Raw genomic sequence first — 55,175 nt, 5'->3', positions numbered from 1 at the left:
GTCGACGTTGTATTCCTTCACGCCCGTCGACGTGTTGACGAGGTTGTTCAGCGCAACCGTGATCGGCATCGAGTCGACGCCGGAGAACACGATCCCGAACAGGAAGTCGTTCCAGATCTGCGTGAACTGCCAGATCAGGCAGACCATGAAGATCGGCAGCGACACGGGCATCAGGATCTTCGTGAAGATCGTGAAGAAGCCCGCGCCGTCGATGCGCGCGGCCTTCACGAGCTCGGCCGGCACGCTCACGTAGAAGTTGCGGAAGAACATCGTGGTGAATGCGATCCCGTACACGACGTGCACGAACACCAGGCCCGGAATCGTGTTCGCGAGGCCGAGCATCCCCTGCAGGCGCGCCATCGGCAGCAGGATCACCTGGAACGGAATGAAGCAGCCGACCAGCATCATCGTGAACAGCGCGTCGGCGCCGCGAAAGCGCCAGTGCGTGAGCACGTAGCCGTTGAACGCGCCGATCAGCGACGAGATCAGCACGGCCGGGATCACCATCTGCAGCGAGTTCAGGAAGAACGGCTTCATGCCGTCGCAGCGCACGCCGGTGCACGCGCCGCTCCACGCCTTCACCCACGGATCGAAGGTCCAGTGCGACGGCGGCGTCAGCAGGTTGCCGGTGCGCAGCTGGTCGAGATCCTTGAACGAGGTCGACAGCATCACGTAGATCGGGAACAGGAAATACAGCGCGAACAGGATCAGCGCCGCATAGATCACTGCCCGGCTGATCGTCATCTTAGGCTGCATTGCGGGTGCTCCTCGATTCCATATACATCAGCGGCACCAGCACCGCGACCACGGTCGCGAGCATCATCACCGACGACGCCGCGCCGAGCCCGAGCTGGCCGCGGTTGAACGAAAACGTGTACATGAACATGGCCGGCAGCGACGACGACGTGCCGGGGCCGCCCGCCGTCAGTGCGACGACCAGGTCGAAGGTCTTGATCGTGATGTGGCAGAGGATCAGCAGCACCGAGAAGAACACCGGGCGCATGCTCGGGATCACGATCTTGCGGTAGATGGTCGGCAGCGTGGCGCCGTCGACCTGCGCGGCCTTGAAGATCTCCGCGTCGACGCCGCGCAGCCCCGCGAGGAACAGCGCCATCACGAAGCCGGTCGACTGCCAGACGGCCGCGATCACGATACAGAAGATGGCCTTGTCCGGATCGTCGAGCCAGCCGAACGAGAAGCTCGTCCAGCCCCAGTCGTGCATCACCTTCTCGAGGCCGAGGCCGGGGTTCAGGATCCACTGCCATGCGGTGCCGGTGACGATGAACGACAGCGCCATCGGATACAGGAAGATCGCGCGCAGCGCGCCTTCGTTGCGGATCCGCTGGTCGAGCAGGATCGCGAGGAACAGCCCGAGCCCGACGCAGATCGCGATGAACGGAATCCCGAACCAGCCGAGGTTGGCGGCGGAGGTCCACCACACGTCGTTCTGGAACAGGTCCGTATAGCGGCCGAAGCCGTCGAATTCGTAGTTCGGCAACAGCCGCGAGTTGGTCAGCGACAGATAGCCGGTAATCAGAATGAAGCCGTAGATGAACACCACGGCGATCGCGAGGCTCGGCGCGAGCACGAGCTTCGGGATCCAGCGATCGGCGAAGGCCGACATCGGCGACGTGCGCCGTGCGACGGCAGCGCCGGATCCGTTTCCGCTAAGAGGGGCAGCCACTTGATTCGACTCCTGGAACGAGGGCGGCGCAGGCCGGGCCGGCGCCGGGTACGGCACGGGCTCGCGGGCGAGCCCGTTTGCTGCACATGCAAAAACGCCCGGCCGACGATGCGCGCGCGGCCGGGCGCCCGTCGCGCGTTACTTGACCTTCGCGGCCTTCGCGAGCGCGGCGACCGCGCTCTTCGAATCCTGCTGCGAGTTCATGAACTTCGTCACGACGTCGGTGATCGCGCCGGCGGTCGCGTCGCCCTGGGCCATCCCGTGCGCGAGCGACGGCACGAACCCGCCCGACTTGATCGCGGTCTGCTCGTCGGCATACGACTTCTTCGCGCAGTCGTCGAACTTGTCCATCTTCACGCCGAGACGCACCGGCACCGAACCCTTCAGCAGGCTGAACTGCTCCTGGAACGCCGGCGTCATGATCGTCTTCGCGAGCGCGAGCTGGCCCGGCGTCGCGTTCTTCTCGCCCTTCTGCTGGAAGAACACGAACGAGTCGACGTTGAACGTGTAAGCGTTCGCGGTGCCCGGCACCGGCGCGCAGATGTAGTCCTTGCCCGCCTTCTTGCCGGCGTTCTCGAACTCGCCCTTCGCCCAGTCGCCCATGAACTGCATGCCGGCCTTGCCGTTGATCACCATCGCGGTCGCGAGGTTCCAGTCGCGGCCGTTGCGGCCGGTGTCGAAGTAGCCCTGGATCTTGCGCACCGTGTCGAACACCGACAGCATCTGCGGCGACGTCAGCGTGGCCTGGTCGAGATCGACCAGCGCCTTCTTGTAGAACGCCGGGCCCTGCGACAGCACGACGTCTTCCCACAGCGTCAGGTCCTGCCACGGCTGGCCGCCCATCGCGACCGGCTGGATGCCCGCGGCCTTCAGCTTGTCGGCGACCGCGAAGAATTCAGGCCAGGTGGTCGGGACTTTCGCGCCGATCTTGTCGAGCGCGGCCTTGTTCACGTAGAGCCAGTTGACGCGGTGCACCGAGAACGGCGCGGCGACCGTGTGGCCCTTGTACTTGATGATCTTGTCGATTTCCGGCGGCAGGTTCTGCTTCCAGTCGGTGGCGGCGGAATCGATGTTGACGAGCACGCCCTGGTCGGCCCAGTCCTGGATCAGCGGGCCCTTGATCTGCGCGGCCGACGGTGCGTCGCCGCTGATCACCTTGGTCTTCAGCGCCGTCATGGCCGCCGCCCCCGCGCCGCCTGCAACCGCGAAGTCCTTCCACACGTAGCCCTGCTTCTGCAGGTCGTCCTTCAGCACGCCGACGGCCTTCGACTCGCCGCCCGAAGTCCACCAGTGCAGCACCGTAACGTTCTCGGCCGCCTGCGCCGCCACGGCGCCAGCCATCAGACCCGCGGCGCAGAGCGCGCCCATGATCGAGCGAACTTTCATTACTTATCTCCTCCAGACTGAATCAACTCTTGAAGTTCCCCGCGGGGAACCGGCTTCTTGATAAACGACGGGGAAATCGAGCCGCGGGACGCATGCAGCGTACGGGGCCGATGACCGGCCGGGCTCTTACAGAAAGCGTGAATCGAGATTCAACGGCGTGTCTCCTCTTTGTGTTTCTGGCCCGCCGCAATGCCGCGACGCGAGCCCGGGGCGACGGCGCGCGAACCATGCGCACCGCCAATGTCCGATAACATTCGGCACAAGGCGCTCCACCGGCGAAGCTCGTGCAGTTCGTCGACCGCACATGTTTTTTTCTTCACCCAGGTGCTACCCCTTGCGGCGGATTGTAGTTAAACTACAATTCAGTGTCAAAAATATTTTTATCGCACTACGGATCGCTTCCCAGCACCCCAACCGGCGGAGACACATGCATACCGATTCCAGCTTTACTTTCGTCCTTTTCGGCGGCACCGGCGACCTGTCGATGCGCAAGATCCTGCCCGCGCTGTTCGAAGCGCACCGCGGCAACATGCTCGCGGAAGGCGGCCGGATCGTCGCCGTCGCGCGACACGAATCGGATCAGGCCGGCTATCTCGAATGGGTCGACACGCACGTGAAACCGCACGCGGTGAAGGCGGCCGGCAAGGCGTTCGACGAAAGCGCGTGGAAATCCTTCCTCGCGCGCATCGAATACGTGAAGCTCGATCTCGGCCGCGCGGAAGACTACGTCGTGCTGCGCGACGCGGTGGCGCCGCACGCGGGCATCCGCGTGTTCTATCTGGCGACCGGCCCGTCGCTGTTCGTGCCGATCTGCAACGCGCTCGCGTCGGTCGGCCTGAACGAAGGCGCGCGCATCGTGCTGGAGAAGCCGCTCGGCTACGACCTGCGCTCGTCGAACGCGATCAACGACGCGGTCGGCGAGATCTTCGCGGAAGACCAGATCTACCGGATCGACCACTACCTCGGCAAGGAGCCGGTGCAGAACCTGCTCGCGCTGCGCTTCGGCAACGCGCTGTTCGAGCCGCTGTGGCGCCGCGAATGGGTCGAGAGCATCCAGATCACGATCGCCGAGGAGCTCGGCGTCGAGGCGCGCGGCGATTTCTACGACAATACGGGCGCGCTGCGCGACATGGTGCAGAACCACCTGCTGCAGCTGCTGTCGATCGTCGCGATGGAGCCGCCGCATTCGATGGATTCCGACTCGGTGCGCGACGAGAAGCTGCGCGTGCTGCGCGCGCTGAAGCCCATCGATCCGCGCGACATCGGCAAGGTCGCGGTGCGCGGCCAGTACCATGCGGGCGTGATCAAGGGCGCGCAGGTGCCGGCCTATGCGACCGAGCCAGGCGTGAAGCCCGACAGCCCGACCGAAACCTTCGTCGCGCTGAAGGTCGAGATCGAGAACTGGCGCTGGGCCGGCGTGCCGTTCTTCCTGCGCACGGGCAAGCGTCTGGCCGATCGCGTCGCCGAGATCGTCGTCAACTTCCGGCCGGTGCCGCACTCGGCGCTCGGCGCGCCCGCGCTGCGCCCCGGCTCGAACCGCCTGGTGATCCGGCTGCAGCCGAACGAGACGATTCGCCTGTATTGCCTCGCGAAGCAGCCGGGCGAAGGCATGAACCTCGCGAGCGTGCACCTCGATCTGGCGTTCGACCGGTTCTTCAAGGAAGGGCAGATGGAGGCGTATCAGCGCCTGCTGCTCGACGTGATCAACGGCCGCCTCGCGTTGTTCGTGCGCCGCGACGAGCAGGAAGCCGCATGGCGCTGGGTCGAGCCGATCCTGAATGAATGGGCACGCACGCTGAAGCCGCCGAAGCCGTACGCGGCGGGCACGTGGGGGCCGGCCGCGTCGAGCGCGATGCTCGCGCAGCACGGCACCTGCTGGCTCGAAGAGGAAAACTGATGCAGACCGGTGGCGCGCACACAGGCGCGCGCCACCGTGTCAGATGGTTCACATGAATTGAACAGACAAAGCAGTCCGGAGGAGATGTGATCGAGATCCACGCTTTCGACACCCAGGAAGCGCAAAGTGAAGCGCTCGCACGCGCCGTCGGCGACGCGCTGCGCGCGGCCCTCGCCGGCCCCGCGCGCCCGACGCTCGCGGTGTCGGGCGGCACCAGCCCGCGCCCGTTTCTGCACACGCTGTCGCACACGGCCCTCGACTGGGCCAGTGTCGACGTGACGCTGGTCGACGACCGCTGGGTACCCGAGGACGACCCGGCCAGCAACGCGCAACTCGTGCGCGACACGCTGCTGCAGGACGCGGCGCGCGCCGCGCGCTTCCTGCCGCTCGTCGACACGCGCGTGCCGCTCGACGCGCACGTCGCCGCGCTCAATGCGAACGCCGACCATCGCGTGCCGAACGTCGCGGTGCTGGGCATGGGCGAGGACGGCCACACCGCGTCGATCTTCGCCGACGCGCCCGAATGGCAGCACGCGATCACGACCCGCGAGCGTTTCGTCGCGGTTCATCCCGGCGCCGCGCCGCATGCACGCGTGAGCTTGTCGCTCGATGCGCTCAAGCGCGTCGAGCGACTGTTCCTGCTGATCGCAGGCGCCCGCAAACGCGACGTGCTCGAAGCCGCGGCCGCAACGCTGCAGCACAACGCGATTTCCCAACTGGCCAACGACAAGGGGACCCAGCTCGATGTCTACTGGTGCGCAAAGTAAGGCCGTCGTCGTGGGTCAGCATGCCGACGGCCCGCGCCTGCTCGCGGATGTCGGCGGCACCAACGCGCGTTTCGCGCTGGAAACCGGCCCGGGTGAGATCACGCAGATCCGCGTCTATCCGGGCGCCGATTATCCGACGCTCACCGACGCGATCCGCAAGTATCTGAAGGACGTGAAGATCGCCCGCGTGAACCACGCGGCGATCGCGATCGCGAACCCGGTCGACGGCGACCAGGTCACGATGACCAACCACGACTGGAGCTTCTCGATCGAGGCGACGCGCCGCGCGCTCGGCTTCGACACGCTGCTCGTCGTCAACGACTTCACCGCGCTCGCGATGGCGCTGCCCGGCCTCACCGATGCGCAGCGCGTGCAGATCGGCGGCGGCACGCGGCGCCAGAACAGCGTGATCGGGCTGCTCGGCCCGGGCACCGGGCTCGGCGTGTCGGGCCTGATCCCGGCGGACGACCGCTGGATCGCGCTCGGCAGCGAAGGCGGCCACGCTTCGTTCGCGCCGCAGGACGAGCGCGAGGATCTCGTGCTGCAGTACGCGCGCAAGAAGTTTCCGCACGTGTCGTTCGAGCGGGTGTGCGCGGGCCCCGGCATCGAGATCATCTATCGCGCGCTCGCCGCGCGCGACAAGAAGCGCGTCGCCGCGAGCGTCGACACGGCCGACATCGTCGAGCGCGCGCACGCGGGCGAAGCACTCGCGCTCGAGACGGTCGAATGCTTCTGCGGCATTCTCGGCTCGTTCGCGGGCAGCGTCGCGCTCACGCTCGGCGCGCTCGGCGGCGTCTACATCGGCGGCGGCGTCGCGCTCAAGCTCGGCGAGCTGTTCACGCGCTCGTCGTTCCGCGCGCGCTTCGAGGCGAAGGGCCGCTTCGCGCACTATCTGCAGAACATCCCGACCTACCTGATCACCGCCGAATATCCGGCGTTCCTCGGCGTGTCGGCGATCCTCGCGGAGCAGTTGTCGAACCGCTCGGGCGGTGCGTCGTCGGCGGTGTTCGAGCGGATTCGCCAGATGCGCGACGCGCTGACGCCGGCCGAGCGCCGCGTCGCCGATCTCGCGCTGAACCATCCGCGCTCGATCATCAACGACCCGATCGTCGATATCGCGCGCAAGGCCGACGTGAGCCAGCCGACGGTGATCCGCTTCTGCCGCTCGCTCGGCTGCCAGGGGTTGTCGGACTTCAAGCTGAAGCTCGCGACCGGCCTCACCGGCACGATTCCGATGAGCCACAGCCAGGTGCATCTCGGCGACACGGCCACCGACTTCGGCGCGAAGGTGCTCGACAACACGGTGTCGGCGATCCTGCAGCTGCGCGAACACCTGAACTTCGAGCACGTCGAGAACGCGATCGAGATCCTGAACGGCGCGCGCCGCATCGAGTTCTACGGGCTCGGCAACTCGAACATCGTCGCGCAGGACGCGCACTACAAGTTCTTCCGCTTCGGGATTCCGACGATCGCCTACGGCGACCTGTACATGCAGGCCGCGTCGGCGGCGCTGCTCGGCAAGGGGGACGTGATCGTCGCGGTGTCGAAATCGGGGCGCGCGCCCGAGCTGCTGCGCGTGCTCGACGTCGCGATGCAGGCGGGCGCGAAGGTGATCGCGATCACATCGAGCAACACGCCGCTCGCGAAGCGCGCAACCGTGGCGCTCGAAACCGACCACATCGAGATGCGCGAGTCGCAGTTGTCGATGATCTCGCGGATCCTGCATCTGGTGATGATCGACATCCTCGCGGTCGGCGTCGCGATCCGCCGCGCATCGACCGCCGGCGAACTGCCGGAAGCTGTCGCGCAGGCGCGTGCGCGCGCGAGCGACGACGAAACGGCCGACGTGCTCGACTGGCTGAGCCACGGCGCGTCGCCGGCGGCGAAGGACGTCGCGCGCGACTGAGGTGCTCGGCAGCGGTCGGCGGCGCTCGCCGCCGTGCGCGCGCCGCAAAACGAAACGCCACCGCGCGCGCTGCGCCGGTGGCGTTTTTCATGGCGGGCCGCAGCCGCGGCGCGTCGGGCGTCAGGCGTCGGCCTTCACCGGCCGGCCATGCCAGCGCAGCACGAACCAGCGGCCGACGAAACACAGCACGCCGCACACGCCGATCGTCACGCCCATCGCGAACGGCGTGCCGTCCGCAAGCGCGCCGATCGCGACGCTCGCGAGCGCGCCGAGCGCGAGCTGCATCGCGCCGAACACGGCCGCCGATGCGCCCGCGTTGTGCGGATAGCGATGCATCAGGTCGGTCGTGCAGTTGGCGGACAGGATGCCGACCACGCCGACCACGAAGAACAGGCACACGACGATCGACCACAGCCCGCCCCACCCCGTCAGCGCGACGAGCGCGACCGCAAGCGACGCGATGCAGCTCACGAGCGACGCGGCTGCGATGATGCGCAGCGAGCCGACGCTGCCCACCAGCCGCGTGTTCGCGAAGTTGCCGATCATGATGCCGACGACGTTCAGCCCGAACAGCAGCCCGTAGTGCTGCGGCGAGACGTGGAAGTACTCGATGTAGACGAACGGCGTCGCGGTGATGTACGAGAACATCGACGCGAACGCCATCCCGCCGCACAGCATGTGCCCCCACGCGACCGGGTCGGACAGGATGCGCCCGTACGACGCGAACGATGCGAGCACGGCCGCGCTCTTGCGCCGTTCCTTCGGCCAGGTTTCGGGCACGCGCAGGTAGGCGGTCGCCGCGCACAGCGCGCCGAATGACGCCAGCACGACGAACACGCCGCGCCAGCCGGCGAAACGCAGGATCTGGCCGCCGATCAGCGGCGCGAGCAGCGGCCCGACCGCGGTGACGATCGCGACCATCGACAGCACCTTCGCCGCATCGGTCGGCTCGTGCGCGTCGCGCGCGATCGCGCGGGCCAGCACGGACGCAGCGCCCGCGCCGAGCGCCTGCAGGAAGCGCACGAAGATCAGCATGTCGATGGAGCCCGCGACGAAGCAGCCGATGCTCGCGAGCGTGAATAGCGCGATGCCGCCGAGCAGCACGGGCCGGCGGCCCCAGGTGTCGGACAGCGGGCCGTACAGCAGCATGCCGATCGAGAAGCCGGCCATGAAGCTCGTGAGCGTGCGCTGGGCGGCGCCGGCGCTCACGGAGAAGCCGTCGGCGATCGACGGCAGGCTCGGCAGGTACATGTCGGTGGCAATCGGCCCGCAGGCGGCGAGCGCACCGAGCAACAGGATCAGCCGGGCATCGGGCCGGCGCCGGACGACGTGGGACATGGGTATCCGCAATGGGAGCCCGCGCGCAGCGGCGCGCGTGGCGGTGAAGACGACGGAGCGCGCCGCGGGCGGCGCATCGGCCCTTGATTGTACGCGCAACTTTTCGCGCCGCCGGCCGTCGGCCGGTGTCGGCGTAGGGCCGCGAACGCACGCGCTGTGGCTTCGCGCGCGTACGGGCGGGTGTGTGCTTCGCCCGCGCGCCCGCGCCGAGTCGTCTCAATCGTATTAAGCTTGCCGCTCGCCGCTGCCCCCATCCGACCCAATCGACGCACGACCGAACCGATGACCGCCTTCCTGCTGATCTGGAGCCCCAAGAAATGGCCGTGGCCCGAACTGCCCGACGTCGCCGCGCGCGTGAAGGCCGGCGACGCCGTGCACGACGTATGGGGCTGCGGCTTCGCACGCGGCATCGTGCCGGGCGACCGCGTGTTCCTGCACCGCGTCGCGCAGGCGCCGAAAGGCGTGTTCGGCTCCGGCTACGTGACGCGCGCGCCGTACGAGGTGCCCGACGCGACGACCAAGCGCGGCTACCGGCTGTGCATCGACTTCGTCTACGACTGGCTCGTCGACGCGCATCAGGACGTCATGATCCCGCGCGACGCGCTGCGCGTGCATCCGTACTCGGTGCAGACCTGGGATGCACAGAGCTCCGGCACGTCGATCAAGCCGATGGTCGAAGGTCCGCTGGAAAAGCGCTGGGCGGAGCTGACCGGCAAGCGCAAGCCGCGCCGGTAAACGGGTCCATAAGCTGGCCGAGATTCGAGCCGAGAAGCTGGCCGAAAAGCGTGCCGCATCGCCCCGGCCGGCCCTGTGCGCGCCGGCCCGCGTCGCGCGCGCAAAGGCCGCAGCGCGCGCGCCGGGCCCGCCGCGTGCGTCTCCGGTACAATCAGACGATCGTTCCGCCCAGGCGCCGCGGCCCGTGCACGAGGCCCCCGCGCCCTTCTCTCAGGTTTCGCTCATGTCCAACAACCAGATCCTCTTCGAACGCGCCCAGAAGACCATCCCGGGCGGCGTCAACTCGCCCGTCCGCGCGTTCCGTTCCGTCGGCGGCACGCCGCGCTTCGTGGCGCGCGCGCAGGGCCCGTACTTCTGGGACGCCGACGGCAAGCAGTACATCGACTACATCGGCTCGTGGGGCCCGATGATCGTCGGTCACGTCCATCCGGAAGTGCTGGCGGCCGTGCAGCGCGTGCTCGCCGACGGTTTCTCGTTCGGCGCGCCGACCGAGGCCGAGATCGAGATCGCCGAAGAAATCTGCAAGCTGGTGCCGTCGATCGAGCAGGTGCGGATGGTGTCGAGCGGCACCGAGGCCACGATGAGCGCGCTGCGTCTCGCGCGCGGCTTCACGGGCCGCAGCCGCATCGTCAAGTTCGAGGGCTGCTACCACGGCCACGCGGACAGCCTCTTGGTCAAGGCCGGCTCGGGCCTGCTGACGTTCGGCAATCCGACCTCGGCCGGCGTGCCCGCCGACATCGCGAAGCACACGACCGTCCTCGAATACAACAACGTCGCCGAGCTGGAAGAAGCGTTCGGCGCGTTCGGCGACGAAATCGCCGCGGTGATCGTCGAGCCCGTCGCGGGCAACATGAACCTCGTGCGCGGCACGCCGGAATTCCTGAACGCGCTGCGCGCGCTGTGCACGAAGCACGGCGCGGTGCTGATCTTCGACGAGGTGATGTGCGGCTTCCGCGTCGCGCTCGGCGGCGCCCAGCAGCACTACGGCATCGCGGCCGACCTCACCTGCCTCGGCAAGGTGATCGGCGGCGGGATGCCGGCCGCCGCGTTCGGCGGCCGCCGCGACATCATGGCCCATCTCGCGCCGCTCGGCGGCGTGTACCAGGCCGGCACGCTGTCGGGCAATCCGATCGCGGTCGCCGCGGGCCTGAAGACGCTGCAGCTGATCCAGGCGCCCGGCTTCTACGACGCGCTCACCGCGCAGACGAAGCGCCTCGCCGACGGCCTCGCGGCGGAAGCGCGCGCGGCCGGCGTGCCGTTCGCGGCCGACTCGATCGGCGCGATGTTCGGCCTGTACTTCGCCGAGCGCGTGCCGGCGAGCTTCGCGGAAGTCACGAAGAGCGACGTCGAACGCTTCAATCGCTTCTTCCATCTGATGCTCGACGAAGGCGTGTACTTCGCGCCGTCCGCGTACGAGGCCGGCTTCGTGTCGAGCACGCACGACGACGCGGTGATCGACGCGACGCTCGCCGCCGCGCGCCGCGCGTTCGCGGCGCTCGCCGCCTGACCGGGCCCGCGCGCATGTTCTCCGATACCGACTTCGCGCACATGCAACGCGCGCTCGCGCTCGCGGCGCGCGGCATGTATACGACGGCGCCGAATCCGCGCGTCGGCTGCGTGATCGTCAAGGACGGCGACGTGATCGGCGAAGGGTTCACGCAGCCGGCCGGCCAGGATCACGCGGAAGTGCAAGCGCTGAAGGACGCGCGCGCGCGCGGCTGCGACGTGGCCGGCGCGACCGTCTACGTGACGCTCGAGCCGTGCAGCCACTTCGGCCGCACGCCGCCGTGCGCGAACGCGCTGATCGACGCGCGCGTCGCGAAGGTCGTGGCGGCGATGGAAGACCCGAACCCGCAGGTGTCCGGGCGCGGCCTCGGGATGCTGCGCGACGCGGGCATCGACGTACGCTGCGGGCTGCTCGCGTACGAAGCCGGCGAACTGAACATCGGCTTCGTGTCGCGGATGACGCGCGGACGTCCGTGGGTGCGGATGAAGACCGCCGCCTCGCTCGATGCGCGCACCGCGCTGCCGTCCGGCGAAAGCCAATGGATCACCGGCGAGGCCGCGCGTCTCGACGGCCATGCGTGGCGTGCGCGCGCGTGCGCGATCCTCACCGGCATCGGCACCGTGCGCGAGGACAATCCGCTCCTGACCGTGCGCGGCATCGACACGCCGCGTCAGCCGCAGCGCGTGCTGGTGGACAGCCGGCTCGACCTGCCGCTCGACGCCCGGCTGCTCGAAGGCGCGCCGCTGCTGATCTTCTGCGGCCGGCTCGACGCCGCCGGCGAGATCCGCGCGAACGTGCTGCAGTCGCGCGGCGCCGAAGTCGTGTCGCTGGCGAATATGCAAGGCAAGGTCGATCTGCCCGGAATGCTCGCGGCGCTCGGCGCGCGCGGCGTCAACGAGCTGCACGTGGAGGCCGGCCACAAGCTGAACGGTTCGCTGCTGCGCGAGCAGTGCGTCGACGAGCTGCTCGTCTATCTGGCGCCGAGCCTGCTCGGCAGCGACGCGGCCGCGATGTTCGATCTCGCCGCGCCGACGAGCCTCGACGGCCGCACGCGGCTGGCGTTCCACAGCGTCGAGCGGGTCGGCGACGATCTGCGGATCGTCGCGCGCGTCGCGCCGCCCGCGGGCGCCCACTGAACGGCGCCGTCGCCGTCGCGATGCTCACCGGCATCGTCGCGGCCGTCGGCCGCATCGAATCGCTCCGCCCGCTCGGCGCGCCGGCCGACGCCGACGCCTGCGTGCGGCTGACCGTGCACGCAGGCGGCCTCCACCTCCCCGATGGCGCACTCGGCCACAGCATCGCGATCGAGCGGATGATCTGCGCGTCGCAGAGCCTGCACCGGGACTGATGCGACGGGCGCGGGCCCGCGGTCGTCCGATGGCCGTCGGCGGCGCGTGCCGACACCTGGCCAGACGGCCAACGGCGCGCACGCGCCGGCGCGTCGCGCTAAGATGCAACGGCAGCGGATTCGGCGCCACGCCGCGTACCGGCTGCTCCCTTTTCCACCAGGAGTCGTTTCCATGTCCATCTCGATGTATCAGGCTTCGCTGCCCGTCCTGATCCGCGGCCTCACCAACCTGCAGCACATCCTCGGCAAGGCGCAGGCGCATGCGGCCGAGAAGCAGATCGATCCGTCGGTGTTCATCGGCGCACGCCTCTATCCGGACATGCTGCCGCTCGTGCGCCAGGTATACATCGCGACCGACACGGCCAAGGGCTGCGCCGCGCGGCTTGCCGGCGTCGATATCCCGAGCTATCCGGATGTCGAACAGTCGTTCGACGAGTTGCATGCGCGCGTCCAGAAGACGATCGACTATCTGAAGAGCTTCGACGCAGCCCAGATCGACGGCAGCGAAGCGCGCCAGATCGTGCTGAAGATGCGCGTCGGCCCGATCGAGTACACCGGCCAGTCTTACCTGCTGGACTTCGTGCTGCCCAATTTCTTCTTCCACGTGACGACCGCGTACGGCATCCTGCGCCACAACGGCGTCGAACTCGGCAAGCTCGATTACCTCGGCGGCCGCAACGACCACGCTTGATGCCCTGCGTGACGAACACGTGACACCGGGCGCGACGGCCGGCGCAACACCCGGCGCGGCGGCCCGGCCGGCCGTCCTGCCGTCGCGCATTGCAGGTTCGCCTCACGGCCCGGTCGCGCGGCTTTTCGGCGCGCTTGCCGGGCGCGCGGCCCGTGCCAGCCGAAACGCGGTCCGGCTGGCGTAAAATACGCACTTTCCTTTTTCTCGCCCCTTTATGACGCTCGCCTCCACGCTCGACATCATCGCGGAGTTGAAAGCCGGCCGGATGGTGATCCTGGTCGACGAAGAAGACCGCGAAAACGAAGGCGATCTCGTGATCGCCGCCGAGTTCGTCACGCCGGAAGCGATCAACTTCATGGCCCGGTACGGCCGCGGGCTGATTTGTCTGACGTTGACGCAGGAACGCTGCAAGCAGCTGCACCTGCCGCTGATGACCTACCGCAACGGCACCCAGTACGGCACCGCATTCACGGTCAGCATCGAAGCGGCCGAAGGCGTGACGACCGGCATCTCGGCCGCCGACCGCGCACATACGATCGCCACGGCGGTCGCGCACGACGTGCGCCCCGAGCACATCGTGCAGCCGGGCCACGTGTTCCCGATCATGGCGCAGCCGGGCGGCGTGCTGGTGCGCGCCGGCCATACCGAGGCCGGCTGCGACTTCACCGCGCTCGCGGGGCTCACGCCGGCCGCGGTGATCTGCGAGATCATCAAGGACGACGGCACGATGGCGCGCCTGCCCGATCTGCTCGAGTTCGCGAAGGAACACGATCTGAAGATCGGCACGATCGCCGACCTGATCCAGTACCGCAGCCGCACCGAGTCGATCATCGAGCGGATCGCCGAGCGCACGATGCAGACCGCGCACGGCACGTTCCGCGCGGTGCTGTACCGCGACCAGCCGAGCGGCTCGCCGCACATCGCGCTGGTGCGCGGCGCGCCGGCGCCCGACGTCGATACGCCGGTGCGCGTGCACGAGCCGCTGTCGGTGCTCGACCTGCTCGAGACGGGCATCTCGACGCACTCGTGGACGCTCGACGCAGCGATGCGCGAGATTGCGGAGCGCGACCTCGGCGTGATCGTGCTGCTCAACTGCGGCGACACGAAAGAACATCTGATCGACGTCTTCAAGGCGTTCGACGAGGAACAGAAGGCCGCTGCGCTGAAGCGCCGGCCGGTCGATTTCAAGACGTTCGGCATCGGCGCGCAGATCCTGCGTGATGTCGGCGTCGGCAAGATGCAGGTGCTGTCGAATCCGCGCAAGCTGGGCAGCATGTCCGGCTACGGCCTCGAAGTCACGGGCTTCATTCCGATGCCCGGCGACGAAGCCAAGTCCTGCCCGGCGTCCAACGCGTAACCCGCCGCGGCGCTTTCGCCCTATAACCGTTCATCCACACCACGGACCAGATCATGGAAATCGGACAATACCAACCGAATCTCGAAGGCGACGGCCTGCGTATCGGCATCGTGCAATCCCGCTTCAACGAACCCGTCTGCAACGGCCTCGCCGATGCATGCGTCGAAGAACTCGAGCGCCTCGGCGTGTCGGGTGAAGACGTGCTGCTCGTATCGGTGCCGGGCGCGCTGGAAATCCCGCTCGCGCTTCAAAAGCTCGCGGAAAGCGGCCAGTTCGACGCGCTGATCGCGCTCGGCGCGGTGATCCGCGGCGAGACGTACCACTTCGAACTCGTGTCGAACGAAAGCGGTGCGGGCATCACGCGCATCGGCCTCGACTTCAACCTGCCGATCGCGAACGCGGTGCTGACGACCGAAAACGACGAGCAAGCCGTCGCGCGCATGACCGAAAAGGGTCGTGACGCCGCTCGCGTCGCGGTCGAGATGGCGAACCTGACGATGGCGCTCGACCAGCTCGGCGACGACGAAGAAGAAGACGAAGACGACGAAGAGGAGCGCGCATGAAAAAGAGCGCCCGCCGACAATCGCGCGAGCTGGCGACGCAGGGCTTGTATCAGTGGCTGCTGTCGAACGCGTCCTCCGGCGAGATCGACGCGCAACTGCGCGGCGCGCTCGGTTACGACAAGGCCGACAAGGAACTGCTCGAGGCCATCCTGCACGGTGTGATTCGCGAGCACGCGACGCTGGTCGAAGCGATCACGCCGTCGCTGGATCGTCCGATCGACCAGTTGTCGCCGGTTGAACGCGCCGTGCTGCTGATCGCGACGTTCGAGCTCACGCACCATGTCGAAACGCCGTACCGCGTCATCATCAACGAAGCGGTCGAACTCACGAAGACGTTCGGCGGCTCCGACGGCTACAAGTACGTGAACGGCGTGCTCGACAAGCTCGCCGCGAAGCTGCGCCCCGCCGAAACGCAGGCGCGTCGCAACAGCTGATCCGTGTATCGACGGGCGCATACGCGCCCGTTTTTCGTTTCCCCTTCCCCTGCCCGCTCCGCCCGACCGATGAATACCACCGCCGATTCGCTCGTCACGCTCGCCGCACGCGTCGACGCGATCCAGCCGTTCTATGTGATGGAACTGATGAAGGAGGCACAGCGGCTCGAGTCCTCCGGGCGCGATGTTATCCACATGGGGATCGGCGAGCCGGACTTCACCGCGCCGGAGCCCGTCGTCGAGGCGGCCGCGGCTGCGTTGCGCCGCGGGGTCACGCAGTACACGAGCGCGCTCGGCATTGCGCCGCTGCGCGAAGCGATCGCGGCGCACTATGCGCGCGCGTACGGCCTCACGATCAGCCCCGAGCGGATCGTCGTGACGGCCGGCGCATCGGCCGCACTGCTGCTCGCGTGCCTCGCGCTCGTCGGCCGCGACGACGAGGTGCTGATGCCCGATCCGTCGTATCCGTGCAACCGGCACTTCGTCGCGGCGGCCGAAGGCCGGCCGGTGCTCGTGCCGAGCGGCCCGGAAGCGCGCTTTCAGCTCACCGCCGACGACGTCCGCACGCGCTGGGGCAACCGCACGCGCGGCGTGCTGCTCGCGTCGCCGTCGAACCCGACCGGCACGTCGCTCGAGCCGGACGAGCTCAAAAGGATCGTCGAGGCGGTGCGCGCACGCGGCGGCTTCACGATCGTCGACGAGATCTATCAGGGCCTCAGTTACGATGCGGCGCCCGTGTCGGCGCTGTCGTACGGCGACGACGTCGTCACGGTGAACAGCTTCTCGAAGTACTTCAGCATGACCGGCTGGCGGCTGGGCTGGCTCGTCGTGCCGCCGGCGCTGGTCGGCACGTTCGAAAAGCTGTCGCAGAATCTGTTCATCTGTCCGTCCGCGCTCGCGCAGCATGCGGCGCTCGCCTGCTTCGAACCGGCGACGCTCGACATCTACGAAGCGCGCCGCCTCGAATTCAAGCGTCGCCGCGACTTCATCGCGCCGGCGCTCGAACGGCTCGGCTTCAAGGTCCCGGTAATGCCCGACGGGGCGTTCTACGTCTACGCACATTGCGGCGGCGTTGCCCACCCGGCAGCCGGCGACAGCGCCGCGCTCACGCATGCGATGCTGCACGACGCCGGCGTCGTGCTGGTGCCGGGCATGGATTTCGGCGTCCATGCGCCGCGCGACTATATCCGGCTGTCGTATGCGACGGCCTATTCACGGCTCGAGGAAGCGGTCGAGCGGCTGGCCAGGCTGTTCGGCCACCACTGAGCCACGGAACCCGTGGCGCCGCGCCGGCCGGCGGTCCAGCTGCGTCGATACAAATGAAAAAAGCACCCGACCGGGTGCTTTTTCTATTCGTGCGGGTGAAACCTGCGGTCGTTACGCGCCCAGTTCCGAATGCTCGCCGTGCGATTGCTTCGCGGTGTCGACGCTCGCGTCGTCCTGCTGCGCGCCCTTCGGTGCCGCGGTCTTCGCGGCGAGCGGCTGCGCGGCGTCGAGCGTCGCATGCACGCGCTTGGCGCCGCCTGCGGCTGCCGTGACGGCCGCGGTGACGATCGGCTTCGACGCCTGGACCGGCGCCTGCGGTGCATTGACCGGCACGTTGCGGCCGTGCGCCACGTCGCGCAGGCGGCCGCGCTCGGCCATGACCTTCGCGCCGTACGCGTTGTCGTCCGGGTTCGTCGAGCCGTTGTACAGGCGCAGGCCGTTCGCGAGCGAGCCGCCGCGCGCGATGCAGTCCTTCAGCACCAGCGCACCGACCTGCAGGTTCGCGAGCGGCTGCAGCGCGGTATCGGTGCCGCCGAAGTATTCGAACTTGTCGGAATGGACCTTCGACATGACCTGCATCAGCCCCTGCGCGCCGACGCCGCTTTCCGCGTACGGGTTGAAGCCGGATTCGATCGCCATCACCGACAGCAGCAGCAGCGGATCGAGGCCGACGTCGCGGCCGGTCTGGAACGCCGCCTTGACGAGCTGGCCGAGCGGCTCCTGCGCGACCCGGTAGCGGCGCGACAGGTAGGTGGCGACGAGCGCCTGTTCACGGTTCGACGCGAGCGTGCGATCGTCACGGGCGTCGGCCGGAACCCGCTGGGTCGGAATCAGTTTCGCGAGCGCGACCGGCGACGGGCCGTTGCGGGCCGCATCGGCCGCATCGTTCTGCGCGGAGGTTTCAGGCGCGACGTCGAGACCGACGGCGAGTGCGTCCGTTTCGGTCGCGTCTTCCTGCTGCGGCTGCGCGCCGGCGGGCGCGAAGTTCGGCAGCGGATGGCCGGACAGCAGACGGGCCGGACCGGCTTGCATGGCCGCAGATACGATCGGCATCAGCTTTGCGGCGAGGTTCCCGCGCACGGTCGGCACGAGCCAGAGGGCGAGCGCAACTGCGACAGCGAGACAGCCGACAACGCTGAATAAGTGGTGACTGACACGCGTCCCCCGGCGCAGCATGTCGCGCACGAACTGCGCATGCTGCTCTGTGGGACGCCACGATAACCAAGCGTTCATTCAGATCATCTCCCATGAACATGACTCGTGCGGCTCGCTCGGCTCGATGGCGAGACAGAATACGCGCCGCGGAATCACGACGCCGCACGCCTTGGTCGGACGCACAAGCATCGGGGAAACGGTATAAGTACCGTTCGAGGCCACGGTGTAAGAAGGCCAGCACCTTTGCATCTTGTGCAAGGTGGGCACACGCGGTGGCACTCACGCAAAAAACCAGCGTCAGGTGGCGCTGGCCGAGACTACGACTAAAGACCGTCGAAAGACGCCGTGCAGGATTCGGCGGACGGTGACGCGCTGCGTCGAAGATCGGTGATTGGCGGCTCGAAGCCTTTTACCCTGCAACCAATGTGAGCGGATTCTAGCAGGGTTTTATAGATCGTCAACACTATAAAACCTCGAAATTATAACAAAAAGTAATGTTGAAGCAGCCTTCAGATCGCGAGGCCCCTGCCGAAGGGGCTTCCAGCGCGGTCTACTTTTTTCACTCGCGGGCGGGCGCGCGGCGGCGCGGGTAAAATCGGCGATCGATTCGGGGCCGCACCGGCAGTTGCGCCCGCTCACCGTTGCCCGCGTCGCGGGCAATCCGGACCATCTTCATGAAATACAAAGACTTACGAGATTTCATTCAGCGCCTCGAGGCGCTCGGCGAACTGCGGCGCGTCACGCAGCCCGTGTCGCCCGTGCTCGAAATGACTGAGCTGTGCGACCGCGTGCTGCGCGCCGGCGGCCCTGCGCTGCTGTTCAACGCGCCGCCGGGCAATGCGTTTCCGGTGCTCGGCAACCTGTTCGGCACGCCGCGCCGCGTCGCGCTCGGGATGGGCGTCGATGCGGGCGACGACGCCGCGCTCGGCTCGCTGCGCGACCTCGGGCGGCTGCTGTCCGCGTTGAAGGAGCCGGATCCGCCGAAGAGCCTGAAGGACGCCGGCAAGCTGCTGTCGCTCGCCAAGGCCGTGTGGGACATGGCGCCGAAATCGGTGTCGTCGCCGGCATGCCAGGAGATCGTCTGGGAAGGCGCCGACGTCGACCTGCACAAGCTGCCGATCCAGACCTGCTGGCCCGGCGACGCCGGGCCGCTCGTCACGTGGGGCCTCACGGTCACGCGCGGGCCGAACAAGTCGCGCCAGAATCTCGGCATCTACCGCCAGCAGCTGATCGGCCGCAACAAGCTGATCATGCGCTGGCTCGCCCATCGCGGCGGCGCGCTGGATTTCCGCGAATTCGCATTGAGGAATCCGGGCCAACCGTATCCGGTCGCGGTCGTGCTCGGCGCCGATCCGGCCACGACGCTCGGCGCCGTGACGCCGGTGCCCGACACGCTGTCCGAGTATCAGTTCGCCGGCCTGCTGCGCGGCAGCCGCACCGAGCTCGCGAAGTGCCTGACGCCCGGCGTCGACACGCTGCAGGTGCCCGCGCGCGCGGAAATCGTGCTCGAAGGCTTCATTTATCCGCAGCAAGGCACGCCCGCGCCGGCCCCGGCCGGCGCGCCGCCGCGGCCGGCCGGCAATGCGGCGGCCGCGTACGAGCACGCGCTCGAAGGCCCGTACGGCGACCACACCGGCTACTACAACGAGCAGGAGTGGTTTCCGGTGTTCACGGTCGAGCGCATCACGATGCGCCGCGACGCGATCTATCACTCGACCTATACGGGCAAGCCGCCCGACGAGCCGGCCGTGCTCGGCGTCGCGCTCAACGAGGTGTTCGTGCCGCTGCTGCAGAAGCAGTTCACCGAGATCACGGACTTCTACCTGCCGCCGGAAGGCTGCAGCTACCGGATGGCCATCGTGCAGATGAAGAAGAGCTACGCGGGCCATGCGAAGCGCGTGATGTTCGGCGTATGGAGCTTCCTGCGGCAGTTCATGTACACGAAGTTCATCGTGGTCGTGGACGAGGACGTGAACATCCGCGACTGGAACGAGGTGATCTGGGCCATCACGACGCGCGTCGATCCGGTGCGCGACACCGTGATGGTCGACAGCACGCCGATCGACTATCTCGACTTTGCGTCGCCCGTCGCCGGGCTCGGTTCGAAGATGGGGCTCGACGCGACCAACAAGTGGCCGGGCGAGACCAACCGCGAATGGGGCCGGCCGATCGAGATGGACGCGGCCGTCAAGGCGCGCGTGGACCGGCTCTGGCAGGAGATCGGACTTTGATCGGCCCGTGTGCCGGCACACGACGACACGCACCATCGACTCCACCCGAGCAACGACGATGAGCTTTCCACCCGCCTCGATGCTGTCCGACGGCTTCTTCCTGTCGCTGTCGCTGTGTCTCGACATCGGCCTCGTCAACGTCGCGATGCTGTCGCTAACGCTGTCGCACGGCTTTCGGCCGGGCTTCTGGCTCGGCCTCGGCTCGTGCGTCGGCGATCTCGTCTACGCCGCGCTCGCGCTGGCCGGCATGGCCGTGCTGCTGCAGTTCGAGGCCGTGCGCTGGATCGTCTGGATCGGCGGCGGCGCGGTGCTGCTGTTCCTCACGTGGAAGATGGCGCGCGAAGCGATCGCGCCGCCCGCCGATGCCGACGACCGCGCCGGCGACGCACCCGCGCCGCGTGCGAGCGCGCGCCGCAGCTTCGTACGCGGGCTGCTGCTGGCGATGTCGTCGCCGAGCGCGATCCTGTGGTTCGCGGCGGTCGGCGGCGCACTGATCGCGAAAGCCGGCGCGACCACGCCGGCTACGGCTTCGGTGTTCCTGTCCGGCTTCTTCCTCGGCGGCCTCGCGTGGACGCTGTTCATCTGCACGCTCGCGAGCCACGGCCGCAAGCGTGCGGGCGCGGGGCTGATGCGCGCGTGCCATGTCGCGTCGGCGCTGCTGTTCGCGTATTTCTCTTATAGCGTGATCGTCGGCGGCTACCGCGATCTAATCGTTCACGCCGCGTGAGCGCAACGTGCCGCCCACGCGGCATCGGGCGCCTGAAATGAAGAACGGCGCAACGTCCGTCACCGGGCGTTGCGCCGTTCTGCTTCACGCGGCCGTCGCCGCGCGCGACGCGTCAGCGGCGCCAGTAGCCGTGGTGGCCCCACCCGCCATAACCGTGATGCCAGTACGGACGGCCGTAATAGCCGCCGACCACCACCGGCGGCGGCGCATAGTACGCCGGCGCAGGCGCGTAATACACGGGCGGAGGCGGCGGTGCGTAGTAGACGGGCGGCGGCGGCGCGTACACGGGGTATGCCGGCGCAACCGGGATACCGATGCCGACCCCGATCGACACGTGGGCCTGCGCGGCGCTCGCGGCACCCAGGCCGAGCGCGGCGGCGGCGATGAACGGAATGAGCTTTTTCACTTCGATTCTCCTGCTGGAGCGGTAATTTGTGCGCTCCGGTCGGCGACGGCAGGCGCGCACGTCGCATGCAAGCAATGTAGCGAAAACCCGCTCCGGACGGGTCGCGCATTTGTTGCAAATTGCAATTCCGGGCCGAGAGGGCCACCACGATGCCCCGCTCGCGCGGCCATCGCGTGCCGCACCGACACGCAGGATTTCGTCCGACCGGCCCACGCGGGGCACACCACTCGGTCGTTCTTACCGGACCACGCCCGCGCGGCTCGCAGCGTGCCGTAATGAACGATTACAAATTCGAGACAAGACGCCGACCGTTCCGATGGGCAAGCGCCCACTCAGTTTGAGGGTCGTAACCGTCCTCCCTCGAAGCTCCGCGCTCACGACATACATTCTTGCAACGACTCGCCACGGCGAGCACCAACGCGCTCGACGAGCTCCACGTGTGCCCGCGCCGTCGCGACGCCGTCGTCATTCCTGCGATACTGGCGGCTGCCCCGTTCTTGTCCCCGCCCCGCCCATGTCCGTACCCGATACTCCCCGCCTCGGCTTCATCGGCGCCGGCCGTCTCGCGCGCTGCGTCGCGATGCGTTTCGCGGCGGCCGGCTTTCCGGTCACCGCAGTCGCGAGCCGCACGGCCGCTTCCGCCGCAGAACTCGCAGCCCGCATCGACGGCTGCCGGGCAGTCGACACGCCGCAGCAGGTCGTCGATGCGGCCGACCTGATCTTCCTGACCGTCCCCGACGACCAGCTCGCGCCCGCCGCCGCCGCACTGCGGTTCGATGCGGCCCGCGCGAGCGGCCAGGCGCTCGTGCACTGCAGCGGCGCCTCGGCGGTGGAACTGCTCGATCCGGCCCGGCTGCAAGGCGCAGCCACCGGCGGCTTTCATCCGCTCTACCTGTTCGGCGGCACCGACGCCGACCTCACGCGCATCGACGGTTGCTCGGTCACGATCGAGGCCGACGGCGCATTGCATGCGACGCTGATGCGGCTCGTGGCCGCACTCGGCTGCCACCCGCTGTCGATTCCCGCCGGCGGCCGGATGCTGTATCACGGGGCCGCGCATTACGCGGCGAGCTTCGCGCTGTGCGGGCTGGCGGAAGCGGTCGAACTGTGGCGCGGCCTCGGCTTCGACGAAGCCGCCGCGCTGCGCGCGCTGCTGCCGATGCTCGCCGGCACGATCGAGACCGCCCGCGACAAGGGGCTCGCGAACGCGCTCGCCGGCCCGGTGTCGCGCGGCGACACCGGCATCGTCGAGCGCCAGCTCGCGCTGCTCGAGGCGCACGGCGGCGATCACGCGACGCTGTACGCGCTGATGACGCGCCGCGCGGTCGCGCTCGCGGCGCAACGCACGGCGCCGCCGGCCACGCTGCCGGCGCTCGCCCAGGCCGTCGAAGCGTCGCTCGCGCGCACCACCGGACACCCCTCCCCGCCGCGAGACGAGGCGTGATAAGGTGTCGGCCGATGCGCCGCCATCCGGCGTTGGCGGCCGCACGCTACCCGACTGCATAAAAAGGATGCCAACGATGTTCGGCGAGATCGCCCGTTTTCTGCTCAATACCGTCTTCACGCTGTTCGGCGCCGCGCTGATATTGCGCGTCTGGATGCAGGCCGTGCGCGTGCCGCCGTACAACCCCGTCACGCAGGCCGTCCTGCAGGCCACCAATTGGCTCGTGCTGCCGCTGCGCCGCGTGATCGCGGGCGTGCGCGGCATCGACTGGGCAAGCGTCGTCGCCGCGCTGCTCACCGCGCTCGTCTATGTGGTGCTGATGGTCGTGATGGCCGGCTTCGATCCGGCTTCGGTGATCGCGACGCTCGTCGTGGTCGCGCTGCTGACCGTCGTGAAGTGGGCGCTCAATCTGGTGATCTGGATGACGATCCTGATGGCGCTGCTGTCGTGGCTCAATCCGCGCTCGCCGGCGATGCCGATCCTCTACCAGCTCACCGCGCCGTTCCTGAACCCGCTGCGCCGCGTGATCCCGAACCTCGGCGGCATCGACCTGTCGCCGATCCTGCTATTCGTGATCGTGCAGGTGCTGCTGATGATCGTCACGCGCGCAGCGGTGTCGCTGACGCTGTTCGGCATCTGACGCGTTGCGCTACACCGCCGGCCCCGCGGCCGGCGGCGCCGACAGCGTGTCGATCACGCCGAAGCTCGCCGGGATCATCGCGTAGCACACGCGCACTTTCTCGCGCGACAGCCGTTCGAGCAGTTGCCGCGCCTCGTCCTCGGTGACGATGAATTCGACCTCGATCGTGAGCGAGCCCTGCAGCTCGAAGAAGCGGTCCTCATGCAGCACGCGATGCCGGCCGAAGCCGGCCATCGCGCGGAACGCGGAACCGCCCGCGACGCCCATCCGGTTAGCTTCCTCCAGCAGCCATTCCCATAGCGGCTTCCAGTGCAGCCGCTGCTGCTCATGCACATAGAAACGCAGGAACACGGTGTCCATCGCGTTCTCCGGATGCCGGCGCGCTCAGGCCGGCGCGAACCACGCGCTGGCGGTCCACATGCCGAGCGCCGTCAGCGTGAACGAACCAGTCAAGTGTAGGACAGCCACCGCGAACGCCCATCCGAATTCGCCCTGCAGCGCGTGCGTCATCACTTCGACCGAGTAGGTGGAGAACGTCGTGAGGCCACCGAGGAAGCCGGTGATCACGAACAGCCGCCACTCGGGCGGCAGGCCGACGCGGCTCGTGAACACGACGGCCGCGATGCCGATCGCGTAGCCGCCGAGCAGGTTCGCGGCCAGCGTGCCGAGCGGCATGGCCGGCACGAACGCGTTGAGCGCGAGGCCCAGGAACCAGCGCAACACGGCGCCGAGCCCGGCGCCGACGAAGATCGCGACGATCGAAGGGAACACGAAAACTCCTTGCTGACGGCGCCGGATGGCCGGCGCGGCGTACGCCGAACTGTATGCGCAATCGTGCGGCGGCCGCAATGCCGGCGCGTCGTATCGTTCGCACACGGCCGCCGGATTCGCCATTTTCCGATGAATTACGCCGATGATTACAAATCCACAAAATAAATCGATTAATGAGTCAGCGGCCGTTCGGAAGTCGGAGAAACCTGCGCCAGGCGGTCCGTTCCGGTCATGACAAGCCCCATGCGCCGGGCATTCCGCGTATTTACCCTCATCCAGACATTCCCGCATCCTGCCGATATTCGATGTAATTCATTCCGGCTATTTCATAGAATCAATTCGCCGTCGATCCGTCGGCACGGGGAGATTCTCAAAATGAACAATATTCGCCTGTCATCCATGTTGATTCCGGCGCTGTGCGCATCGCTGCTCGGGTCGAGCGTCGCGCTCGCCGACGACGGCGCCCAGCAGTCGTACATCGAAGGCCACCGCGCGCCGAAAGGATTCGCCCGCCCGCCGTTCCACACCAAGCCGCGTGCAAGCACGGCCACCGTCGCCGGCCTCACGCCCGCGCTCGTGCGGCACGCGTACGGATTCGATGCGCTCGCGAACCAGGGCGACGGGATGGTCGTCGCGATCGTCGACGCGTACGACGACCCGAAGATCGAGGCCGATCTCGGCGTCTTCAGCAACGCGTTCGCGCTGCCTGCCTGCACGTCGTCGAACGGGTGTTTCACCAAGGTGTATGCGCGCGGCACCCGGCCCAAGACGGACGCCGGCTGGTCGCTCGAGATGTCGCTCGACGTCGAATGGGTGCACGCCATCGCGCCGAAAGCGAAGATCGTGCTGGTCGAGGCCGCATCGGCGAGCTTTACCGATCTGATGGCTGCGGTCGACGTTGCGGTGAAACGCGGCGCGTCGGTCGTGTCGATGAGCTTCGGCGGCAACGAGTTCAGCGGCGAAACCGGCTACGACGGCCACTTCAACGTGCCGGGCGTCACCTTCGTCGCGTCGTCCGGCGACAGCGGCACCGGGACCGAGTACCCGGCTGCATCGCCGTATGTGGTGGCGGTGGGCGGCACGACGCTGTCGGTCGACGCAGCGGGCAACTACGTCGGCGAAGCGGCGTGGAGCGGCAGCGGCGGCGGCGTGAGCACCGCCGAGGGCGAGCCGGCCGGTCAGGCCGGCTGGCCGATTCCGGTGGCCGGCAAGCGTGGCGTGCCCGACGTCGGCTACGACGCGAATCCGTCCAGCGGCTTCGCCGTGTACGACTCGGTGACGTACCAGGGGCAGGCCGGCTGGTTCCAGGTCGGCGGCACGAGCGCCGGCGCACCGCAATGGTCGGCGCTCGTCGCGATCGCGAATTCGCTGCGCGCGGCGGCCGGCAAGAGCCGTCTGAGCGGCACCTACGACACGCTGTATGCGATCGGAAAGAGCGCGTACGGCAGCGACTATCACGACGTCACGATCGGGTCGAACGGCAGTTGCGGCAGCATCTGCAACGCGGCCGGCGGCTACGACTACGTGACGGGCCTCGGTTCGCCGGTCGCGCCGTCGCTCGTTCAGGCGCTCGTCGCGCAGCCGTAACCGCACAACCGGCGGCCGCGCGCCGCCGCCGCGTTCAAGCGCCGTGCCACGCGCGCTCGAGTTCGACGAGCGTCGCGAGCGCGCCGCCCTGCAGCCCGATCACGTCCGCGCGGCGCGCATGCGCTTCGCGTGCGTTGATGCGGATCACATCGGCGCCGAGCCGCTCGCTCGTCAGCCGGACGGTCGGGATCGCGGTGCCTGCGCCGAGCTCGACCACCACCACCCGCCCCGCCTGCGCGATCCATTCGTCGAGCGCGCGCTGCTGCGCGTCGTAGCGCTCGCCGAGCCAGCCGTGATCGCCGAACATCAGGATGTTCGGCCGCGCCAGGCCGCCGCAGCGCGGGCAGCGCGGCGGCTCGCCGATCAGCCGGCACGCGGCGGCGTCGACGTCGGGGACGAACGATGCCGCATCCCACGTGTCGTCCGAGCACGGACGCAGACACTGCAGCGCGTGAATCGAACCGTGGATCTCGACGATGCGCGCCGGATCGAAGCCGGCTTTCTGAAACTGACCGTCGACGTTGCTCGTCAGCACGAAACCGCCGTTCGGCATCGCGTCGATCCAGCGTCGCAGGATCGCGAAGCCCTGATGCGGCAGCGTCTGTCGATACAGCGCAAGACGGTGCCCGTAGAAGCCCCACGCCAGCCGCGGTTGCGCGCGAAACGCCTGCGGCGACGCGATCTCGTGAAATTCGAAGCGCTCCTGGCGCAGCGCCGGATAGGCGCGCCAGAAGCCGTCCGTGCCGCGGAAATCGGGCAGCCCAGAATCGACGCCGATGCCGGCGCCGGCCGTCACGAGGAGCGCATCGGCGCGCGCGAGCGCCTCGACGGCGGCGCCGACGCGATCAGTGGGCAGTGGGAGTGGTGCGGCGGACGCATCGAAGGAACGGGAAAGCGGCATGGCGAAGCTGGGCAAAGAATCGAACGGTAGGCGGCGGATGTCGCGCGATCATACGCCGGTTCGAGCGCGATGCTGCGGCGGCGAGGCGTGGCGTGGTGTTGCGCAGCGCAGTGCCGCGCCGAGCGCCGAGCGCGCCGCGAACCGGCCGTGGCCGCCGCACGCACGGTCGGGCACGCCGCACGGCATCGCGTTCAGGCTTGTGAACTCTCCTGCACGACCGGTATCGCCTCGACCGACGAGTAGACCGCCTTGCCGAGCTGCCGCGCAAGCGTCACGTCCGCGTCTGCGCCGCGCGATGCGCCTTCGATCCGCAGCACCGCATCGCAGCGCCGCAACAGCCGGTGCGCCGCCGGATACAGGAACGATTCGCTGATCGCGTCACCGATCGCCGTGGCGCCGGCCGCCGCGGCGAGCGGCAGCGACAGCCACTCGCCGATCATCGGCACGTGCCCGCGGCGATACACCGCGAGCGCGGCCTGCTCGAGCCGGCGCAGGTTGGCGGCGATGCGCGCGGGGTCGCCGTCGGTGCCGCTGCGCCACGGCCCGGCGACGAGCACCAGCAGCGGCGTCATGTCGGGCGCACGCCGGCGGTTTCCCGCAGCGCGACGTACTGCAGCAGCATGATGGTCTTCGCATCGACGATCTCGCCGCGCTCGATCGCGTCGAGCGCCGCATGCAGCGGCATCTCGACGACCTCGAGATCCTCGCCCTCTTCCGCGACGCCGCCGCCGTCGCCGATCCGCAGCGACGCGTCGTATTCGCCGATGAAGAAATGCAGCTTCTCCGTCACCGAGCCGGGGCTCATGAACGCCTCGAACACCTTGCGCACGCCGCGCACGCGGTAGCCGGTTTCCTCTTCGGCTTCCGCGCGGATACGCGCGTCGGGCGTCGCATCGTCGAGCAGGCCGGCCGCCGCTTCGAGCAGCATCCCGTCGTGGCCGTTCACGAACGCCGGCATCCGGAACTGCCGCGTGAGCAGCACGTCGCCCGTCGCCGCATTGCGCAGCAGGATGGTCGCGCCGTTGCCGCGGTCGTAGGTCTCGCGGCTCAGCCGCTGCCAGGTGCCGTCGCGGCGCAGGAAATCGAACGTCACCTTCTTCAGCACGTACCAGTCATCGGACAGCACCGTCGTATCGACGATACGGACGCGCTCATGCGTTGCGGCCATCGCGGCCTCCCCATTCGACATAGGACGGCGCCCATGGTAACGTGCAGTTTCGTGCAATTTCACGATATTTCGTGCAATGCGATGCTGACGACCCAACGCAAGAAAGCGATCCTCGACGCGCTCGCCCGTGACGGCCAGGTGCTGGCCGTCGAACTGAGCGCGCAATTCGGCGTATCCGAAGACACCGTGCGGCGCGACCTGCGCGAGCTGGCCGCCGAAGGGCTGTTGCAGCGCGTGCACGGCGGCGCGCTGCCGGCGTCGCCGGCCGTCGCGCCGTTCGCGCAGCGCGAGACGCTGGAAACCGCGGAAAAGCGGCGCATCGCGCGTCGCGCCGCCCAGATGATCGCGCCGGGACAAGTCGCGATCGTCGATGGCGGCACGACGTCGGCGCTGCTCGTCAGCCAGTTGCCGGCCGACCTGCGCGCGACGATCGTCACGCACAGCCCGAGCGTGGCCGTCGCGCTGGCGGCGCATCCGTCGATCGACGTCATCCTGATCGGCGGGCGGCTGTACAAGCATTCGATCGTCGCGGTCGGCGCAGCGGCGCTCGAAGGTATCTCGCGCATCCATGCCGACCTGTATTTCATGGGCGTCACCGGCGTGCATCCGGTCGCGGGCCTGAGCACCGGCGACTTCGAGGAAGCCGCGATCAAGCGCGCGCTCGCGGCACGCGCCGCGGAGACGGTCGTGCTCGCGTCGCAATCCAAATTGCGCGCGGCGTCGCAATTCGTGATCGGCGAGCTGGCGCTCGCGCAGGCCGTGGTCGTCGAGCAGGAAACCGACGTCGCCCTGACCGAGCCGATCGAGGCTGCCGGCGTGACGGTCGTGCGGGCGTAGCGCGGCGGAAAGCGGGATGAGCGCCGACGGCCCCACGTCAGCGTGCCGACAGACAGCCCTTGCTACCATGGGCGACTGCCCAACCAACACGTCAGCGCCCGCCCGATGCCGACCGCCCCGACCTCCGTTCCAGACGCTATCGCCCCGCCTCCGGGCATCCTCGCCTTGTTCGCCGCGTTCGCGCAGATCGGCCTGACCAGCTTTGGCGGCGGATTGAGCGGGCGCATGATGCGCGCATTCGTGCACGAGCGGCGCTGGCTCGACGAGGAGGCGTTCCTGAACGGACTCGCGTTGTCGCAGGCGTTGCCGGGCGTCAATGTGAAGAACCTCGCGATCTGGATCGGCTACCGGCTCGCCGGATGGCGCGGCGCGGTGGCCGGCTTCACCGGCGTCATCGCGCCGCCCGCCGTGCTGATCGTGCTGTTCGGCGTCGCGCTCTCTGCACTCACGCGCTTCACGCTCGCCCACGTCGCGCTCGCCGGCGCCGCGGCCGCGGCGATCGGGCTGTCGATCTCGATGGCGATCACCGCGGTGCGCCGACTGCCGCGCCGTGCGCTGCCGCTGACGGTGATGACGCTCACGTTCGTGTCGGTGGCCATGCTGCACTGGCCGCTCGTGTGGACCGTGGTGATCGGCGGCACGCTGAGCGTCGCACTCGAATACCGTCGTGCGGCGCGCGCGACGGCCGGGGGGAGCGGCCGATGATCACGCTGTCCCGCTATGTCGCGCTGGCCGGCGTGTTCGCGCCGCTGTCGATCGCCACCATCGGCGGCGGCCAGGCGATCGTCGCCGATATCCAGCGGCAGGTCGTCGATGTTCATCACTGGATGACGGCCGCACAGTTCGTGAACGACTTCGCGATTGCGCGGATGGCGCCGGGCCCCGGCTCTCTGCTTGCAACGCTGATCGGGTGGCAGGTGGCCGGCTTCTGGGGCGCGGTGATCGCGACGCTCGCGCTGTTCGGGCCGACCGCGTTCCTCATTTACGGCGTCGCGCATCTATGGCGGCGGCACCAGGGCGCACGTTGGCAAGTCGCCCTCGAGGCCGGCCTGCGGCCGGTTGCAGCGGGGATGATTCTGGCGTCGGCCTGGGTGCTGCTGCAGGCGCTCGACGGCGGGTGGCCGGCCCGCGCGATCGCGCTTGCGTCGACTGCATGCGTGATGCTCACGCGCGTTCATGCGGTGCTGCTGATCGTCGTCGGGGCGTTGTTGCTGGTCGTCATGCATGCGATCGGCTGACGTCGGCGACCGCGCCGCGAGCCGTCGGCGCACCGCGCGATATTGGATGACGAACGGGGATTTGCGACTTGGCGAGACGCGCGTCGCTAGGGGTCGAAGCCTTGCAGCGCCCCCGTCGAGAATAAGATGGACATCGGCCACGAAGCGCGTATGATCAATTCATCCGAGCGCGCGTCACGTCCCAGATCGCTCGTCCCGCCCTCTGCCCTCTTGCTGCGTTGCGCCGTCATCCGCACGCATCGTTTTCTTTTCACCCCCACCCGTCGCGCCGCGTAGCGGTGATACCGGTCGGTTGCGTTCGTCCGTGCGATTTGTCGCGACGAACAGAGGAGTTCCTCATGAGCATGCATCTGTATCGTGGCTTCGAAATTTACCCGCTGATCTACCCGCACGTTCCGTCGCGGAACGGCAGCGCGCACAACTACGACGGCGGCTTCGACGCGGCCGTGAAGATCTGCCTGCGCGGCACCATCGACACGCTGACCCGCAGCGAGACGTTCCGGTTGGCCAGCAAGACGCCGTTCGAATCGGCGGGCGATGCGCGGCGGGCGTCGGTGCTGTACGCAGAGCAGGTCATCGATGGCAATCGCGGCGAGCAGCCGCTGTTCGCGTAGTTCCACCGATTCCACCGATGCATGTCGACGCGGCCGGCGACAGTCGGCTGGCGATTCGGAGCGCGAAATGATCATCGACGAATTGCTCGGCCTGATCGAGCGACACGAGATTTCCCCGACCGACGCTGTCCCGCAATACCGGCTTGCCGGATCCGCGTTGCGCCATCAACCCGAGTTGCAAATGTTCGCTGCCGTGCGCGCACTGTCGATCGGCGCCGGATATTCCGAGTTCGAGTCCGACGGGATAGCGAGCGCCGTCATGACGCGACTCGGCTAGCTTCCCACCACACGCTTTTAGAACAGGATCTGCATGACGACCATCATCCTCAAGCCCGACGAACCAGTCGAGGTCGCGCTGCGCCGCTTCCGGCGAAACATCGAGAAAACCGGACTCATCCGCGAGTTGCGCAGCCGCACCGGGTATGAGAAACCGACCACCGAGCGCAAACGCAAGAAAGCGAGCGCCGTGTCGAGACAGCGACTCCGCGCGAAGCGCATGCTGCCGCCGCGGAAGCTGTACTAGGGCGCGAGTCGTGTACGAGCCGCCCGTCGAAGTGCGTCCGTTCTTTCCATTGACGAAATGCGAAGTCGACTTCGATCGACAGAACGATGCGATCACGCTGTTGCCGAGCTTCTACGCGTTCGGCTGCGAGTACACCAGCCGCGGCCTGCGGATCGGTCGCGACGACGCGTTCAAATTGATCGCCGCGATCGAAAAGGCGCTGAGCGTCGATTAGCGGAGCGCGCGGTTGGACGCATCGGTCTCCGACCGGCGCTTTCGCACCGGACGGACCGAACGGTTCGTTCACGCGAACACGAAGTACTTGCGCACCGTCTCCACGACTTCCCACGTTCCCTTCATGCCCGGCTCGATCACGAACACGTCGCCGGCCTTCAGGTGCACCGGTTCCTCGCCTTCCGGCGTGATGATGCAATAGCCGTCGAGGAAGTGGCAGTACTCCCATTTCTCGTAGTTCACTTCGAACTTGCCGGGCGTGCAGATCCACGTGCCCATGATCTTGCTGCCGTCGCGGGACACGTAAGCGTTGAGGTTCACGGTGTGCGGATCGCCGCCGATGCGCTTCCACTTGGTCGCATCGACGACGGGCATCGGGCAAGTTTTGCGCAGCACGGTGATGAAATCGGACATGTCGGCTCCTGAAGAACGAACGGATGAGAGGACTGTCACGTTAGTTCGAATGGTCGCGCACGGCTTGTGTCGTTCCGACATCGAGTCGTTCATTTTCGACATGGGCGGGCGGAGGGGTGGCGAGTGCGTTTTGGGAGCCGCGTCGCTTCGAGGCACGCGTCAGGCTCGTCGTCGATGATCATTCCGGTGCTGTTCGACCTGTGCGCGAGCGGCGCTAGGTCATAGACGGCGGCGGCAACGAGCATCACACTCGATCGCGCCGATTGTCTTGCACACCGGACTGGGCCCATCGTCGCCCCGATGGGCAGCAAACCTGTCGCTCAACTCGCGTGATGGGGCTGCGGGTCCGCGTAATGCCAGATGACCATTCCCCACGTCGTGCGCTGCGGCCCCGGCATCGGCGCTCCGGCTTCGACGTGAACCGAATCCTTGACAGCCGGACTTTGCCAGTAACCTCTGCGCGGACAAGGCTCCCCGGGCAGGGCCCGGAGCCTCGGTTGCACGACAGGCGTCGGGAAATAAGTCGCCTCTTCCGCCGGAATGCTGCCGTCCCGGTAACGCTTGTCTTCCCACAGCAGCCGCCAGGCCACCGCATGTTCGTCGTTGGTGCCTTCCAGCAAGTAGGTGTGGGCGATACTGCCTTTCAGGAAATAGCTCGGGCAACCGACCTTGCCGGCCGGAAACCATGGCTCCCAGATACCCTCGACTGGAATCTCCTCGCCGCTGTGAATCTCCCCGGCCGCGGATTCGTTCTTCGGCGGGCACGGAGGAAGGTCGGCGGGATAGCTGCGACCGGGCGGCCAATATCGCCATGCTGGAAACAACGGGTCCTGGAACAACGACTCATACGTCCAGTGCTTGAACACACGAGTACCGCCGTCGGCACGCTTGCCATAGCTGAGGTATTCGGAAAAATTGAGGCCGACAGTGCACTTGAGCGCCTGACAGCTCAACTCTTCAATCCACGCCCCTTCCGCATACCCAGTTGCGTATTCGAAATCCGAAAATCTCGAGTCCCTCACGCCAAGTGCGTGGAAAAACGGGTCATACGTTCGACCAACCTCGTGCGCACTCCGCCCGAACAAAAGCTCACCACCTTTTTCGCTCCCCGTTATGAGCGCATCGTAAGCCGATCGCTTGTCGGCACCTTGTCGCAGCGTCTCAATGCCTTGATCCATCCTTATCAACGCGCTCAGGAAATCGTTGACATACGCTGCCTCCAATTCCTGTTGATTCGGGCTCGGCGTGTCCAACTGCCTGGCGTACGCGTGAAGGAAATCCCTGAACAGATCAACTGCATGATCGAGGAACGTAACACTCGTCCATTTCTTGAGGAGGTGAAACGCTTTGGCGCGCGCATCGGACTCCTGCTCTGGAGTCATGGTGAGAGTATTCAGCATCATTGGTTCTGTTCTTCAGTCGATTGTTTTCCGACAACGGCAGTGGTTCGCCGCGCATAGCCTTCGTGTCTGATCTTGGCCGATCATTTCCGCTCTGCCGGGAAGAGTACTCGCCACGTCCGTCGAGCCGTTGATATTGGGCACCGATGCTGCGCAGCGCCACGAAAATGCGCAGTTCGCGTGAATGGCACATTCCGCAAACCGCTCGGAGACTCGCCCCACCACCCCCTTGCCATCCCCACCCAACCCCCTGTACAATTGCGCGTTCTGCGGGCGTCGTATAATGGCCATTACCTCAGCTTCCCAAGCTGATGACGTGGGTTCGATTCCCATCGCCCGCTCCACCTTCGGCTGCCCGGCAGCCAGCGCAAGAGCCGCCTCGTCGAAGGCGGCTTTTTTGTACCATGTGCCCGTTCATCCGGCGCACCGCTACGCGTAACGGCCTCGCGCCCGAACCGAGTCTTACTCAGTCACCGATGATGCACGACGATCCGAACGAAGCCGGCCTGCCGCCGGACGACGCCGCCCTTCCCGACGAAGCCGCCGACGGCGCCGACGAAGTCAACCCGCTGCACCACCGCCGCATCCGCAGCTTCGTGACGCGCGCCGGCCGCGTGTCGACCGGCCAGCGCCGCGCGATCGACGAACTCGGCCCGCGCTTCGTCGTCCCGTACGCACCGACGCTGCCCGACTGGGACGCCGTGTTCGGCCGCAGCGCACCGCGCATCCTCGAGATCGGCTTCGGGATGGGCGCATCGACCGCCGAAATCGCCGCGCACCGCCCCGGCGACGATTTCCTCGGCGTCGAAGTGCACGAGCCGGGCGTCGGCGCGCTGCTGAAGCTGATCGGCGAACAAGGCCTGACGAACATCCGCATCATCCAGCACGACGCGGTCGAAGTGCTCGAGCACATGCTCGCCCCGGAAAGCCTCGACGGCGTGCACATCTTCTTCCCCGACCCGTGGCACAAGGCGCGCCACCACAAGCGCCGGCTGATCCAGCCGCCGCTCGTCGCACAGCTCGCGGCGCGCCTGAAACCCGGCGCGTACCTGCATTGCGCGACCGACTGGCAAAACTACGCCGAACAGATGCTGGAAGTGCTCAGCGCCGAGCCGACGCTCGAAAACACCGCGGCCGACTACGCGCCGCGCCCCGACTACCGCCCGGTCACGAAGTTCGAACGCCGCGGCCTGCGGCTCGGTCACGGCGTCTGGGATCTGGTGTTCCGCAAGCGCGCCGCCTGAACCCGACGCGCCCCGCGCAACGCAAAACGGCCCGACCGGCATCTGCCGATCGGGCCGCTCGTCATTGACCACTACCTTCAACGCCGGGCGTCACGCCCAGTTGAGCCATCCGCTGTAACCGACGAGCAGCACGAACAGCCCGAACGCGATCCGGTACCACGCGAACACGGTGAAGTCGTGCGTCGCGACGAAGCGCAGCAGCCAGCGCACGCACACGAACGCACTGACGAACGCGGCAACCAGCCCGAGCGCGAACAGGCCGAGCGAGTCGACCGTGAACGCCTGCCAATCCTTGACGGTTTCATACAGCGTCGCGCCGAAGATGATCGGAATCGCGAGGAAGAACGAGAACTCGGTCGCGACACGCCGGTCGAGCCCGAACAGCATCCCGCCGATGATCGTCGAGCCCGAGCGCGACATGCCCGGCACCAGCGCGAAGCATTGCGCGATGCCGACCTTCAGCGCATCCAGCGGAGTCAGCGCATCGACCGACTGCACGCGCGGCGGCTCGCTACGCTCGCGCTGCCGCGCCTCGGCCCACAGGATGATCGCGCCGCCGACGACCAGCGCAAACGCGACCGGCACCGGCGAAAACAGCACGGCCTTGATCTTCTTCTCCAGCAGCAGGCCGAGCGCGATCGCCGGAATCGTCGCGATCACGACGTTCAGCGTGAAGCGCCGCGCGTCGGGCCGGCTCGGCAGCCCGCATACGACCGACACGATCCGTTCGCGGTATTCCCAGCACACCGCCAGGATCGCGCCGAACTGGATCACGACGTCGAACGTCTTCGCGTGCGCATCGTTGAAATTGAGGAAGCTGCCCGCAACGATCAGGTGGCCGGTGCTCGACACCGGAAGGAATTCCGTCAGCCCCTCGACGACGCCGAGGATCAATGCCTTGCAGATCAGGATCCAGTCCATCCGTGGCCCAACTCCGAAGTAGTCGAAAGAAACGGCCACGTCAGCGCCGCGGCCCGCCCGGCCGCGCGCGCTGCGCCGTCATTTCTCGACGATCGCCACGCGTATGCCGTTTGTAAGAATCGTAATTGTACCGGGTTCGTAGTTCACGCCGGCAAATTGAAGTTGCTCGGGCTTGAACGTGTAGATCGGGTAGTTGGTCAGCACCTGCGTCGCGAGCAGCCCGGCCGCCGCGCCGACCTGTTGCGCGTACATTTGCGCGTCGCCGTCGAGCACGAGATTGTCGACGGCCGGCGCCTTCAGCACGACCGAGCGGCTCGGCGCGTCGTAAGCCAGCTGGCCCGACACGGTGAACTTGCCGCTCACCGGTTCGCGCAGGAACGGACTCGTGAAATGCGCATCCAGCTGCACCGCAACGCGGTTCTGGTCGGGCAGCAGGTTGACGGCCGGATTCGCGAGCGCGACGTCGACGACCTGCGCGACGGTCCGCTCGTACGGGAACTTGCGCGCGACGGCCTTCTGCACGTCGCCGCGCGAGAACGTGTAGTGATCCGGAATGAACGGGAACGTCGACGCGCAGGCGGCAAGCGATATCGACACGCCAAGTGCGCCGGCGCAGGCGGCGACGAAACGGCGCCGGCCGGGCGTGCAAGGTGCGGTCATGCTGGACAATCTCCTGTATCGGGCGCGGCCGCGGTCGGACGACCGGCCGTGCGATGAAGTGCGATGCACCGACGTTAGTGCGGCGTCGCGCGCGGCGGGTTCCACGGGCGCACCGCCCGCGCGCCGCGGCGCGACGGCGCGGCGGCTGGCTAACGGCCGGCGCCCGCGTCTGGCGAAGGCTGCGTGGCGATCTCGAGGTGCGCGAGCCATGCAAGCGCGTCGTCGCGCGACACGCCGCACATCTCGGCGGACGGCTGCAATCCCGAGCAGCACGCGGGCCGCTCCGGTCGGCCGAAAATCCGGCACTGCAGATCGTCGCCGAGCTGCGCGCAGCGCACGCCTGCGGGCTTGCCGTTCGGCATCCCGGGAATCGGCGAGGAAATCGATGGCGCGATGCAGCACGCGCCGCAGCCGGGGCGGCACGCATGCGGCGACACGGCATCGGCGGACGCCGGGCGGACAGGTATTTCGACGGACACTCGGCTCTCTCGAACGGACAACAAAAACGGTGCGGCAACCGGACGCGGCGTGCGGCGGCCCACCGCACATTGTGCCACCGCCGGCTGCGACGTTATTACACAATGCGGCCGGAGCGCGCGTTTATATACTCGGACGCATTCGAATAGCGCGAGACCATCATGAGCTCCGGTTCTGCCGACACCCTGTTCCGCCCCGATTTGCTCGCGAAATACGGCGCGAACGGCCCGCGCTATACGTCCTACCCCACCGCCCTGCAGTTCCGCGACGATTTCGATCCGGCCGACTACGCGCGCGCCGCGCGCGATCCCGGTGCGTCGTCGAGCGAGCTGTCGCTGTACTTCCACATCCCGTTCTGCAACACGGCCTGCTTCTACTGCGGCTGCAACAAGATCGCGACCAACAACCACCGGCGCGCGCGCCCGTACCTTGAACAGCTGAAGCGCGAGCTCGCGCTGCAGGCCGCGCTGTTCGACCCCGCGCGCCCGGTCACGCAGCTGCACTGGGGCGGCGGCACGCCGACCTTCCTGTCCGATGCCGAAACGGCCGAGCTGATGGCCGCAACGCGTGAGCATTTCGCGCTCGCGCCGGACATGGACGCCGAATTCTCGATCGAGATCGACCCGCGCACCGTCACGCCGGCGACGCTCGTGCATCTGCGCAACATCGGCTTCAACCGGCTGAGCCTCGGCGTGCAGGATTTCGACCCGGTCGTACAGCAGGCGATCAACCGCGTGCAGCCACGCGCGATGACGGCCGACCTGATCTCCGCGGCACGCACGGCGGGCTTCCATTCGGTCAGCGTCGACCTGATCTACGGGCTGCCGCACCAGACGGTCGCCGTGTTCGCACGCACGCTGGAGACGATCATCGAGCTCGCGCCGGACCGCCTGTCGGTGTTCGGCTACGCGCACATGCCGCACCTGTTCAAGATGCAGCGGCAGATCGACGACACCACGCTGCCGTCGCCCGAAACGCGCATCGCGCTGCTCGGCCTCGCGATCGACATGCTGACGTCGGCCGGCTACGTCTACATCGGGATGGATCACTTCGCGAAGCCGACCGATGAACTCGTGCGCGCGCAGCAAAACGGCACGCTGCAGCGCAATTTCCAGGGCTACAGCACGCGGGCCGATACCGATCTGATCGGGATCGGCGTGTCGTCGATCGGCAAGGTCGGCGACGTCTACGCGCAGAACGCGAAGGACCTGCCCGGCTACGGTGCCGCCCTCGACGCGGGCCGGCTGCCGATCGCGCGCGGCGTGCGTCTGACGGCCGAAGACCGCCTGCGCCGCGACGTGATCACGCAGCTGATGTGCAACCTCGAGCTGCCGTTCTCGCACATCGAAGCGGCGCACGGCGTGCACTTCGCCGAGCACTTCGCGCGCGAGCTGGAAGCGCTGCGCCCGTTCGAGCGCGACGGGCTGCTCAGCATCGCCGGCGACCGCCTGACGATCCATCCGGCCGGCCGGATGGTGGTGCGCAACATCGCGATGGCCTTCGACGCGTATCTGGCGCAAACACCACGCCAGCGCTATTCACGCACCGTCTAGCGCGGCGCGGCACATGCGGGCGGCTGGTTTGATAAAGTAAGGGGCTCGACGCCTCTGCAACCATCCGCACCATGCGCACCACCAAAGCGACCAACGCGGTCGAACGCCTGAAGGCCCGCTCCGGCAACCCGCAGTTCGCGGCCGTTGCGATGGCCGGCGGCCTGTTCTATCTGGTCGACCGCTCGGGCGGCACCGCCGAAAAACGCAGCGAACCGCTTCCGCTCGACGAATTCGTCCGCTTCGTCGACGAATTCGGCCCCAAAAAGCCGCGCAAGGCCAGCAAGCTGGACCTCGCGTTCGAGGCGCAGATCAAGAAGAGCAATGCGTAAAGGTCTGTTGCAGGCTGCCTGAAGGCTTTGCCGACGCCCCGTTTGGTACAATCACGAAGTTTTTCTATCCCCGCTGACGGCCGATTTGGCTGCGTGACCACACCATGAATATCGAAAACGCGCGTTTCAACATGATCGAACAACAGATCCGGCCGTGGGACGTGCTGGACCTGGACGTCCTGGGCCTGCTGTCGATCGTCAAGCGAGAAAACTACGTTCTGCCCGAACACCGCGATCTGGCGTTCGCCGATCTCGAACTGCCGCTGCCGGGCGGCACCAGCAAGATGCTGTTCCCGCGCGTCGAAGCGCGCGTGCTGCAGGATCTGGCGGTCAAGAAGCACGAGAACGTCCTCGTGATCGGTGCGGGCTCCGGCTACCTGGCCGCCCTGTTCGCACATCGCGCGCAGCACGTGACGGCGGTCGACATCGATCCGACGATCGCGAAGTTCGCAGCCGACAACCTGCGCAACGACGGCGTGACGAACGCCGAAGTCGTGCTCGGCGACGGCTCGCTCGGCTGGCCCGCCAAGGCGCCGTACGACGTGATCTGCGTCGCGGGCGGCCTGCCGGTCGTGCCGCAGCAGATGCTCGAACAGCTGAAGGTCGGCGGCCGCCTGTCGGCATTCGTCGGCGGCCGTCCGGTGATGAAGGCGCAGATCATCACGCGCATCGACGACAAGCAGTACCGCGTCGCCGACGTGTTCGAAACCTACGTGAACCACCTCGTGAACGCGATCGAGCCGTCGCGCTTCAAGTTCTGAGCGGCGGCGCAGCCATGCAGATCCTGACGCCCGCGATGCTCGCCGACTGGCTGCGCGATCCGGCACGCCCGGCGCCGGTCGTGCTCGACGTGCGCGAACCGTGGGAAATCTCGACCGCCCAGATCGCCGGCAGCGTGTCGATCCCGATGCAGCAGATTCCGGCACGCAGCGAGGAGCTCGACGACGAAGCCGAGATCGTCTGCGTGTGCCATCACGGGATGCGCAGCGCGCAGGTCGCGATGTTCCTCGAATCGCGCGGCTTCACGAAGCTGTACAACCTGCAAGGCGGAATCGACGCGTGGTCGCGCGACGTCGATCCCGCCGTGCCGCGCTACTGACCTTCCGCGCGGCGCGTCATGCGCCGCCACGCCGACCGCTCGCCGCGGTCGCGCCGATTCGCCGAACGGGCGCGCATTGCGCGCCCGTTTCATTTCCGCCGACGGTTGCCACGCTGTCGTCGCCTGTCGCGCCCTCTCCTGCCCCGTCCCGCCCCGTCCGAGCGCACGTGATGCGTGCGCCCGCACGCGGATGCACCATTTCCGCCCGCCCGAGCGCACCGCGACGGATCGCCGATGCCGCACGACGCGCCACGCGCACCGCACCGACGCCCCGCATCGCGCCGTAACGGCACGCCGGGCGTGCATCGACACGACTGGCACATGCCTTGCGTTACACCGATGCCGGCGCCGCCCACGGCGCACGCACAACCAACACGTCAAGGGGATATCGATGAAACGTCGCAGTCTGCTGAAGTTCGGTTCGATGGCCGGTGCGCTCGCGCTGGCGGGCAAGAGTCCGTTCGCGCATGCGGCCGATGCAGGCACCGGCCCGATCAAGGTCGGCATCCTGCACTCGCTGTCGGGCACGATGGCGATCTCCGAGACGTCGCTGAAGGACACCGCGCTGATGACGATCGCCGACATCAACAAGAACGGTGGCGTGATGGGTCGCAAGCTGGAGCCGGTGGTCGTCGATCCTGCCTCGAACTGGCCGCTGTTCGCCGAGAAGGCGCGCCAGCTGCTCACGCAGGACAAGGTCGCGTGCGTGTTCGGCTGCTGGACGTCGGTGTCGCGCAAGTCGGTGCTGCCGGTGTTCGAGGAACTCAACGGTCTGCTCTACTACCCGGTGCAGTATGAAGGCGAGGAAATGTCGCGCAACGTGTTCTACACGGGCGCGGCGCCGAACCAGCAGGCGATCCCGGCCGTCGAGTACCTGATGAGCGCCGAAGGCGGCGGCGCCAAGCGCTTCTTCCTGCTCGGCACCGACTACGTGTATCCGCGCACGACCAACAAGATCCTGCGCGCGTTCCTGAAATCGAAGGGCGTGAAGGACGCCGACATTCAGGAGGTCTACACGCCGTTCGGCCACAGCGATTACCAGACCATCGTCGCGAACATCAAGAACTTCGCGCAAGGCGGCAAGACGACCGTGATCTCGACCATCAACGGCGATTCGAACGTGCCGTTCTACAAGGAGCTCGGCAACCAGGGGATCAAGGCGACCGACGTGCCGGTGGTCGCGTTCTCGGTCGGCGAGGAGGAACTGCGCGGGATCGACACGAAGCCGCTCGTCGGCCACCTTGCCGCATGGAACTACTTCATGTCGGTGAAGAACCCGACCAACACGAAGTTCAAGGACCAGTTCGCCGCGTGGGTGAAGGCGAACAACCTGCCGGGCGGCGCGAAGCGCGTGACCAACGATCCGATGGAGGCCACCTTCGTAGGCATCCATATGTGGAAGCAGGCCGTCGAGAAGGCGAAGAGCACCGACGTCGACAAGGTGCGCGTCGCGATGATCGGCCAGACCGTCGCCGCGCCGTCGGGCTTCACGCTCACGATGGACGGCAACCACCATCTGCACAAGCCGGTGATGATCGGCGAGATCCGCGGCGACGGGCAATTCAACGTCGTGTGGAAGACCAAGACGGCCGTGCGCGCACAGCCGTGGAGCCCGTTCATCGCGGGTAACCAGGGCAAGCCGGACGTCGTCAGCTCGATCCCGGCGTTCCTGCGCCGGCAGCGCGCGGCGCTCGCCTGATGCCGGCCGGAGCGCACGCGCTGCATACGTCGCACACGTCGCGCACGTTGCACGCGGCGCTCCGGTCGCATCCGCGCGCGGTGTGCAGCTTCACGCGTGCGGCGCCGCGCCGCACGCAGCCGCGCGGCGGCCCCCGCGTGCGCTTTCCCCAGCCCGACAGGAATCCCCGATGCCTACACGCTTTCGCCGCGCGGCCGTCGCGCTCGTCGCCGGCGCGATGCTCGCGCTCGCACTGCCGCGCGCCGCATTCGCCCTGACGGCCGCCGATACCGCCGCGCTCGCCGGCGACGACTTCGACGCGAAGACGGCCGCAGTCGAGCGCCTTGCCACCGACGCCGATCCGCGCGCCGCCGCGCTGCTCGATGCGCTGTCGACCGGCGACGCGCTCGCGACCGCCGACGGCCGCCTGCTGATCCTGACCGGCGACACCGCGCACGATGCGCTCACGCAGGCCGCGACGCCGGCCGGCGACGCACAGCCGGTGATGCTGAACAATCTGCTGCGCACGAAGATCGCCGGCGCGCGCTCGGGCCTCGCACTCGCGTCGCCCGATGTCGCGACGCGTCGCGACGCGATCGACGCGCTGCTGAAGTCGCCCGACCCTGCGCTCAAGCCGATGATCGACCGCGCACGCGCAAAGGAAACCGATCCGGTGCTGAAGCGCCGCCTCGACGCGCTGTGGGCGATCGCCGCGCTGCACGACGCCGATCCGGCCAAGCGTCTCGAAGCCGCGCAGGTGGTGGCCGCGCGCCAGGATCTCGACATGATCGAGCAGCTGCGCCCGCTCGTCGCGAAGAACGCGGACGGCAGCTACGCCGAGCCCGATGCACGCGTGCGCGAAGCCGCGCAGCAAGGGCTCGACGCCCTGCACGCGCTGCAGCGTCGCGGCGAAATCGTGGGCACGGTGTTCGCGGGCCTGTCGCTCGGCAGCGTGCTGCTGCTCGCCGCGCTCGGCCTCGCGATCACGTACGGGCTGATCGGCGTGATCAACATGGCGCACGGCGAATTCCTGATGATCGGTGCGTACGCAACCTATGTCGTGCAGACGCTGATCCAGCGCTATGCGCCGGCCGCATTCGACTGGTATCCGCTCGTCGCGGTGCCGGTATCGTTCGCGGCGGCCGCGCTCGTGGGCATCGTGCTCGAACGGCTCGTGCTGCGGCATCTGTACGGCCGCCCGCTCGAGACGCTGCTCGCGACCTTCGGCGTGAGCCTGATCCTGATCCAGGCGACCCGCATGCTGTTCGGCGCACAGAACGTGCAGGTGGTGAACCCGTCGTGGATGAGCGGCGGCGTGTCGGTGATGCAGAACCTGATCCTGCCTTACAACCGGCTCGTGATCCTCGCGTTCGCGCTCGCGGTCGTGTTCGTCGCGTGGGCCGTGCTGACGAAGACGCGGCTCGGGCTGTTCGTGCGCGCCGTCACGCAGAACCGGCGGATGGCCGCGTGCGTCGGCGTGAAGACCGCGCGCGTCGATGCGTATGCGTTCGCGTTCGGCGCGGGCATCGCGGGCCTCGGCGGCTGCGCGCTGTCGCAGATCGGCAACGTGGGCCCTGACCTCGGGCAGAACTACATCATCGATTCGTTCATGGCGGTCGTGCTCGGCGGCGTGGGCCAGATCGCCGGCACCGTGCTCGGCGGCTTCGGGCTCGGCCTCGTCAGCAAGGCGATCGAGCCGTTCTGGGGCGCCGTGCTCGCGAAGATCGCGGTGCTCGTGATGATCGTGCTGTTCATCCAGAAACGCCCGCAGGGGATGTTCGCCCCGAAGGGACGCAGCGCGGAGGCCTGACATGACTTCAATCACCGATTCCCTGTCGAACCCGGTCGCGGGCGCGCCGCAGCCCGCAGCGGCCGCCGCGCGCGGCGACGCCGGCTTCGCGCTCGGCCTGCCGCCGCGTCCGGCGCTGCTGTCGCGCCGCGCGTGGCTCGCGCTGATCGCGCTGTGCGTCGCGATCGGCATCGGCGTGCCGCTCGCCGCGCTGGTCGCGCCCGAGGCGAGCGCGTTCCATCTGTCCGCATACACGATGACGCTCGCCGGCAAGCTGATGTGCTACGCGATCGCCGCGCTCGCGCTCGACCTGGTGTGGGGCTACTGCGGCATCCTGAGCCTCGGCCACGGGCTGTTCTTCGCGCTCGGCGGCTACGCGATCGGCATGTACCTGATGCGCGAGATCGGCCGCGACGGCAAGTACGGCAGCGACCTGCCCGACTTCATGGTGTTCCTCGACTGGCACCAGTTGCCGTGGTACTGGAGCGGCACGCAGCATCTCGCGTGGGCGCTCGTGCTGGTCGTGCTCGTGCCCGCCGTGCTGGCCTGGGTGTTCGGCTTCTTCACGTTCCGTTCGCGCGTGAAGGGCGTGTACCTGTCGATCATCACGCAGGCGCTGACGTTCGCTGCGATGCTGCTGTTCTTTCGCAACGAGACGGGCTTCGGCGGCAACAACGGCTTCACCGACTTCAAGCGCATCGCCGGCTTCCCGATCACGTCGCCCGGCACCCGCACCGTGTTGCTGCTGCTCAGCTTCGCGACGCTCGTGCTCGCGTTCATCGCGGCGCGCGCGATCGTGTCGAGCAAGCTCGGGCGCGTGGTCACCGCGGTGCGCGACGGCGAGACGCGGCTGATGTTCCTCGGCTACAGCCCGCTCGCGTACAAGCTGTTCGTGTGGACGCTGTCGGCCGTGCTGTGCGCGATCGCGGGCGCGTTGTACGTGCCGCAGGTCGGCATCATCAACCCCGGCGAGATGTCGCCCGGCAACTCGATCGAAATGGCGATCTGGGTCGCCGTCGGCGGCCGCGGCACGCTGATCGGGCCGATCGTCGGCGCGTTCGCGGTCAACGGTGCGAAGAGCTTCTTCACCGCGTACTTCGCCGAATACTGGCTGTTCTTTCTCGGCCTGATCTTCGTGCTGGTGCCGCTGTTGCTGCCGCGCGGAATCATGGGCCTCGTCGACACGCTGCTCGCCAAGGGGAAACGCGGATGAACGGCACTGCGCTCTACCAGTTCACGCCGCCAGCCGAAGACGAGCTGCTCGCGGTCAGCGGCACCGCGTCGATGGGCCGCGTGATGCCCGCCGGCATCGACACGTCGCACGGCACGATCCTGTATCTCGAGGACATCGAGGTGAGCTTCGACGGCTTTCGCGCGCTGAACAAGCTGTCGCTCGCGATCGACGCGGGCGAGCTGCGCTGCGTGATCGGCCCGAATGGCGCGGGCAAGACGACGATGATGGACGTGATCACCGGCAAGACGCGCCCCGATGCGGGCAAGGTGTTTCTCGGCCAGACCATCGACCTCGCGCGGATGAGCGAACCCGAGATCGCGCGCGCCGGGATCGGCCGCAAGTTTCAGAAGCCGACCGTGTTCGAGCAGCATCCGGTGTGGGAAAACCTCGAACTCGCGATGCAGACCGACAAGGGCTGGCTCGCGTCGCTGCGCGCGCGGCTCGACCGCGCGGCGCAGGCGAAGATCGAGGACACGCTCACGCTGATCGGCCTCGAAAGCGATGCGTATCGCGCGGCCGGCGAGCTGTCGCACGGCCAGAAGCAGCGGCTCGAGATCGGCATGCTGCTGATGCAGCGCCCCGCGCTGCTGCTGCTCGACGAGCCCGCGGCCGGGATGACCGACCACGAGACGATGGAGCTCGCGAAGCTGCTGAACACGCTGCGCGGCACCTGCTCGATGATGGTCGTCGAGCACGACATGGAATTCGTCGCCGCGCTCGCCGGCGACACGGGCCGCGTGACGGTGATGGCCGAAGGCGCGGTGCTCGCGGAAGGCACGCTCGACCAGGTCAAGCGCGACGACGCGGTGATCGAGTCATACCTCGGACGATGATGCGATGCTCAAGATCGATGCACTGAACCAGTATTACGGCGGCAGCCATATCCTGCGCAACGTGAACCTGAGCGCCGACGACGGCAAGCTGACCGTGCTGCTCGGCCGCAACGGCGTGGGCAAGAGCACGCTGCTGCGCTGCCTGATGGGGGTCGTCGCGGCGAAGAGCGGCAGCGTGTCGTGGCGCGGCACCGCGCTCGGCACGCTGCCGCCGTATGCGCGCGTCGCGGCCGGGCTCGCGTACGTGCCGCAGGGCCGCGACATCTTTCCGCGGCTGACCGTCGAGGAAAACCTGCTGGTCGGCGCGGCGAGCCGCAAGGCGCCGTCGAAGGTGCCCGACCGGATCTACGAACTGTTCCCGGTGCTGAAGGACATGCGCGCGCGACGCGGCGGCGACCTTTCCGGCGGCCAGCAGCAGCAGCTGGCGATCGGCCGCGCGCTGATGAGCGAACCGCAGTTGCTGATCCTCGACGAGCCGACCGAAGGGATCCAGCCGTCGATCATCCAGGACATCGGGCGCACGCTGCGTCAGCTCGTCGACGAATCGAAGATGACCGTGCTGCTGGTCGAGCAGTATTACGATTTCGCGCGCTCGATCGCCGATCGCTACTGGGTGATGAGCCGCGGCGAGATCGTCGCGGGCGGCGAGGCGCAGGATATGGAAACGAACGGCGTGCGCGAGTTGATCGCGGTGTAATGGCGGCGGCGGCAGGCGACGGCGAGCAGCAACCGACAACCCGCGCCGCCCAAGCGCATATTGTTGCGTTAGCATCGTCGTTTCGTCCGCCTGTCCCAGCTTCCCGCCGATGTCCGCCGCCGATTCCCACGCTTCCCTGTCCCGCCCCGCCGCCGCCAAGTCATGGCGCGGCCGCCTCGAACTCGGCTTCGAGCGGCACGGCATGCGCACGACGCTCGTGCACCGGCTGCATGAAGGGCCGCTGCGCGTGCAGCGGCCGCTGTACCCGGAAGGCGACGGCGTCTGCCACGCGGTGATCGTTCACCCGCCGGGCGGGGTCGCGGGCGGCGACCGCCTCGACCTCGACATCGCGCTCGGCGACGGCACCCATGCGGTGCTGACGACGCCCGGCGCAACCAAGTGGTACAAGTCGAACGGGCTCGACGCGACGCAGCGCATCGACATCAAGGTCGGCGCGCACGCGAAGCTCGACTGGCTGCCGCAGAACAACCTGTTCTTCGATGCCGCGCATGCCGCGCTCGACTTCACGCTGTCGCTGGGCGCGCACGCGAGCGCGATCGGCTGGGACGCGACGCAGCTCGGCCGGCAGGCGGCCGGCGAAACGTGGTCGGCCGGCCGCATCGCGTCGCACGCGACGCTCGTCGATGCCGACGGCCGGCCGCTCTGGACCGAACGCGCGCTGCTCGACGCGCACGATCCGCTGCGCGGCGCGTTGCAGGGCCTCGCCGGCTTCCCCGTGTACGGCACGCTGTGGGCGGCCGGCGCCGCATGCGACGCCGCGCTGGCCGAGTCGCTCGCCGCACGCATGCCGTTCGACGACACGCTGCGCGCCGGCGCGACCTGCGTGACGCCGGGCGTCGTGCTGGTGCGCACGCTCGCCACGTCGATGGAGGCGTTGCAACGCCATTTCACTGACTGCTGGCTCGCGCTGCGCCCGATCGTGCATCGCGTCGACGCACGTCCGCTGCGCCTCTGGCAAACCTGAGCGCACGCACCAATCCGACGCAACGCCCCATCTGACGCGCCCCCGTTTCATGCATCGCGCACCACGAGCGCGCATCGATGCATCGCCGGCGGGCTCGCGGCATGGCACGCACCTTGCTGATTACATAAGCAATACATGCCACCCGGAAAACGGCGCGGTGCTACGATGAGCCGCGAGCATGCCGGCCTCCCGTGCATCGACAACAATTACGTTTTCCTGAACGACTGCCTTCATGAAACTGACTCCCCGAGAGAAGGACAAGCTGCTGATCTTCACGGCAGCGCTGTTGGCCGAGCGCCGCCGCGCGCGCGGGCTGAAGCTGAACTATCCGGAAGCGGTCGCGTTCATCACCGCCGCGCTGATGGAAGCCGCGCGCGACGGCAAGACCGTCGCCGAGGTGATGCACTACGGCACGACGCTGCTCACGCGCGACGACGTGATGGACGGCGTTCCCGAGATGATCCCCGACATCCAGGTCGAAGCGACCTTCCCCGACGGCACCAAGCTCGTCACCGTCCACCATCCGATTCCGTGATCGAGGTAGCACGCATGATCCCCGGCGAAATCCTCACCGACGACGGCGAGCACGAACTGAACGCCGGCCGCGCGACGCGCTCGCTCGTCGTCGCGAACACCGGCGACCGGCCGGTGCAGGTCGGCTCGCATTACCACTTCTTCGAAGTCAACGACGCGCTGTCGTTCGATCGCGCGGCCGCGCGCGGTTTCCGGCTGAACATCGCGGCCGGCACGGCCGTGCGCTTCGAGCCGGGCCAGACGCGCACCGTCGAGCTCGTCGAGCTGGCCGGCGACCGCGCCGTCTACGGTTTTCAGGGCAAGGTGATGGGGCCGCTGTAAGCCGCGCCCCGCTCTTCAGGAACAGCACATGACACTACGCTTGAGCCGCCGCGCGTACGCGGAAATGTTCGGGCCGACGACGGGCGACCGCGTGCGGCTCGCCGACACCGAACTGCTGATCGAGATCGAGCGCGACTACACGATCTACGGCGAAGAAGTGAAATTCGGCGGCGGGAAGGTGATCCGCGACGGGATGGGCCAGTCGCAGCGCGTGGCCGCCGACGTACCCGACACCATCATCACCAACGCGGTGATCCTCGACCACTGGGGCATCGTGAAGGCCGACATCGCGATCAAGCACGGCCGCATCGCCGCGATCGGCAAGGCCGGCAACCCGGACATCCAGCCCGGCGTGACGATCGCGATCGGCGCGGCCACCGAGGTGATCGCCGGCGAAGGACTGATCGTCACCGCGGGCGGCATCGATACGCACATCCACTTCATCAGCCCGCAGCAGATCGACGAGGCGCTCGCATCGGGCGTCACGACGATGCTCGGCGGCGGCACGGGGCCGGCCACCGGCACCAACGCGACCACCTGCACGCCGGGCCCGTGGCACATGGAGCGGATGCTGCAGGCGGCCGACGGCTGGCCGATCAACCTCGGCTTCCTCGGCAAGGGCAACGTGAGCGTGCCGCAGCCGCTCGTCGAGCAGATCGCGGCCGGCGCGATCGGCCTGAAGCTGCACGAGGACTGGGGCACGACGCCCGCCGCGATCGACAACTGCCTGTCGGTCGCCGACGACACCGACACGCAGGTCGCGATCCACACCGACACGCTGAACGAAGGCGGCTTCGTCGAATCGACGGTCGCCGCGTTCAAGGGCCGCACGATCCACACGTACCACACCGAAGGCGCGGGCGGCGGCCATGCGCCGGACATCCTGAAGGTGTGCGGCGAATCGAACGTGCTGCCGTCGTCGACGAATCCGACGCGCCCGTACACGATCAACACGCTCGACGAGCATCTCGACATGCTGATGGTGTGCCACCACCTCGACCCGTCGATCGCGGAAGACCTCGCGTTCGCCGAATCGCGGATCCGCCGCGAGACGATCGCGGCCGAGGACATCCTGCACGACCTCGGCGCGCTGTCGATGCTGTCGTCCGATTCGCAGGCGATGGGCCGCGTCGGCGAGGTGATCATCCGCACCTGGCAGACCGCGCACAAGATGAAGGTGCAGCGCGGTGCGCTGCCCGAGGACAACGCGCGCAACGACAACTTCCGCGCGAAGCGCTACGTCGCGAAGTACACGATCAACCCGGCCATCACGCACGGGATCGCGCACGAAGTCGGCTCGATCGAGCCCGGCAAGTGGGCCGACCTCGTGCTGTGGGAGCCGGCGTTCTTCGGCATCAAGCCGTCGATGATCCTGAAGGGCGGGATGATCGCGATGGCGCAGATGGGCGACCCGAACGCGTCGATCCCGACGCCGCAGCCGGTCCATTACCGCGAGATGTTCGCCACGCGCGGCGGTGCGCTCGCGCGCACGTCGCTGACCTTCGTGTCGCAGATGGCCGCCGACGCGGGCATCGCCGAGCGCTACGGGCTCGCGAAGCGGATCGTGCCGGTGCGCAACTGCCGCAACGTGACGAAGGCCGACATGATCCACAACGCGTGGCGGCCGTCGATCAGCGTCGATCCCGAAACCTACGACGTGATCGCCGACGGCCAGCTGCTCACCTGCGAGCCCGCGACGGTGCTGCCGATGGCGCAGCGCTATTTCCTGTTCTGATTGCCGGTCTTCGTTTCATGCGCACGCTCGACAAACGCATCGCCCCCAACGTGAAGCTCGCCGCGTCGCTCGTCGCGCGCGCGCCGACCCTCACGCTCGCCTTTGACGCCCGTTGCAAGAGCCGCGTCGCGGCCACGCTCGATACCGGCGAGGACGTCGCCGTCTTGCTGCCGCGCGGCACCGTGCTGCGCGACGGCGACGTGCTGGTCGCCGACGACGGCGCGCTGGTGCGCATCGTCGCGGCGCCCGAAACGGTGCTGCTCGTGCGTGCGCACGATCCGCTCACGCTGATGCGCGCCGCGTATCACCTCGGCAACCGGCACACGCCGGTCGAGATCGGCGACGGCTACCTGAAGCTCGAAGCCGATCCGGTGCTCGCGGACATGCTGCGCCGGCTCGGCACGCAGGTCGACGAAACGCAGGCGCCGTTCCAGCCGGAAGCCGGCGCCTACGGCGGCGGCCACAAGCATGGCCACGATGCGACGTTCGCCGAGGATTACGCGCTCGCGCAGCAGGTGTTCGGCGAACACCACGGGCACGCGCATCCGCATCCGCATCCGCACGATCACGACCACGATCACCAACACGGCCCGGGCTGCGCGCACGGCCACCACGGCCATGACCACCACTGAGCTCGTCGCGCTGCTGCATCTCGCGTCGCCCGCGCTGCCGATCGGCGCATTCAGCTATTCGCAGGGCTTCGAGGCCGCGCTCGACGCGAACCTGATCCGCGACGCCGACACCGCGCGCGACTGGATCGCGAGCGGGCTGACCGACGTGCTCGCGCACGGCGAACTGCCGTTCCTCGCGCACCAGCTCGCGCGCTGGCACGCGCACGACGCCGACGCACTGGCGCGCGAGAACGCGTGGTTCGTCGCGAGCCGCGAGTCGGCGGAATTGCGCCGCGAAACCGAGCAGATGGGCTGGTCGCTCGCGCAGCTTTGCGCCTCGCTCGAATGGGGCGATGCCGCGCGCCGCGCGACGCTCGCCGCGCTGAAGCCCGTCGCGCTGCCTACCGCGTTCGCCTACGCGGCCGCCGCGCACGACGCCGGCGCCGACGCGACGCTCGCCGCATACGCGTTCGGCTGGGTCGAGAACCAGACCTCGGCCGCGCTGAAAGCGGTGCCGCTCGGCCAGCTTGCCGGCCAGCGCATCATCGTCGCGCTGCGCGGCGCGATCGACGCGGCCGTGAAGCGCGCGCTCGCGACGCCGCCCGACGCCGTCAACACGTTCGCGCCGCAGCTGGGCATCCTGTCCGCGCGGCACGAAACCCAGTATTCGCGGTTGTTCCGCTCCTGAACCTGCCCCACACCATGAACGCACCTGCTTCCTCGCCCGCCCGCCGCACCAAGAAACTGCCGCCGCTGCGCGTCGGCATCGGCGGCCCGGTCGGCTCCGGCAAGACCACGCTGCTCGAAATGCTGTGCAAGGCGATGCGCGACACCTACGACCTCGTCGCGATCACCAACGACATCTACACGAAGGAAGACCAGCGCCTGCTGACGGTCGCGGGCGCGCTGCCCGAGGAACGCATCATGGGCGTCGAGACGGGCGGCTGCCCGCACACGGCGATCCGCGAGGATGCGTCGATCAACCTCGAAGCCGTCGATCGCATGCTGTCGCGCTTCCCCGATGCCGACGTCGTGTTCATCGAGTCGGGCGGCGACAATCTCGCGGCGACGTTCAGCCCCGAGCTGTCGGACCTGACGATCTACGTGATCGACGTCGCCGGCGGCGAGAAGATTCCGCGCAAGGGCGGCCCGGGCATCACGAAGTCCGACCTGCTGGTGATCAACAAGACCGACCTCGCGCCGCTCGTCGGTGCGAACCTCGACGTGATGGCGTCCGACACGAAGAAGATGCGCGGCGAGCGCCCTTACGTGATGACGAACCTGAAGGCGCTCGACGGCGTCGCCGACGTCATCGCGTTCATCGAAAAGAAGGGATTGCTGACGGTCTGACCTGCCGCGTGGCAGCGGCCCGCTGCCGCCACGCCGGCCCGCGGTCAGTCGTCGTCGGAGACTTGCTGCGCCGTGCGCGCGCCGCGCTCGACGGCCGGCAGCAGCGCCGCGAGCACGTCGACCGAGCGCGCGGTCGCGCCGCGATGGCGCGCCGCGAACGCCGAGCCGGCCGCGCCCATCGCGATGCGCCGCGCATGATCCGCGAACAGCGCGTCGAGCACGTGCGCGAGATCGAGCGGATCGGCGACCTGCAGCGCGGCGCCGGCCGCGACCGCATCGGCGGTCGCCTGCGTGAAGTTGAACACGTGCGGGCCGATCAGCACCGGCACGCCGACCGCACACGCCTCGATCAGATTCTGCCCGCCGAGCGGCAGCAGGCTGCCGCCGATGAACGCGATGTCGGCGGCCGCGTAGTACGCGCCCAGCTCGCCCATCGAATCGCCGAGCAGGACCGTCACGTCGGACGGCAACGGCTCCGCCGCGGCAGGCCGGCCCGCTGCGAGCGCCGCGGCATTCGCACCCCACACCGAACGCCGCACGCACTTCAGGCCCTGACGCGCGACCAGCGCCTCGACCTCGGCGAAGCGCTGCGGATGGCGCGGCACCAGAATCAGCAGCGCGCCGGGCGTACGCATCGCGGCGAACGCCTGCAGCACCAGCGCCTCCTCGTTCTCGCGCGTGCTCGCGGCGACCCACACGGGCCGCGTGCCGATCGCATCGCGCCATGCATGGCCGCGCGCGGCCAGCTCCGGCGGCGTCGTCATGTCGAACTTCAGGTTGCCGAGCACGGCCACGTTGCGCGCGCCGAGCGACGTCAGCCGCTCCGCGTCGGCCGGGCTCTGCGCGAGCACGCGCGAGAAGCCGCCGAACACGTCGCGCGTCGCGTTGCCGAATTTCGCCGCGCGCCGGTGCGACCGCGCGGACATCCGCGCATTGGTCAGCACGAGCGGCACGTCGGCGCGGCGGCATTCGTCGATCAGCGTCGGCCACACCTCGGTTTCCATCACGAGGCCCAGCGTCGGCCGCCATGCATGTAGAAAGCGGCGCACCGCGCCCGGCATGTCGTACGGCAGATAGCAGCGCAGCACGCGCTCGCCGAACAGCTGCTCGCCGGTCGCGCGGCCGCTCGGCGTCATGTGCGTGAGCAGGATGCGCGCGTCGGGGCGCGCACGCATCAGCGCATCGATCAGCGGCTGCGCCGCGCGCGTCTCGCCCACCGACACCGCATGCACCCAGATCAGCGGCGCACGGTCGTCGGGCGAGCGGCCGGCGACGTAGCCGAAGCGCTCGCCGATATGCTCACGATAGCCGCGCTCCTTGCGCGAACGCACATAGAGCCGGACCACCGCGACCGGCGCGACGAGCCACCACAGCGCGCGATAGATCGCCCTCAGCATGAACGGGCTCCGTCGCCGGCGGCGATGCGGCGCGCGCTCAAACCAGCGTCCTGCCGGTCAGGCGCTCGAGAATGCCGAGCGGTGCGCATTCGCGGCGCACCATCGCGTCGACCGGCAGGAAGAACGTCTGCTCGAGCATGAACTGGCCGGACATCACAGCGTGAGAAGTCTGATCGGAGAAACATATCCACACGCTGCCCGGCGGAAACGGGATCGTCTGCTGCGAGCAGGTTTTCTGGTAGTCGAGATCGGCCTTCATGCTGTCGTGCAGGTTCAGCATCAGGTGGTCGTAGGCGCTGCGCGGCGACTTCGTCACGTGCAGCAGGTTCAGCAGCCACGCGGAGCCCGGCAGCTGCGGGCGGATCTTCGGCAGGAAGCGCTTCGCGACGGTCTCGAACGGCTCGCCGACGCGCCACACGCGCGGCTGCCCGGCCGGGTTCACGTTGGTGAACACGCGCAGGATGCGCTCGCCGTAGTTGGGCCGCGACGGGAACGCGTCGACGTGCAGCCGGCTGTCGTCCTTGCGCCACGACGTCTGGCGCGTCTCGACCTGCATCAGCCGCAGGCTCGTCGGCGCGACGCGCAACTTGCCGCGATATTCGGGAAAGAGCCCGTCGACCAGCGTGCCGGCCTGCTTCTGGAAGCGCGCGACCAGCGCGCGCACGGCCGACTGCGTGACGCTGTCGCCGAGCACGCCGGCGAGCGCGCCGCCGTTCGGCGCGAGGCTGATGTTCTTGCGCTTCGGATCGGCCAGCGCCGGATCGAGCAGCGCTTCCTCGCCGCCTTCGATCGCGAAGCGCAGATGCGGGAAATACAGCACCTTGCCCTCCTCGACCGCGGCCAGCAGCTGTTCGCGCGGCGTCGACAGGTTGTGTCCGCTCCAGTCGGCGGACGGGACTTCGATGATCTGGGATTCGCTCATGATCGGTTCGCGTGCGTGACAGGCAGGCAAGGCGGGGCAGGTGTGGCGGGCATCACAGCAGCCCGAAGCCCGCGAGCGCCGCCTTCACCTGTGAGATCGACGGCGGCTGCCCCGCCGTGCCGAGATTGACGACGTTCGGCGACCAGTAACCGCCGGTGCGCCACGCCGTCGCGAAATTGTACAGTTCGACCGTCGGGCGCTTCAGCGCTGCCGCGATGTGAACCAGACCTGTGTCAACCCCGACGGTCGCGGCCGCGCCGTCGATCAGCCCGACCACGGCCGGCAGCGACAGCCGCGGCGGCACGATCGCGGCCGCGCCGAACTCCTTCGCGAGCCGCTCGCTGGTCGCGCGCTCCGCGTCGTTGCCCCACGGCAGCACGAGCGACGCGCCGCGCCGCACCAGCGCCTGGCCGAGCTCGATCCACGCGGCGTCGGGCCATTGCTTGTCGGCGCGCGAGGTCGCGTGCACGAACACCACGTAGGGTACCGGCAGGTTCAGGCCGAGCGCGCCGACCGCAAGCGCCGCCGCGCGCGTATCGAGGCCGAAGTCGATCGGATCGGCCGGCGTCGGCGCCGGGTCGCCCAGCGCGGCCGCGACGAGCTGGCGCGAGCGCTCGACCACATGCGTGCGCGGCGCGATCGGCACGCGCTTGCGATAGAAGAAGCGCACCGGCCATTCGTAGCCGGCGCCGTCGGTGCGATTGCCGAGGCCGACGAGCGGGCCGCGCGCCCAGCTCGCGACCCACGCGGTCTTGATGAGCCCCTGGCAATCGATCACGAGATCGTACTGTTCGGCCGCGACGCGCTTGCGGAATGCGCCGATCTCGCGCCACGTCGCGCCCGAGAACGGCTTCCGGCGCCAGCGGCGCAGCGAGAACGGCAGCACGTTGCGCACGCCGTCGACGAGCCGCACGAGGTCGACGAAGCTCTCCTCGACGAGCCAGTCGATCTGCGCATCGGGATGGCGACGCCGGATATCGGCGATCACCGGCATGTTGTGCACGACGTCGCCCAGCGACGACACGCGCACGATCAGGATCTTTTGCACGCTGAAAAAACGCCGGCGGATGGCCGGCGACAGGCATAAAGACGCGATTTTATCGCGCCGCGGCGCTCGCACAGACAAAAAGCGGCCGCATGCCGCTGGCATGCGCCGCTTTTGGGGAGAACGCGCGCCGGCTCGTGCGACCGTCGCGCCGGTTGGCGGCCGTCAGGCCGCGCGCTCAGAACGGCAGATTGACGTCCGGCTTCGCAGCCGTCAGCACTCGGCGGAAATCCGCCTGGATGCGCTCGAGCCCTTCCTGCGTCTCCGCCTCGAAGCGCAGCACGACCACCGGCGTCGTGTTCGACGAGCGCGCGAGGCCGAAGCCGTCCGGATACTCGACGCGCAGCCCGTCGATCGTCACGACCTCGTCCGCGCCGTCGAACTTCGCTTCGCTCTGCAGCTTCTCGATCAGACGGAAGTTCTCGCCTTCTTCCAGCTTGAGTTGCAGTTCCGGCGTGCTCATCGCGTCCGGCAGCGCATTGAGCACCGCGCTCGGATCGGCCGTCTTCGCCAGAATCTCAAGCAGCCGCGCACCCGTGTACAGCCCGTCGTCGAAGCCGTACCAGCGATCCTTGAAGAACACGTGGCCGCTCATCTCGCCCGCGAGCGGCGC

At 68.1% G+C, this 55,175-nt stretch carries 60 protein-coding genes, 1 tRNA gene and 1 pseudogene (1 of these 62 running past the window's edge); 42 read left to right on the top strand and 20 right to left on the bottom strand.

Translation table 11 applies throughout. The features are described 5' to 3' along the window. The 3 genes from EX20_RS16195 to EX20_RS16185 form a co-directional block, all read right to left on the bottom strand. On the bottom strand, positions 1-756 hold the 5' portion of the coding sequence (locus tag EX20_RS16195; RefSeq protein WP_011883676.1) for a carbohydrate ABC transporter permease. 102 nt of this gene lie to the left of the window's left edge; the window shows 756 of its 858 coding nt (coding positions 1-756); its start codon is at positions 754-756; the stop codon falls past the left edge of the window. After that, on the bottom strand, positions 746-1,684 hold the full coding sequence (locus tag EX20_RS16190; protein ID WP_011883674.1) for a carbohydrate ABC transporter permease: 939 nt from the start codon (positions 1,682-1,684) through the stop codon (positions 746-748). Before EX20_RS16190 ends, EX20_RS16195 begins: the two co-directional genes overlap by 11 nt. A 138-nt stretch (positions 1,685-1,822) precedes the next feature. Further along, positions 1,823-3,070: an ABC transporter substrate-binding protein gene (locus tag EX20_RS16185; RefSeq protein WP_011883672.1), complete on the bottom strand. Its 1,248-nt coding sequence runs from the start codon at positions 3,068-3,070 to the stop codon at positions 1,823-1,825. 427 nt (positions 3,071-3,497) lie between these two features. On the opposite strand from EX20_RS16185, the gene zwf reads away from it, so the two are divergent. From zwf to EX20_RS16170, 3 genes are all read left to right on the top strand, one after another. Continuing rightward, positions 3,498-4,967: a glucose-6-phosphate dehydrogenase gene (gene zwf / locus EX20_RS16180; protein ID WP_011883670.1), complete on the top strand. Its 1,470-nt coding sequence runs from the start codon at positions 3,498-3,500 to the stop codon at positions 4,965-4,967. Positions 4,968-5,053: 86 nt separating this feature from the next. Next, positions 5,054-5,734 (top strand): 6-phosphogluconolactonase, encoded by a 681-nt coding sequence (gene pgl, locus EX20_RS16175; protein ID WP_034194111.1) that lies wholly within the window; start codon positions 5,054-5,056, stop codon positions 5,732-5,734. After that, positions 5,712-7,640 carry a bifunctional transcriptional regulator/glucokinase gene (locus tag EX20_RS16170; RefSeq protein WP_034194110.1) on the top strand — a complete coding sequence of 643 codons (1,929 nt, stop codon included), beginning with the start codon at positions 5,712-5,714 and terminating at the stop codon, positions 7,638-7,640. The genes pgl and EX20_RS16170 overlap by 23 nt, the downstream gene beginning before the upstream one ends. Positions 7,641-7,760: 120 nt before the next feature. On the opposite strand, the gene EX20_RS16165 is transcribed toward EX20_RS16170, so the two are convergent. Further along, the gene (locus EX20_RS16165) at positions 7,761-8,978 is read right to left on the bottom strand and encodes a Bcr/CflA family multidrug efflux MFS transporter (RefSeq protein WP_011883664.1); all 1,218 of its coding nucleotides are present in this window, start codon (positions 8,976-8,978) and stop codon (positions 7,761-7,763) included. 282 nt (positions 8,979-9,260) lie between these two features. Between EX20_RS16165 and EX20_RS16160 the strand changes: the two genes are divergently transcribed. From EX20_RS16160 to EX20_RS16120, 9 genes are all read left to right on the top strand, one after another. Continuing rightward, complete coding sequence (locus EX20_RS16160) at positions 9,261-9,713, top strand: hypothetical protein (RefSeq protein ID WP_011883662.1); 453 nt, start codon at positions 9,261-9,263, stop codon at positions 9,711-9,713. A 223-nt stretch (positions 9,714-9,936) separates the two neighbouring features. Further along, positions 9,937-11,220: a glutamate-1-semialdehyde 2,1-aminomutase gene (gene hemL, locus EX20_RS16155; protein WP_014722624.1), complete on the top strand. Its 1,284-nt coding sequence runs from the start codon at positions 9,937-9,939 to the stop codon at positions 11,218-11,220. A 14-nt stretch (positions 11,221-11,234) separates the two neighbouring features. Then, entirely contained in the window at positions 11,235-12,356 is a 1,122-nt protein-coding gene (gene ribD, locus EX20_RS16150) for a bifunctional diaminohydroxyphosphoribosylaminopyrimidine deaminase/5-amino-6-(5-phosphoribosylamino)uracil reductase RibD (RefSeq protein ID WP_011883658.1), read from the top strand. Between the two features lie 20 nt (positions 12,357-12,376). Continuing rightward, entirely contained in the window at positions 12,377-12,568 is a 192-nt protein-coding gene (locus EX20_RS16145) for a riboflavin synthase family protein (protein WP_034194109.1), read from the top strand. 172 nt (positions 12,569-12,740) lie between these two features. Continuing rightward, positions 12,741-13,259, top strand: coding sequence for a DUF1993 domain-containing protein (locus tag EX20_RS16140; RefSeq protein ID WP_034194108.1), 519 nt, complete (start codon positions 12,741-12,743; stop codon positions 13,257-13,259). 214 nt (positions 13,260-13,473) lie between these two features. Continuing rightward, positions 13,474-14,616, top strand: a complete 1,143-nt coding sequence (gene ribBA / locus EX20_RS16135) for a bifunctional 3,4-dihydroxy-2-butanone-4-phosphate synthase/GTP cyclohydrolase II (protein ID WP_011883653.1) — start codon at positions 13,474-13,476, stop codon at positions 14,614-14,616. Between the two features lie 53 nt (positions 14,617-14,669). Beyond that, positions 14,670-15,179: a 6,7-dimethyl-8-ribityllumazine synthase gene (gene ribH, locus EX20_RS16130; RefSeq protein ID WP_011883652.1), complete on the top strand. Its 510-nt coding sequence runs from the start codon at positions 14,670-14,672 to the stop codon at positions 15,177-15,179. Continuing rightward, positions 15,176-15,613 carry a transcription antitermination factor NusB gene (gene nusB / locus EX20_RS16125; protein WP_011883649.1) on the top strand — a complete coding sequence of 146 codons (438 nt, stop codon included), beginning with the start codon at positions 15,176-15,178 and terminating at the stop codon, positions 15,611-15,613. Before ribH ends, nusB begins: the two co-directional genes overlap by 4 nt. Positions 15,614-15,682: 69 nt before the next feature. Continuing rightward, positions 15,683-16,879: a pyridoxal phosphate-dependent aminotransferase gene (locus EX20_RS16120; protein WP_034194107.1), complete on the top strand. Its 1,197-nt coding sequence runs from the start codon at positions 15,683-15,685 to the stop codon at positions 16,877-16,879. Positions 16,880-16,990: 111 nt separating this feature from the next. Here EX20_RS16120 and EX20_RS16115 read toward each other — a convergent pair whose 3' ends face one another. Beyond that, positions 16,991-18,112 (bottom strand): transglycosylase SLT domain-containing protein, encoded by a 1,122-nt coding sequence (locus tag EX20_RS16115; protein ID WP_011883645.1) that lies wholly within the window; start codon positions 18,110-18,112, stop codon positions 16,991-16,993. A gap of 596 nt (positions 18,113-18,708) precedes the next feature. Between EX20_RS16115 and EX20_RS16110 the strand changes: the two genes are divergently transcribed. Both EX20_RS16110 and EX20_RS16105 read left to right on the top strand, forming a co-directional pair. Further along, positions 18,709-20,265, top strand: coding sequence for a UbiD family decarboxylase (locus EX20_RS16110; protein ID WP_011883644.1), 1,557 nt, complete (start codon positions 18,709-18,711; stop codon positions 20,263-20,265). A 58-nt stretch (positions 20,266-20,323) separates the two neighbouring features. Continuing rightward, on the top strand, positions 20,324-20,992 hold the full coding sequence (locus tag EX20_RS16105; protein WP_014722614.1) for a LysE family translocator: 669 nt from the start codon (positions 20,324-20,326) through the stop codon (positions 20,990-20,992). A gap of 112 nt (positions 20,993-21,104) precedes the next feature. Here the strand turns inward: EX20_RS16105 and EX20_RS16100 are convergent, their stop codons facing one another. Beyond that, complete coding sequence (locus EX20_RS16100; RefSeq protein ID WP_014722613.1) at positions 21,105-21,398, bottom strand: hypothetical protein; 294 nt, start codon at positions 21,396-21,398, stop codon at positions 21,105-21,107. A 514-nt stretch (positions 21,399-21,912) separates the two neighbouring features. Between EX20_RS16100 and EX20_RS16095 the strand changes: the two genes are divergently transcribed. Together EX20_RS16095 and EX20_RS16090 are read left to right on the top strand one after the other, a co-directional pair. Continuing rightward, the gene (locus EX20_RS16095) at positions 21,913-22,842 is read left to right on the top strand and encodes a Rossmann-like and DUF2520 domain-containing protein (protein ID WP_034194106.1); all 930 of its coding nucleotides are present in this window, start codon (positions 21,913-21,915) and stop codon (positions 22,840-22,842) included. A 76-nt stretch (positions 22,843-22,918) separates the two neighbouring features. Next, the gene (locus EX20_RS16090) at positions 22,919-23,482 is read left to right on the top strand and encodes a YggT family protein (RefSeq protein WP_011883636.1); all 564 of its coding nucleotides are present in this window, start codon (positions 22,919-22,921) and stop codon (positions 23,480-23,482) included. 9 nt (positions 23,483-23,491) lie between these two features. Here the strand turns inward: EX20_RS16090 and EX20_RS16085 are convergent, their stop codons facing one another. Together EX20_RS16085 and crcB are read right to left on the bottom strand one after the other, a co-directional pair. Next, positions 23,492-23,842, bottom strand: coding sequence for a DUF190 domain-containing protein (locus EX20_RS16085; protein ID WP_011883634.1), 351 nt, complete (start codon positions 23,840-23,842; stop codon positions 23,492-23,494). Positions 23,843-23,866: 24 nt separating this feature from the next. After that, a complete protein-coding gene (gene crcB / locus EX20_RS16080) occupies positions 23,867-24,253 on the bottom strand; it encodes a fluoride efflux transporter CrcB (protein ID WP_011883633.1) in 387 nt (128 codons plus the stop codon). Positions 24,254-24,628: 375 nt separating this feature from the next. On the opposite strand from crcB, the gene EX20_RS16075 reads away from it, so the two are divergent. After that, entirely contained in the window at positions 24,629-25,840 is a 1,212-nt protein-coding gene (locus EX20_RS16075; RefSeq protein ID WP_034194105.1) for a S53 family peptidase, read from the top strand. Positions 25,841-25,874: 34 nt separating this feature from the next. Here EX20_RS16075 and EX20_RS16070 read toward each other — a convergent pair whose 3' ends face one another. The 3 genes from EX20_RS16070 to EX20_RS16060 all read right to left on the bottom strand — a co-directional run bounded on the left by EX20_RS16070 (position 25,875) and on the right by EX20_RS16060 (position 27,909). After that, complete coding sequence (locus EX20_RS16070) at positions 25,875-26,741, bottom strand: SIR2 family NAD-dependent protein deacylase (RefSeq protein WP_034194104.1); 867 nt, start codon at positions 26,739-26,741, stop codon at positions 25,875-25,877. Between the two features lie 191 nt (positions 26,742-26,932). Next, entirely contained in the window at positions 26,933-27,313 is a 381-nt protein-coding gene (locus tag EX20_RS16065; RefSeq protein WP_034194103.1) for an NUDIX hydrolase, read from the bottom strand. Then, the gene (locus tag EX20_RS16060) at positions 27,310-27,909 is read right to left on the bottom strand and encodes an NUDIX domain-containing protein (RefSeq protein ID WP_034194102.1); all 600 of its coding nucleotides are present in this window, start codon (positions 27,907-27,909) and stop codon (positions 27,310-27,312) included. The genes EX20_RS16065 and EX20_RS16060 overlap by 4 nt, the downstream gene beginning before the upstream one ends. 81 nt (positions 27,910-27,990) lie before the next feature. Here EX20_RS16060 and EX20_RS16055 point away from each other — a divergent pair, with 81 nt between their 5' ends. From EX20_RS16055 to EX20_RS16025, 7 genes are all read left to right on the top strand, one after another. Continuing rightward, positions 27,991-28,746, top strand: a complete 756-nt coding sequence (locus EX20_RS16055; protein ID WP_045579508.1) for a DeoR/GlpR family DNA-binding transcription regulator — start codon at positions 27,991-27,993, stop codon at positions 28,744-28,746. Positions 28,747-28,851: 105 nt separating this feature from the next. Then, positions 28,852-29,451, top strand: a complete 600-nt coding sequence (locus tag EX20_RS16050; protein WP_034194100.1) for a chromate transporter — start codon at positions 28,852-28,854, stop codon at positions 29,449-29,451. After that, complete coding sequence (locus EX20_RS16045) at positions 29,448-29,984, top strand: chromate transporter (RefSeq protein ID WP_011883619.1); 537 nt, start codon at positions 29,448-29,450, stop codon at positions 29,982-29,984. The genes EX20_RS16050 and EX20_RS16045 overlap by 4 nt, the downstream gene beginning before the upstream one ends. Before the next feature lie 338 nt (positions 29,985-30,322). After that, complete coding sequence (locus EX20_RS16040; RefSeq protein WP_014722601.1) at positions 30,323-30,598, top strand: hypothetical protein; 276 nt, start codon at positions 30,323-30,325, stop codon at positions 30,596-30,598. 67 nt (positions 30,599-30,665) lie between these two features. After that, entirely contained in the window at positions 30,666-30,875 is a 210-nt protein-coding gene (locus tag EX20_RS16035) for a hypothetical protein (protein ID WP_034194099.1), read from the top strand. A 33-nt stretch (positions 30,876-30,908) separates the two neighbouring features. Beyond that, a complete protein-coding gene (gene rpsU / locus EX20_RS16030) occupies positions 30,909-31,121 on the top strand; it encodes a 30S ribosomal protein S21 (protein ID WP_011883613.1) in 213 nt (70 codons plus the stop codon). A 10-nt stretch (positions 31,122-31,131) separates the two neighbouring features. After that, positions 31,132-31,335 (top strand): hypothetical protein, encoded by a 204-nt coding sequence (locus tag EX20_RS16025; protein ID WP_014722600.1) that lies wholly within the window; start codon positions 31,132-31,134, stop codon positions 31,333-31,335. Positions 31,336-31,403: 68 nt separating this feature from the next. On the opposite strand, the gene EX20_RS16020 is transcribed toward EX20_RS16025, so the two are convergent. Together EX20_RS16020 and EX20_RS16015 are read right to left on the bottom strand one after the other, a co-directional pair. Continuing rightward, positions 31,404-31,748, bottom strand: a complete 345-nt coding sequence (locus tag EX20_RS16020) for a cupin domain-containing protein (protein WP_011883612.1) — start codon at positions 31,746-31,748, stop codon at positions 31,404-31,406. A 320-nt stretch (positions 31,749-32,068) separates the two neighbouring features. Beyond that, the gene (locus EX20_RS16015) at positions 32,069-33,151 is read right to left on the bottom strand and encodes an Imm71 family immunity protein (protein WP_034194098.1); all 1,083 of its coding nucleotides are present in this window, start codon (positions 33,149-33,151) and stop codon (positions 32,069-32,071) included. 266 nt (positions 33,152-33,417) lie between these two features. Between EX20_RS16015 and EX20_RS16010 the strand changes: the two genes are divergently transcribed. Both EX20_RS16010 and trmB read left to right on the top strand, forming a co-directional pair. After that, positions 33,418-33,492, top strand: a tRNA-Gly gene (locus tag EX20_RS16010). A gap of 132 nt (positions 33,493-33,624) precedes the next feature. Further along, positions 33,625-34,392: a tRNA (guanosine(46)-N7)-methyltransferase TrmB gene (gene trmB, locus EX20_RS16005; protein WP_011883607.1), complete on the top strand. Its 768-nt coding sequence runs from the start codon at positions 33,625-33,627 to the stop codon at positions 34,390-34,392. 90 nt (positions 34,393-34,482) lie between these two features. Here trmB and EX20_RS16000 read toward each other — a convergent pair whose 3' ends face one another. The 3 genes from EX20_RS16000 to EX20_RS15990 form a co-directional block, all read right to left on the bottom strand. Further along, entirely contained in the window at positions 34,483-35,313 is an 831-nt protein-coding gene (locus tag EX20_RS16000) for an undecaprenyl-diphosphate phosphatase (RefSeq protein WP_011883604.1), read from the bottom strand. A 78-nt stretch (positions 35,314-35,391) separates the two neighbouring features. After that, positions 35,392-35,973 (bottom strand): DUF1439 domain-containing protein, encoded by a 582-nt coding sequence (locus tag EX20_RS15995; RefSeq protein WP_011883603.1) that lies wholly within the window; start codon positions 35,971-35,973, stop codon positions 35,392-35,394. 149 nt (positions 35,974-36,122) lie between these two features. Then, the gene (locus EX20_RS15990) at positions 36,123-36,452 is read right to left on the bottom strand and encodes a YkgJ family cysteine cluster protein (protein WP_011883601.1); all 330 of its coding nucleotides are present in this window, start codon (positions 36,450-36,452) and stop codon (positions 36,123-36,125) included. A 159-nt stretch (positions 36,453-36,611) separates the two neighbouring features. On the opposite strand from EX20_RS15990, the gene hemN reads away from it, so the two are divergent. The 16 genes from hemN (at position 36,612) to ureG (ending at position 51,198) form a co-directional block, all read left to right on the top strand. Further along, entirely contained in the window at positions 36,612-38,003 is a 1,392-nt protein-coding gene (hemN, locus tag EX20_RS15985) for an oxygen-independent coproporphyrinogen III oxidase (RefSeq protein ID WP_034194097.1), read from the top strand. A 71-nt stretch (positions 38,004-38,074) separates the two neighbouring features. After that, positions 38,075-38,332, top strand: a complete 258-nt coding sequence (locus EX20_RS15980; protein WP_034194096.1) for a hypothetical protein — start codon at positions 38,075-38,077, stop codon at positions 38,330-38,332. 104 nt (positions 38,333-38,436) lie between these two features. Then, positions 38,437-39,093 (top strand): protein-L-isoaspartate O-methyltransferase family protein, encoded by a 657-nt coding sequence (locus EX20_RS15975; RefSeq protein WP_014722591.1) that lies wholly within the window; start codon positions 38,437-38,439, stop codon positions 39,091-39,093. A gap of 14 nt (positions 39,094-39,107) precedes the next feature. After that, the gene (locus EX20_RS15970) at positions 39,108-39,431 is read left to right on the top strand and encodes a rhodanese-like domain-containing protein (RefSeq protein ID WP_034194095.1); all 324 of its coding nucleotides are present in this window, start codon (positions 39,108-39,110) and stop codon (positions 39,429-39,431) included. Positions 39,432-39,822: 391 nt separating this feature from the next. Then, positions 39,823-41,130 (top strand): urea ABC transporter substrate-binding protein, encoded by a 1,308-nt coding sequence (gene urtA, locus EX20_RS15965; RefSeq protein WP_011883592.1) that lies wholly within the window; start codon positions 39,823-39,825, stop codon positions 41,128-41,130. A gap of 169 nt (positions 41,131-41,299) precedes the next feature. Next, positions 41,300-42,919, top strand: a complete 1,620-nt coding sequence (gene urtB, locus EX20_RS15960; protein WP_034194094.1) for an urea ABC transporter permease subunit UrtB — start codon at positions 41,300-41,302, stop codon at positions 42,917-42,919. Position 42,920: 1 nt separating this feature from the next. Beyond that, positions 42,921-44,111 (top strand): urea ABC transporter permease subunit UrtC, encoded by a 1,191-nt coding sequence (urtC, locus tag EX20_RS15955; protein ID WP_034194093.1) that lies wholly within the window; start codon positions 42,921-42,923, stop codon positions 44,109-44,111. Continuing rightward, a complete protein-coding gene (gene urtD, locus EX20_RS15950) occupies positions 44,108-44,965 on the top strand; it encodes an urea ABC transporter ATP-binding protein UrtD (RefSeq protein WP_011883587.1) in 858 nt (285 codons plus the stop codon). Before urtC ends, urtD begins: the two co-directional genes overlap by 4 nt. 4 nt (positions 44,966-44,969) lie before the next feature. Continuing rightward, positions 44,970-45,662 carry an urea ABC transporter ATP-binding subunit UrtE gene (urtE, locus tag EX20_RS15945; RefSeq protein WP_011883585.1) on the top strand — a complete coding sequence of 231 codons (693 nt, stop codon included), beginning with the start codon at positions 44,970-44,972 and terminating at the stop codon, positions 45,660-45,662. Positions 45,663-45,771: 109 nt separating this feature from the next. After that, complete coding sequence (locus EX20_RS15940) at positions 45,772-46,647, top strand: urease accessory protein UreD (RefSeq protein ID WP_034194092.1); 876 nt, start codon at positions 45,772-45,774, stop codon at positions 46,645-46,647. A gap of 232 nt (positions 46,648-46,879) precedes the next feature. Beyond that, positions 46,880-47,182 carry an urease subunit gamma gene (ureA, locus tag EX20_RS15935; RefSeq protein ID WP_006406310.1) on the top strand — a complete coding sequence of 101 codons (303 nt, stop codon included), beginning with the start codon at positions 46,880-46,882 and terminating at the stop codon, positions 47,180-47,182. 14 nt (positions 47,183-47,196) lie between these two features. Further along, complete coding sequence (locus EX20_RS15930) at positions 47,197-47,502, top strand: urease subunit beta (RefSeq protein ID WP_011883582.1); 306 nt, start codon at positions 47,197-47,199, stop codon at positions 47,500-47,502. A 28-nt stretch (positions 47,503-47,530) separates the two neighbouring features. Next, complete coding sequence (gene ureC, locus EX20_RS15925) at positions 47,531-49,237, top strand: urease subunit alpha (protein ID WP_014722585.1); 1,707 nt, start codon at positions 47,531-47,533, stop codon at positions 49,235-49,237. 17 nt (positions 49,238-49,254) lie between these two features. After that, positions 49,255-49,869, top strand: coding sequence for an urease accessory protein UreE (gene ureE, locus EX20_RS15920; RefSeq protein WP_034194091.1), 615 nt, complete (start codon positions 49,255-49,257; stop codon positions 49,867-49,869). Further along, positions 49,856-50,536, top strand: coding sequence for an urease accessory protein UreF (locus EX20_RS15915; protein WP_034194090.1), 681 nt, complete (start codon positions 49,856-49,858; stop codon positions 50,534-50,536). The genes ureE and EX20_RS15915 overlap by 14 nt, the downstream gene beginning before the upstream one ends. 14 nt (positions 50,537-50,550) lie before the next feature. Then, the gene (gene ureG / locus EX20_RS15910) at positions 50,551-51,198 is read left to right on the top strand and encodes an urease accessory protein UreG (protein WP_034194089.1); all 648 of its coding nucleotides are present in this window, start codon (positions 50,551-50,553) and stop codon (positions 51,196-51,198) included. A 44-nt stretch (positions 51,199-51,242) separates the two neighbouring features. Here ureG and waaA read toward each other — a convergent pair whose 3' ends face one another. From waaA to EX20_RS15890, 4 genes and pseudogenes are all read right to left on the bottom strand, one after another. After that, entirely contained in the window at positions 51,243-52,595 is a 1,353-nt protein-coding gene (gene waaA / locus EX20_RS15905) for a lipid IV(A) 3-deoxy-D-manno-octulosonic acid transferase (protein WP_034194088.1), read from the bottom strand. 37 nt (positions 52,596-52,632) lie between these two features. Continuing rightward, entirely contained in the window at positions 52,633-53,517 is an 885-nt protein-coding gene (locus EX20_RS15900) for a Kdo hydroxylase family protein (RefSeq protein WP_034194087.1), read from the bottom strand. A 52-nt stretch (positions 53,518-53,569) separates the two neighbouring features. Then, complete coding sequence (gene waaC, locus EX20_RS15895) at positions 53,570-54,667, bottom strand: lipopolysaccharide heptosyltransferase I (protein WP_011883561.1); 1,098 nt, start codon at positions 54,665-54,667, stop codon at positions 53,570-53,572. A 73-nt stretch (positions 54,668-54,740) separates the two neighbouring features. Beyond that, a pseudogene (locus tag EX20_RS15890) lies at positions 54,741-55,175 on the bottom strand (phosphomannomutase/phosphoglucomutase); the annotation flags it as partial.

It is taken from the genome of Burkholderia sp. WP42 (genome assembly GCF_000745665.1).
GTDB lineage: Bacteria > Pseudomonadota > Gammaproteobacteria > Burkholderiales > Burkholderiaceae > Burkholderia > Burkholderia vietnamiensis.
This window is presented reverse-complemented; position numbering and strand designations above follow the sequence as displayed.

Coding starts and splice junctions, on each gene's coding strand:
- EX20_RS15980 (WP_034194096.1), top strand. CDS start 38,075: ATGCGCACCACCAAAGCGACCAACGCGGTCGAACGCCTGAAGGCCCGC.
- EX20_RS16170 (WP_034194110.1), top strand. CDS start 5,712: ATGTCTACTGGTGCGCAAAGTAAGGCCGTCGTCGTGGGTCAGCATGCC.
- EX20_RS15915 (WP_034194090.1), top strand. CDS start 49,856: ATGACCACCACTGAGCTCGTCGCGCTGCTGCATCTCGCGTCGCCCGCG.
- EX20_RS16070 (WP_034194104.1), bottom strand. CDS start 26,741: ATGCCGCTTTCCCGTTCCTTCGATGCGTCCGCCGCACCACTCCCACTG.
- EX20_RS16065 (WP_034194103.1), bottom strand. CDS start 27,313: ATGACGCCGCTGCTGGTGCTCGTCGCCGGGCCGTGGCGCAGCGGCACC.
- EX20_RS16110 (WP_011883644.1), top strand. CDS start 18,709: ATGAAATACAAAGACTTACGAGATTTCATTCAGCGCCTCGAGGCGCTC.
- rpsU (WP_011883613.1), top strand. CDS start 30,909: ATGACGACCATCATCCTCAAGCCCGACGAACCAGTCGAGGTCGCGCTG.
- EX20_RS16035 (WP_034194099.1), top strand. CDS start 30,666: ATGATCATCGACGAATTGCTCGGCCTGATCGAGCGACACGAGATTTCC.
- urtD (WP_011883587.1), top strand. CDS start 44,108: ATGAACGGCACTGCGCTCTACCAGTTCACGCCGCCAGCCGAAGACGAG.
- EX20_RS16140 (WP_034194108.1), top strand. CDS start 12,741: ATGTCCATCTCGATGTATCAGGCTTCGCTGCCCGTCCTGATCCGCGGC.
- ureA (WP_006406310.1), top strand. CDS start 46,880: ATGAAACTGACTCCCCGAGAGAAGGACAAGCTGCTGATCTTCACGGCA.
- ribH (WP_011883652.1), top strand. CDS start 14,670: ATGGAAATCGGACAATACCAACCGAATCTCGAAGGCGACGGCCTGCGT.
- EX20_RS15940 (WP_034194092.1), top strand. CDS start 45,772: ATGTCCGCCGCCGATTCCCACGCTTCCCTGTCCCGCCCCGCCGCCGCC.
- EX20_RS16165 (WP_011883664.1), bottom strand. CDS start 8,978: ATGTCCCACGTCGTCCGGCGCCGGCCCGATGCCCGGCTGATCCTGTTG.
- EX20_RS16145 (WP_034194109.1), top strand. CDS start 12,377: ATGCTCACCGGCATCGTCGCGGCCGTCGGCCGCATCGAATCGCTCCGC.
- EX20_RS16075 (WP_034194105.1), top strand. CDS start 24,629: ATGAACAATATTCGCCTGTCATCCATGTTGATTCCGGCGCTGTGCGCA.
- EX20_RS16050 (WP_034194100.1), top strand. CDS start 28,852: ATGCCGACCGCCCCGACCTCCGTTCCAGACGCTATCGCCCCGCCTCCG.
- EX20_RS16060 (WP_034194102.1), bottom strand. CDS start 27,909: ATGGCCGCAACGCATGAGCGCGTCCGTATCGTCGATACGACGGTGCTG.
- ureE (WP_034194091.1), top strand. CDS start 49,255: ATGCGCACGCTCGACAAACGCATCGCCCCCAACGTGAAGCTCGCCGCG.
- EX20_RS15900 (WP_034194087.1), bottom strand. CDS start 53,517: ATGAGCGAATCCCAGATCATCGAAGTCCCGTCCGCCGACTGGAGCGGA.
- EX20_RS16015 (WP_034194098.1), bottom strand. CDS start 33,151: ATGATGCTGAATACTCTCACCATGACTCCAGAGCAGGAGTCCGATGCG.
- EX20_RS16055 (WP_045579508.1), top strand. CDS start 27,991: ATGCTGACGACCCAACGCAAGAAAGCGATCCTCGACGCGCTCGCCCGT.
- EX20_RS16120 (WP_034194107.1), top strand. CDS start 15,683: ATGAATACCACCGCCGATTCGCTCGTCACGCTCGCCGCACGCGTCGAC.
- EX20_RS15970 (WP_034194095.1), top strand. CDS start 39,108: ATGCAGATCCTGACGCCCGCGATGCTCGCCGACTGGCTGCGCGATCCG.
- EX20_RS16105 (WP_014722614.1), top strand. CDS start 20,324: ATGAGCTTTCCACCCGCCTCGATGCTGTCCGACGGCTTCTTCCTGTCG.
- urtE (WP_011883585.1), top strand. CDS start 44,970: ATGCTCAAGATCGATGCACTGAACCAGTATTACGGCGGCAGCCATATC.
- urtA (WP_011883592.1), top strand. CDS start 39,823: ATGAAACGTCGCAGTCTGCTGAAGTTCGGTTCGATGGCCGGTGCGCTC.
- nusB (WP_011883649.1), top strand. CDS start 15,176: ATGAAAAAGAGCGCCCGCCGACAATCGCGCGAGCTGGCGACGCAGGGC.
- trmB (WP_011883607.1), top strand. CDS start 33,625: ATGATGCACGACGATCCGAACGAAGCCGGCCTGCCGCCGGACGACGCC.
- EX20_RS16185 (WP_011883672.1), bottom strand. CDS start 3,070: ATGAAAGTTCGCTCGATCATGGGCGCGCTCTGCGCCGCGGGTCTGATG.
- EX20_RS15995 (WP_011883603.1), bottom strand. CDS start 35,973: ATGACCGCACCTTGCACGCCCGGCCGGCGCCGTTTCGTCGCCGCCTGC.
- waaC (WP_011883561.1), bottom strand. CDS start 54,667: ATGCCAGCGGCATGCGGCCGCTTTTTGTCTGTGCGAGCGCCGCGGCGC.
- EX20_RS16020 (WP_011883612.1), bottom strand. CDS start 31,748: ATGTCCGATTTCATCACCGTGCTGCGCAAAACTTGCCCGATGCCCGTC.
- EX20_RS15975 (WP_014722591.1), top strand. CDS start 38,437: ATGAATATCGAAAACGCGCGTTTCAACATGATCGAACAACAGATCCGG.
- EX20_RS16000 (WP_011883604.1), bottom strand. CDS start 35,313: ATGGACTGGATCCTGATCTGCAAGGCATTGATCCTCGGCGTCGTCGAG.
- waaA (WP_034194088.1), bottom strand. CDS start 52,595: ATGCTGAGGGCGATCTATCGCGCGCTGTGGTGGCTCGTCGCGCCGGTC.
- EX20_RS16085 (WP_011883634.1), bottom strand. CDS start 23,842: ATGGACACCGTGTTCCTGCGTTTCTATGTGCATGAGCAGCAGCGGCTG.
- EX20_RS16115 (WP_011883645.1), bottom strand. CDS start 18,112: ATGAACGCTTGGTTATCGTGGCGTCCCACAGAGCAGCATGCGCAGTTC.
- hemN (WP_034194097.1), top strand. CDS start 36,612: ATGAGCTCCGGTTCTGCCGACACCCTGTTCCGCCCCGATTTGCTCGCG.
- ribBA (WP_011883653.1), top strand. CDS start 13,474: ATGACGCTCGCCTCCACGCTCGACATCATCGCGGAGTTGAAAGCCGGC.
- EX20_RS16045 (WP_011883619.1), top strand. CDS start 29,448: ATGATCACGCTGTCCCGCTATGTCGCGCTGGCCGGCGTGTTCGCGCCG.
- zwf (WP_011883670.1), top strand. CDS start 3,498: ATGCATACCGATTCCAGCTTTACTTTCGTCCTTTTCGGCGGCACCGGC.
- urtC (WP_034194093.1), top strand. CDS start 42,921: ATGACTTCAATCACCGATTCCCTGTCGAACCCGGTCGCGGGCGCGCCG.
- ureG (WP_034194089.1), top strand. CDS start 50,551: ATGAACGCACCTGCTTCCTCGCCCGCCCGCCGCACCAAGAAACTGCCG.
- EX20_RS16160 (WP_011883662.1), top strand. CDS start 9,261: ATGACCGCCTTCCTGCTGATCTGGAGCCCCAAGAAATGGCCGTGGCCC.
- ribD (WP_011883658.1), top strand. CDS start 11,235: ATGTTCTCCGATACCGACTTCGCGCACATGCAACGCGCGCTCGCGCTC.
- EX20_RS16040 (WP_014722601.1), top strand. CDS start 30,323: ATGAGCATGCATCTGTATCGTGGCTTCGAAATTTACCCGCTGATCTAC.
- ureC (WP_014722585.1), top strand. CDS start 47,531: ATGACACTACGCTTGAGCCGCCGCGCGTACGCGGAAATGTTCGGGCCG.
- EX20_RS15930 (WP_011883582.1), top strand. CDS start 47,197: ATGATCCCCGGCGAAATCCTCACCGACGACGGCGAGCACGAACTGAAC.
- hemL (WP_014722624.1), top strand. CDS start 9,937: ATGTCCAACAACCAGATCCTCTTCGAACGCGCCCAGAAGACCATCCCG.
- EX20_RS16095 (WP_034194106.1), top strand. CDS start 21,913: ATGTCCGTACCCGATACTCCCCGCCTCGGCTTCATCGGCGCCGGCCGT.
- EX20_RS16090 (WP_011883636.1), top strand. CDS start 22,919: ATGTTCGGCGAGATCGCCCGTTTTCTGCTCAATACCGTCTTCACGCTG.
- urtB (WP_034194094.1), top strand. CDS start 41,300: ATGCCTACACGCTTTCGCCGCGCGGCCGTCGCGCTCGTCGCCGGCGCG.